The organism is Amycolatopsis sp. NPDC054798 (assembly GCF_053611505.1).
In genome coordinates, this window is sequence record NZ_JBSHAM010000047.1 from 1 (window position 1) to 57,671 (window position 57,671).

The 57,671-nt window shown below is 66.5% G+C and carries 40 protein-coding genes; 15 read left to right on the forward strand and 25 right to left on the reverse strand.

Annotated features, from left to right (window positions below):
* Nucleotides 1-1,256: short-chain fatty acid transporter (locus ACWGIC_RS26345; protein WP_452078596.1), on the forward strand; the 1,256-nt coding region annotated here is incomplete at its 5' end.
* 21 nt (nucleotides 1,257-1,277) lie between these two features.
* Complete coding sequence (gdhA, locus tag ACWGIC_RS26350) at nucleotides 1,278-2,621, forward strand: NADP-specific glutamate dehydrogenase (protein ID WP_452078597.1); 1,344 nt, start codon at nucleotides 1,278-1,280, stop codon at nucleotides 2,619-2,621.
* A 101-nt stretch (nucleotides 2,622-2,722) separates the two neighbouring features.
* Here gdhA and mmsB read toward each other — a convergent pair whose 3' ends face one another.
* The 15 genes from mmsB to ACWGIC_RS26425 all read right to left on the reverse strand — a co-directional run bounded on the left by mmsB (nucleotide 2,723) and on the right by ACWGIC_RS26425 (nucleotide 16,364).
* Nucleotides 2,723-3,970, reverse strand: coding sequence for a multiple monosaccharide ABC transporter permease (gene mmsB / locus ACWGIC_RS26355; RefSeq protein WP_452078598.1), 1,248 nt, complete (start codon nucleotides 3,968-3,970; stop codon nucleotides 2,723-2,725).
* The gene (gene mmsA, locus ACWGIC_RS26360; RefSeq protein ID WP_452078599.1) at nucleotides 3,967-5,508 is read right to left on the reverse strand and encodes a multiple monosaccharide ABC transporter ATP-binding protein; all 1,542 of its coding nucleotides are present in this window, start codon (nucleotides 5,506-5,508) and stop codon (nucleotides 3,967-3,969) included. The genes mmsB and mmsA overlap by 4 nt, the downstream gene beginning before the upstream one ends.
* Before the next feature lie 7 nt (nucleotides 5,509-5,515).
* Entirely contained in the window at nucleotides 5,516-6,634 is a 1,119-nt protein-coding gene (gene chvE, locus ACWGIC_RS26365; protein WP_452078600.1) for a multiple monosaccharide ABC transporter substrate-binding protein, read from the reverse strand.
* A 14-nt stretch (nucleotides 6,635-6,648) separates the two neighbouring features.
* Complete coding sequence (gene araA, locus ACWGIC_RS26370; protein WP_452078601.1) at nucleotides 6,649-8,154, reverse strand: L-arabinose isomerase; 1,506 nt, start codon at nucleotides 8,152-8,154, stop codon at nucleotides 6,649-6,651.
* Nucleotides 8,151-8,837: an L-ribulose-5-phosphate 4-epimerase gene (locus tag ACWGIC_RS26375; protein ID WP_452078602.1), complete on the reverse strand. Its 687-nt coding sequence runs from the start codon at nucleotides 8,835-8,837 to the stop codon at nucleotides 8,151-8,153. Before ACWGIC_RS26375 ends, araA begins: the two co-directional genes overlap by 4 nt.
* Complete coding sequence (gene araB, locus ACWGIC_RS26380; protein WP_452078603.1) at nucleotides 8,837-10,516, reverse strand: ribulokinase; 1,680 nt, start codon at nucleotides 10,514-10,516, stop codon at nucleotides 8,837-8,839. Before araB ends, ACWGIC_RS26375 begins: the two co-directional genes overlap by 1 nt.
* Before the next feature lie 122 nt (nucleotides 10,517-10,638).
* Nucleotides 10,639-11,670, reverse strand: a complete 1,032-nt coding sequence (locus ACWGIC_RS26385) for a LacI family DNA-binding transcriptional regulator (RefSeq protein ID WP_452078604.1) — start codon at nucleotides 11,668-11,670, stop codon at nucleotides 10,639-10,641.
* A 290-nt stretch (nucleotides 11,671-11,960) separates the two neighbouring features.
* Nucleotides 11,961-12,146: a hypothetical protein gene (locus ACWGIC_RS26390; RefSeq protein ID WP_452078605.1), complete on the reverse strand. Its 186-nt coding sequence runs from the start codon at nucleotides 12,144-12,146 to the stop codon at nucleotides 11,961-11,963.
* A gap of 69 nt (nucleotides 12,147-12,215) precedes the next feature.
* Nucleotides 12,216-12,524, reverse strand: coding sequence for a tyrosine-type recombinase/integrase (locus ACWGIC_RS26395; protein ID WP_452078644.1), 309 nt, complete (start codon nucleotides 12,522-12,524; stop codon nucleotides 12,216-12,218).
* Between the two features lie 378 nt (nucleotides 12,525-12,902).
* Nucleotides 12,903-13,040: a hypothetical protein gene (locus ACWGIC_RS26400; RefSeq protein WP_452078606.1), complete on the reverse strand. Its 138-nt coding sequence runs from the start codon at nucleotides 13,038-13,040 to the stop codon at nucleotides 12,903-12,905.
* A gap of 301 nt (nucleotides 13,041-13,341) precedes the next feature.
* Entirely contained in the window at nucleotides 13,342-13,725 is a 384-nt protein-coding gene (locus ACWGIC_RS26405) for a hypothetical protein (RefSeq protein ID WP_452078607.1), read from the reverse strand.
* Nucleotides 13,722-14,660 carry a metallophosphoesterase family protein gene (locus tag ACWGIC_RS26410; RefSeq protein ID WP_452078608.1) on the reverse strand — a complete coding sequence of 313 codons (939 nt, stop codon included), beginning with the start codon at nucleotides 14,658-14,660 and terminating at the stop codon, nucleotides 13,722-13,724. Before ACWGIC_RS26410 ends, ACWGIC_RS26405 begins: the two co-directional genes overlap by 4 nt.
* Nucleotides 14,657-15,061, reverse strand: coding sequence for a plastocyanin/azurin family copper-binding protein (locus ACWGIC_RS26415; RefSeq protein WP_452078609.1), 405 nt, complete (start codon nucleotides 15,059-15,061; stop codon nucleotides 14,657-14,659). Before ACWGIC_RS26415 ends, ACWGIC_RS26410 begins: the two co-directional genes overlap by 4 nt.
* 38 nt (nucleotides 15,062-15,099) lie before the next feature.
* Nucleotides 15,100-15,786 (reverse strand): QcrA and Rieske domain-containing protein, encoded by a 687-nt coding sequence (locus ACWGIC_RS26420; RefSeq protein ID WP_452078610.1) that lies wholly within the window; start codon nucleotides 15,784-15,786, stop codon nucleotides 15,100-15,102.
* A complete protein-coding gene (locus ACWGIC_RS26425) occupies nucleotides 15,783-16,364 on the reverse strand; it encodes an RNA polymerase sigma factor (RefSeq protein ID WP_037713956.1) in 582 nt (193 codons plus the stop codon). The genes ACWGIC_RS26420 and ACWGIC_RS26425 overlap by 4 nt, the downstream gene beginning before the upstream one ends.
* 114 nt (nucleotides 16,365-16,478) lie before the next feature.
* On the opposite strand from ACWGIC_RS26425, the gene ACWGIC_RS26430 reads away from it, so the two are divergent.
* Complete coding sequence (locus ACWGIC_RS26430) at nucleotides 16,479-17,750, forward strand: vanadium-dependent haloperoxidase (protein WP_452078611.1); 1,272 nt, start codon at nucleotides 16,479-16,481, stop codon at nucleotides 17,748-17,750.
* A gap of 386 nt (nucleotides 17,751-18,136) precedes the next feature.
* On the opposite strand, the gene ACWGIC_RS26435 is transcribed toward ACWGIC_RS26430, so the two are convergent.
* Genes ACWGIC_RS26435 through ACWGIC_RS26445 form a run of 3 tightly spaced genes read right to left on the reverse strand, consistent with a single transcriptional unit; the run spans nucleotide 18,137 to nucleotide 29,707 of the window.
* Nucleotides 18,137-18,595, reverse strand: a complete 459-nt coding sequence (locus ACWGIC_RS26435) for a hypothetical protein (protein ID WP_452078612.1) — start codon at nucleotides 18,593-18,595, stop codon at nucleotides 18,137-18,139.
* A gap of 5 nt (nucleotides 18,596-18,600) precedes the next feature.
* Complete coding sequence (locus ACWGIC_RS26440) at nucleotides 18,601-25,428, reverse strand: RHS repeat-associated core domain-containing protein (protein WP_452078613.1); 6,828 nt, start codon at nucleotides 25,426-25,428, stop codon at nucleotides 18,601-18,603.
* Between the two features lie 58 nt (nucleotides 25,429-25,486).
* Nucleotides 25,487-29,707 (reverse strand): LamG-like jellyroll fold domain-containing protein, encoded by a 4,221-nt coding sequence (locus ACWGIC_RS26445; RefSeq protein ID WP_452078614.1) that lies wholly within the window; start codon nucleotides 29,705-29,707, stop codon nucleotides 25,487-25,489.
* A gap of 3,251 nt (nucleotides 29,708-32,958) precedes the next feature.
* Between ACWGIC_RS26445 and ACWGIC_RS26450 the strand changes: the two genes are divergently transcribed.
* Both ACWGIC_RS26450 and ACWGIC_RS26455 read left to right on the forward strand, forming a co-directional pair.
* Nucleotides 32,959-37,050, forward strand: a complete 4,092-nt coding sequence (locus ACWGIC_RS26450; RefSeq protein WP_452078615.1) for an nSTAND1 domain-containing NTPase — start codon at nucleotides 32,959-32,961, stop codon at nucleotides 37,048-37,050.
* Between the two features lie 12 nt (nucleotides 37,051-37,062).
* Nucleotides 37,063-37,734 carry a DUF2165 domain-containing protein gene (locus ACWGIC_RS26455; protein WP_452078616.1) on the forward strand — a complete coding sequence of 224 codons (672 nt, stop codon included), beginning with the start codon at nucleotides 37,063-37,065 and terminating at the stop codon, nucleotides 37,732-37,734.
* Between the two features lie 1,734 nt (nucleotides 37,735-39,468).
* On the opposite strand, the gene ACWGIC_RS26460 is transcribed toward ACWGIC_RS26455, so the two are convergent.
* The 5 genes from ACWGIC_RS26460 to ACWGIC_RS26480 form a co-directional block, all read right to left on the reverse strand.
* Nucleotides 39,469-40,491 carry a hypothetical protein gene (locus ACWGIC_RS26460; RefSeq protein WP_452078617.1) on the reverse strand — a complete coding sequence of 341 codons (1,023 nt, stop codon included), beginning with the start codon at nucleotides 40,489-40,491 and terminating at the stop codon, nucleotides 39,469-39,471.
* On the reverse strand, nucleotides 40,488-41,207 hold the full coding sequence (locus tag ACWGIC_RS26465; protein ID WP_452078618.1) for an HAD-IA family hydrolase: 720 nt from the start codon (nucleotides 41,205-41,207) through the stop codon (nucleotides 40,488-40,490). Before ACWGIC_RS26465 ends, ACWGIC_RS26460 begins: the two co-directional genes overlap by 4 nt.
* Complete coding sequence (locus tag ACWGIC_RS26470) at nucleotides 41,204-42,184, reverse strand: class I SAM-dependent methyltransferase (RefSeq protein ID WP_452078619.1); 981 nt, start codon at nucleotides 42,182-42,184, stop codon at nucleotides 41,204-41,206. Before ACWGIC_RS26470 ends, ACWGIC_RS26465 begins: the two co-directional genes overlap by 4 nt.
* Nucleotides 42,185-42,362: 178 nt before the next feature.
* Nucleotides 42,363-43,262 carry a DMT family transporter gene (locus tag ACWGIC_RS26475; RefSeq protein ID WP_452078620.1) on the reverse strand — a complete coding sequence of 300 codons (900 nt, stop codon included), beginning with the start codon at nucleotides 43,260-43,262 and terminating at the stop codon, nucleotides 42,363-42,365.
* A gap of 742 nt (nucleotides 43,263-44,004) precedes the next feature.
* The gene (locus ACWGIC_RS26480) at nucleotides 44,005-44,208 is read right to left on the reverse strand and encodes a hypothetical protein (protein ID WP_452078621.1); all 204 of its coding nucleotides are present in this window, start codon (nucleotides 44,206-44,208) and stop codon (nucleotides 44,005-44,007) included.
* A gap of 431 nt (nucleotides 44,209-44,639) precedes the next feature.
* Here ACWGIC_RS26480 and ACWGIC_RS26485 point away from each other — a divergent pair, with 431 nt between their 5' ends.
* On the forward strand, nucleotides 44,640-44,807 hold the full coding sequence (locus tag ACWGIC_RS26485; protein ID WP_452078622.1) for a hypothetical protein: 168 nt from the start codon (nucleotides 44,640-44,642) through the stop codon (nucleotides 44,805-44,807).
* Nucleotides 44,808-45,103: 296 nt separating this feature from the next.
* Here ACWGIC_RS26485 and ACWGIC_RS26490 read toward each other — a convergent pair whose 3' ends face one another.
* The gene (locus ACWGIC_RS26490; protein ID WP_452078623.1) at nucleotides 45,104-45,238 is read right to left on the reverse strand and encodes a hypothetical protein; all 135 of its coding nucleotides are present in this window, start codon (nucleotides 45,236-45,238) and stop codon (nucleotides 45,104-45,106) included.
* 829 nt (nucleotides 45,239-46,067) lie between these two features.
* On the opposite strand from ACWGIC_RS26490, the gene ACWGIC_RS26495 reads away from it, so the two are divergent.
* The 8 genes from ACWGIC_RS26495 (at nucleotide 46,068) to ACWGIC_RS26530 (ending at nucleotide 55,212) form a co-directional block, all read left to right on the forward strand.
* Nucleotides 46,068-46,679 (forward strand): hypothetical protein, encoded by a 612-nt coding sequence (locus ACWGIC_RS26495; protein WP_452078624.1) that lies wholly within the window; start codon nucleotides 46,068-46,070, stop codon nucleotides 46,677-46,679.
* 496 nt (nucleotides 46,680-47,175) lie between these two features.
* Nucleotides 47,176-48,030, forward strand: coding sequence for an N-acyl homoserine lactonase family protein (locus tag ACWGIC_RS26500; protein WP_452078625.1), 855 nt, complete (start codon nucleotides 47,176-47,178; stop codon nucleotides 48,028-48,030).
* Nucleotides 48,023-49,894 carry an FAD/NAD(P)-binding protein gene (locus ACWGIC_RS26505; protein WP_452078626.1) on the forward strand — a complete coding sequence of 624 codons (1,872 nt, stop codon included), beginning with the start codon at nucleotides 48,023-48,025 and terminating at the stop codon, nucleotides 49,892-49,894. Before ACWGIC_RS26500 ends, ACWGIC_RS26505 begins: the two co-directional genes overlap by 8 nt.
* Complete coding sequence (locus tag ACWGIC_RS26510; protein ID WP_452078627.1) at nucleotides 49,891-50,868, forward strand: class I SAM-dependent methyltransferase; 978 nt, start codon at nucleotides 49,891-49,893, stop codon at nucleotides 50,866-50,868. Before ACWGIC_RS26505 ends, ACWGIC_RS26510 begins: the two co-directional genes overlap by 4 nt.
* Before the next feature lie 55 nt (nucleotides 50,869-50,923).
* A complete protein-coding gene (locus tag ACWGIC_RS26515) occupies nucleotides 50,924-51,310 on the forward strand; it encodes a cupin domain-containing protein (protein ID WP_452078628.1) in 387 nt (128 codons plus the stop codon).
* Nucleotides 51,311-51,514: 204 nt separating this feature from the next.
* Nucleotides 51,515-52,723 carry a YbfB/YjiJ family MFS transporter gene (locus ACWGIC_RS26520; RefSeq protein ID WP_452078645.1) on the forward strand — a complete coding sequence of 403 codons (1,209 nt, stop codon included), beginning with the start codon at nucleotides 51,515-51,517 and terminating at the stop codon, nucleotides 52,721-52,723.
* Between the two features lie 23 nt (nucleotides 52,724-52,746).
* The gene (locus tag ACWGIC_RS26525) at nucleotides 52,747-53,535 is read left to right on the forward strand and encodes an enoyl-CoA hydratase (protein WP_452078629.1); all 789 of its coding nucleotides are present in this window, start codon (nucleotides 52,747-52,749) and stop codon (nucleotides 53,533-53,535) included.
* Nucleotides 53,536-53,877: 342 nt separating this feature from the next.
* On the forward strand, nucleotides 53,878-55,212 hold the full coding sequence (locus ACWGIC_RS26530) for a KamA family radical SAM protein (RefSeq protein ID WP_452078646.1): 1,335 nt from the start codon (nucleotides 53,878-53,880) through the stop codon (nucleotides 55,210-55,212).
* A 219-nt stretch (nucleotides 55,213-55,431) separates the two neighbouring features.
* Here the strand turns inward: ACWGIC_RS26530 and ACWGIC_RS26535 are convergent, their stop codons facing one another.
* Nucleotides 55,432-56,424: an aldo/keto reductase gene (locus ACWGIC_RS26535; RefSeq protein ID WP_452078630.1), complete on the reverse strand. Its 993-nt coding sequence runs from the start codon at nucleotides 56,422-56,424 to the stop codon at nucleotides 55,432-55,434.
* Nucleotides 56,425-56,629: 205 nt separating this feature from the next.
* Between ACWGIC_RS26535 and ACWGIC_RS26540 the strand changes: the two genes are divergently transcribed.
* Nucleotides 56,630-57,496 (forward strand): helix-turn-helix transcriptional regulator, encoded by an 867-nt coding sequence (locus ACWGIC_RS26540; protein ID WP_452078631.1) that lies wholly within the window; start codon nucleotides 56,630-56,632, stop codon nucleotides 57,494-57,496.
* Nucleotides 57,497-57,671: the final 175 nt, after the last annotated feature.

Consider the following 57,671-nt stretch of genomic DNA (forward strand, 5'->3'; position numbering starts at 1 on the left):
CTTCGGTGTTCGGCGGCGGCTTCTGGGACCTCATCCCGTTCACCATGCAGATGGCCATGGTCGCCATCGGCGGGTACGTCGTCGCCACCGCCGGTCCCGTCCGGCGCGCGATCACCAGGCTTGCCCGGGTTCCCGCCAACCCCCGCGCGGCCATCGCCATGGTCGCCGCGGTCAGTCTCCTGTCGGCACTGCTGAACTGGGGCTTCAGCCTGATCTTCAGTGCGCTGCTGGTCCGGCGGCTCGCCGAGCGGACCGAACTGCGGATGGACTACCGCGCCGCGTCCGCCGCCGCCTATCTCGGCCTCGGCGGGAGCTGGGCGCTGGGCCTCAGCTCCTCGGCCGCGCAACTGCAGGCCAACCCGGCCAGCATCCCGAAGTCGCTGCTCCCGATCACCGGCGTGCTCCCGTTCCGCGAGACGATCTTCACCTGGCAATCCCTTGCCTTCGCCGCGGTCATCGTCGTCGTCTGCGTCACCGTCGCGTTCCTGTCCGCACCACGCGCCGGAGCCGCCCGCACCGCCGCCGACCTCGGCATCGATCCCCGCGACCCCGTCGAAGACGACGTTCCCCGCTCCAGGCCGGGCGAATGGCTCGAGTACAGCCCGCTGCTGACCATCGTCGTCGTCGCTCTCGTCGGCGGGTGGGCAGTCCAGGAATTCGCCGGCAAAGACCCGATCGTCGCCATCTCGGGACTCAACACCTACAACCTGCTGTTCCTCACCCTCGGGCTGCTGCTGCACTGGCGGCCCCGCCGATTCCTCGCCGCGGTGACCAAAGCGGTGCCGGCCACCGGCGGCGTGCTCATCCAATTCCCGTTCTACGCCGGGATCGCGGCCATCATGACCAAGGCCACCGACAGTTCCGGCTCGTCGCTCTCCCACCACCTGGCCTCCCTCTTCACCAGCGCGGGCAACACCACGACGTTCCCGCTCCTGATCTGCGCCTACTCGATCGTCCTCGGCTTCCTCATCCCCTCCGGCGGCGGCAAATGGGTCATCGAAGCGCCCTACGTGATGCAGGCGGCCAATGACGTCCACGTCAATCTGGGCTGGACCGTCCAGATCTACAACGCCGCGGAAGCGCTGCCGAATCTGATCAATCCATTTTGGATGCTCCCGCTTCTCGGCGTGCTGACGCTGAAAGCGCGCGACATCGTCGGCTACACGTTCCTGTACCTCGTCACGCTCCTGCCCATCGTGCTCGGCCTTCTCACCCTGTTGTCGCCGACGCTGCCGTACCACCCGCCGGTCCATTGACCCCCAGGAGAAGCGATCACCATGTCGCTCGACCAGACGTCCGCCGCCCTCTACGAAACGATCGTCGAAAAGAATCCGGCCGAGCCCGAGTTCCATCAGGCCGTTTTCGAGGTCCTCGACGCGATCCAGCCAGCCCTTCGCCGTGATCCGGCGCTGCGCGACGCGGCCATGCTCGAACGGCTTTGCGAACCGGAACGGCAGCTGATGTTCCGTGTCGTCTGGACCGACGACGCGGGCCGAGTGCACGTCAACCGCGGCTACCGAATCGGATTCAACTCGGCGCTGGGGCCTTACAAGGGCGGGCTGCGTTTCCGCCGCGACGTCACGCTCGGCACGGTGAAATTCCTCGCCTTCGAACAGATCTTCAAGAACGCACTCACCGGCCTGGGCATCGGAGCGGGCAAAGGCGGTTCCGACTTCTCCCCGGCCGGCCGCAGCGACACCGAGATCATGCGCTTCTGCCAGGCGTTCATGACCGAACTCCACCGCCACATCGGGTCGGCTACCGACGTCCCGGCCGGCGACATCGGCGTCGGCTCGCGGGAGATCGGCTACCTGTTCGGTCAGTACAAACGCCTCGTGAACCGTTACGACGCAGGCGCGTTGACAGGGAAAGACCCCTTGCTCGGCGGAATTCCCGCGCGCCCCGAGGCCACCGGCTTCGGCACCGTCTATTTCCTGGACGCCATGCTCGCGGCCCGCGGCGAATCCCTCGACGGCCGCACCGCCGTGGTCTCGGGATCCGGCAACGTCGCCATTCACGCGATCGCCAAGCTACGGGAGCTCGGCGCTTTGCCGGCGGTCTGCTCCGATTCCGGCGGCTACGTGCACGACCCGGCCGGCATCGACCTCGACGTCCTGTACGACCTCAAGGTCACCCGCCGCGGACGTCTCTCCGATTACCCCGACCGGGTGCCGTCCGCCCGATTCGTCTCCGGCGGGTCGCCGTGGGACGTCCCCTGCGACGTCGCACTGCCCTGCGCCACCCAGAACGAACTCGACGAGCAGGCCGCCCTGACCCTCGTCAAAAACGACGTCCAAGCGGTCGCCGAAGGAGCCAACATGCCCTGCACCCCAGCCGCGCTCGACGTTTTCCGCGAAGCAGGCGTCCCTGCCGCGCCGGGCAAAGCCGCCAACGCGGGCGGTGTCGCGACCTCCGCCCTCGAAATGCGCCAGAACGCCGCACGCGACCGGTGGACCTTCGACCAGACCGATCACGCCCTTCGCACGATCATGCACGACATCCACCGCACTTGCCTCGCCGCGGCCGAGGACAATGGCGTTCCAGGCGACTACATCGCGGGCGCGAACATCGCGGGGTTTCGCACCGTGGTGGCGGCGATGGACGCCGGGGGATACATCTGACCGATGCTTCTTGCGGAGGGCAGGCAGGTGCGCCTCACGGCGTAGCCGTGAGGCGGCCCGTTCGTGCAGCTGACCGAGGACTCAGCGGCGGCCCCGCGGTGTCACGCGCCGGCCTGAGCCCGGCGTTTCGTCCAGATGTCGTAGGCGACCGCGGCCAGCAGCACGAACCCCTTCACCAGGCTGACGCTTTCGGTGGGCGCCCCCAGCAGCGACATGCCGTTGTTGATCACGCCCATGATCAGTCCGCCGGTGATCGCGCCGACGACTTTCCCGACGCCGCCCTGCACGGCCGCGCCGCCGATGAACGCGGCCGCGATCGCGTCCAGTTCGAACTGGTTGCCCGCGGTCGGACCGGCCTGGTTGAGCCGTCCGGCGACGATGATCCCGGCGACAGCGGCCAGCACGCCCATGTTGACGAAGATCCAGAACGTCACCCGCTTGGCCTTCACGCCGGACAGCGTCGCGGCTTGGAGGTTGCCGCCGATGGCGTAGATGTGGCGGCCGAACACCGCGCGAGTCGTGACGAGCGAGTAGCCGATCACCAGCACGGACAACAGGATCAGGACCCAGGGCAGGTTTTTGTACCTGGCGAGCTGGACGACGACGAACAGCGCGACCGCGCCCCCGGCGGCGAGTTTCAGGACGAACATCGGCAGCGGGTCGATCTCCTGCAGGTAATTCGCGCGGGCCGCGCGCTTGCGCCACTGCATCACCCCAGCTGCCGCCAGAGCGAGCAGGCCGACCAGCAGGCTGACCAGATCCGCGCCGCCGAGCGGGCCGAGCGCGATGTTGCCGAGGTAGCCGCCGGTGAACCCGTTGGACAGGGTGCGGACGGCGTCCGGGAACGGGCCGATGCCCTGGTTGCCGAGCACCGACAGGGTCAGCGCGCGGAACACGAGCATCCCGGCCAGGGTGACGATGAACGCGGGAAGGCCGAAGTAGGCGACCCAATAGCCTTGCCACGCCCCGATCACCGCTCCGGCGGCGACGGTGATCAGCACCGCGAGCGGCCAGGGCACGTGCAGGTTCACCATGAGCACGGCGGAGATCGCACCGGTCACGGCCACCACCGAGCCCACCGACAGGTCGATGTGCCCGGAGATGATCACCAGGATCATGCCGATCGCGAGGATCAGCACGTAGGTGTTCTGCACGATCAGGTTCGAAATGTTCTGCGGCTCCAGCAGCGCGCCGTCGGTGAGGACCGAGAACAGCACGACGATCAGCGCGAACGCGACATAGATCCCGCCTTGGCGGGGGTTGAACGAGATCCGCCGCGGCGCCCGCGCGGCCGGGCCCTCCGGGCGCTCGGGAGCGGCGACGCCCGGCGTCGGGGATGTGGTGGTCATGGTGCGGTCACTCCTGTTCCCTGGGTCATAGCGCGCATGAGGACCTCCTGCGTCGCGTCCGCGCGGGCGACCTCGCCGGTGATCCGGCCGGCGGACAGCGCGTAGATCCGGTCGCACAGCCCGAGCAGTTCGGGCAGTTCCGACGAGATCACCAGCACGGCCTTGCCCTCGTCGGCGAGCCGGTTGACGATCGTGTAGATCTCGTATTTCGCGCCGACGTCGATGCCGCGGGTCGGCTCGTCCAGGATCAGCACGTCCGGATCGGTCAGGATCCACTTGGACAGCACGACTTTCTGCTGGTTCCCGCCGGACAGCTTGCCGGTCGCGCTGAGCACGTCCGGGGCCTTGATGTTCATGCTCCGCCGGAATTCCTCGGCGACGCGGTACTCCCGGTGCTCGTCGACCCATCCGCGCCGGGACAGCAGGCCCAGCGCCGCGCCGGAGATGTTGCGCTTGATGTCCTCGATCAGATTGAGCCCGTAGCGTTTGCGGTCCTCGGTGGCGTAGGCGATGCCGTGCTTGATCGCGTCGCGCACCGACCGCACCCGGATCTCCTCGCCGTTCTTGTAGAGCCGCCCCGAGATGTCCTTGCCGTAGGCGCGGCCGAAAACGCTCATCGCGAGTTCGGTCCGCCCGGCTCCCATCAGCCCGGCCAGCCCGACGATCTCGCCGCGGCGCAACGAAAGGTTCGCCTCGTCGACGACAACGCGCCCGTGCCGGGTCGGGCTGTGCACGGTCCAGTCTTCGATCCGGAAGATCTCCTCCCCGATCTTCGGCTCGTGCGGCGGGAACCGGTTTTCCAGGCTCCGCCCGACCATGCCGGCGATGATCCGGTCCTCGGTCACCGAATCCGACGCCATGTCGAGAGTCTCGATGGTCTGCCCGTCCCGCAGGATGGTCACGCTGTCGGCGATCGCCGCGATCTCGTTGAGCTTGTGCGAGATCAGCACGCACGTGACGCCCTCGTCGCGCAGCCCGCGCAGCAGGTCGAGCAGGTGCGCCGAATCGTCGTCGTTGAGCGCCGCGGTGGGCTCGTCGAGGATCAGCAGCTTGACCTTTTTGGACAGTGCTTTCGCGATCTCGACCAGCTGCTGTTTGCCGACGCCGAGTTCGGACACCGGCGTGACCGGGCTTTCGCGCAGCCCGACCCTCCGCATCAGCTCGGCCGCCTCGTGGTTGGTGCGGTTCCAGTCGATCATGCCGCGGGTGGCGCGCTCGTTGCCGAGGAACATGTTCTCGGCGACCGACAGCTGCGGGCAGAGCGCGAGTTCCTGGTGGATGATCACGATGCCGCGGGCTTCGCTGTCGGAGATGGCGGAGAACGCGCACGGCTCGCCGTCGAAGACGATCTCGCCTTCGTAAGAGCCGTGCGCGTACACGCCCGAGAGCACCTTCATCAACGTCGACTTCCCCGCGCCGTTCTCGCCGCAGATCGCGTGGATCTCGCCGCGAGCGACGGACAGGGCGACCTCCTGCAGCGCCTTGACGCCGGGAAAGGTCTTGGTGATGCCGCGCATCCGGAGGATTTCGTCGGTCATGGCTTCCCTACTTCAGCTGGGCGGCGGTGTAGTAGCCGGAGTCGACGAGCTGCTTGCGGTAGTTGTCCTTGGTCACCACGACCGGCTGCAGCAGGTAGGAGGGCACGACCTTCTTGCCGTTGTCGTAGTCCTTGGTGTTGTTGACCTCCGGCTTGCCGCCCTTGAGCAGGGTGTCGGCCATCGTCACCGTGATCTTGGCGAGGTCGCGGGTGTCCTTGAAGACCGTCGAGTACTGCTCTCCGGCGATGATCGACTTCACCGACGCCACCTCGGCGTCCTGCCCGGTCACGACCGGATACGGCTGGCCTGCCGTGCCGTAGCCGTTGCTCTTCAGCGCCGAGAGGATGCCGATCGACAAACCGTCGTACGGAGACAGCACACCCTGCACCTTCGCGCCGGCGCCGTAGGTCTTGGTGAGCAAGTCCTCCATCCGCTTCTGCGCGGTCGCCGGATCCCACCGCAGGATCGCGGTGACGTTGAACGCGGTCTCCCCGCTCTTCACCACCAGCGTGCCCTTGTCCAGGTACGGCTTCAGCACCGACATCGCGCCGTTGAAGAAGAAGGGCGCGTTGTTGTCGTCAGGCGATCCGCCGAACAGTTCGACGTTGAACGGCCCCTTCGCACCGGCGTCGGACCCGTCCGCCTTCTTCACGCCGAGACCGGTGAGCAGCGAGTTCGCCTGTTCGACGCCGACCTTGAAGTTGTCGAAAGTCGCGTAGTAGCCGACGTTCGGGCTGTTGCGGATCAGCCGGTCGTAAGCGATCACCGGGATCTTCTTGTCCGCGGCCTCCTGCAGCTGGGTGGTCAGCGCGGTGCCGTCGATCGACGCGACCACCAGCAGCTTGGCTCCCTTGGTGATCTGGTTCTCGATCTGGTTCACCTGCGTCGGGATGTCGTTCTCGGCGTACTGCAGGTCGACCTTGTAGCCGAGTTTCTCCAGCGACGACTTGATGTTGTCGCCGTCGTGGATCCACCGTTCCGACGATTTGGTCGGCATCGTGACGCCGACCAGACCGCCTGCCGCCGAACCCCCCGCCGCCGCCTGGTCGCCGGTCTTCACGCTCGACCCGCACGCGGCCAGCGCCACCGCGAGCACGGGCAACGCTGCCCATCGCATGATCTTCATGGTTGCTGCTCCTCTCAGAATCCTTGGGCCAGCCGGTAGTACGCGGCGTTCCAGCGCATCCGGTCCTCGAACGACTCCGGCGCCGTCGCCGGGTCGATCACGAGCAGTTCGACGCCGAGCATCCGGGCGAAGTCGCGCATCACGTCAGTGCCGACGGCCTGGGTCAGCACGGTGTGGTGCGGTCCGCCCGCGGTGATCCACGCCTCCGCGGACGTCGCGAGCGAGGGCGAGGGCTTCCACACCGCACGGGCGACCGGCAAGCGCGGCAACGGCTCGTCCGGCGGAACCACCTCGATCTCGTTGGCCACCAGCCGGAACCGGTCGCCGAGGTCGGTCAGTCCCGCCACGACAGCGGCGCCGGGCGCGGCGTCGAACACCAGCCGCACCGGGTCCTCGCGGCCGCCGATCCCCAGCGGGTGGATCTCGCACGACGGCCGGCCGGCGGCGATGGTGGGGCACACCTCGAGCATGTGCGCGCCGAGGATTTTCGGTTCGCCAGGGCCGAAGTGGTAGGTGTAATCCTCCATAAAGGACGTACCGCGGTCGCGGCCCTGTCCCATCGCCTTGACCGCGGCCAGCAGCGCCGAGGTCTTCCAGTCCCCTTCGCCGCCGAACCCGTACCCCTCGGCCATCAGCCGCTGCACCGCCAGACCCGGCAGCTGGCGCAGCCCGCCGAGGTCCTCGAAGTTCGTGGTGAACGCGCCGAACCCGCCCTCGTCGAGAAATTCCCGCATACCCGCTTCGATCCGCGCGGCATACCGCAGCGAGTCGTGCCGTTCCCCGCCCTGGCACAGTTCCGGCGCGAGCCGGTAGGCGTCGGCATACTCGGCGACCAGTCCGTCCACAACGGACTCGGCGACCGCATCGACCCGAGCCGCCAGGTCGTTGACTCCGTAGGCGTTCACCGAGACGCCGAACTTCACCTGCGCCTCGACCTTGTCGCCCTCGGTCACCGCCACGCCGCGCATGTTGTCGCCGAACCGGGCCAGCCGCAGCGAACCGAGCGCCTGCCTGCCGACCGCCGCGCGGACCCAGTCGTCGATGCGCACCGCGACCGCCGGGTCAGCGGCATGCCCGGCGATCGTCTTGCGCGCCACGCCGAGCCGCGTCTGGAGGTAGCCGAACTCGCGGTCGCCGTGCGCGGCCTGGTTGAGGTTCATGAAGTCCATGTCGATGGACTGCCACGGCAGCGCCTCGTTGAGCTGGGTGTGCAAGTGCAGCAACGGTTTCCGCAGTGCCTCCAGCCCCGCGATCCACATCTTGGCCGGGCTGAAGGTGTGCATCCACGCGATGACGCCGACGCACGAGTCGTCCGCGTTGGCCGCCAGCATCACCCGGCGGATCGCGGACGGTTCGGTCAGCACGGGCCGGCCGGCGATCTCCGCCGAGATCCGGCCCGAATCGGCCAGCATCCGCTGGATCTGCAGCGACTGCCCGGCGACCTGCGCGAGGGTTTCCTCGCCATAGAGCCCTTGGCTGCCGGTGAGGAACCAGATCTCGGGTTTGCGCTGCGGCTTCACTTCTCTCCCTGCTGTCCGTAGACGTTCTGGTAGCGCTGGTACAACCGGTCGACGTCGGCCCCGGCCAGCGGCTGCGGGCGGCCGAGTTCAAAGGCCTTGTGCACGGTCCGCGCGACGTCCTCGACCATCACCGCCGCCTTCACCGCGTCGCGCGCCGTGCGCCCGACGGTGAACGGCCCGTGGTTGCGCATCAGCACCGCGGGCGAACGGCTGGCGCGAAGCGTCTCGACGATGCCGCGACCGATCGAATCGTCGCCGATCAAAGCGAACGGGCCGACCGGGACCGGACCGCCGAACTCGTCGGCGATCATCGTGAGCACGCACGGAATCGGCTCGCCGCGGGCGGCCCAGGCCGTCGCGTAGGTCGAATGCGTGTGCACGACACCGCCGACCTCGGGCATCTCCCGGTAGACATAGGCGTGCGCCGCGGTGTCCGACGACGGTGCCAGCGCTCCGTGCACCAGTTCGCCGTACAGATCGGTGACGACCATCGTCTCCGCGGACAAATCGTCGTAGGACACCCCGGACGGCTTTATCACCATCAAGTCCCGGCCCGGCACCCGCGCGGACACGTTGCCCGCCGTCCAGATCACCAGTTCGTTGCGGGTCAGCTCGCCGTGCAGGCTCGCCACCGTCTGCCGCAGCTCAGTGACGGTGTCGAGAACCTCGTCGGTCAGAGACATCAGGACTGTCCTTTCGCGACAGCCGCGACCGCACGACGGCGGGCGGCGAGACGATGCATGACGTCGTTGACACCACGGCCGAAGTAGTCGTGCAGCAGGGTGTACTCGGCATAAAGGTCGTCGTACGCGGCGACGTTCTCCGGGACCGGCCGGTACACCCCGCGCTCCACCGCGCCCATCGCCGCGGCCGCCGCGCGGATGTCCGGATGGGCGCCCGCCGCGACCGCGGCGTGCATTGCGGACCCGAGCGCGGGCCCCTGTTCCGAGCTGATCACCGACAGCGGCAGATTCACCACGTCGGCATAGATCTGCATCAGCAACCGGTTCTTCACCAGCCCGCCCGCGACGATCAGCTCGGTCACCGGAACCCCTGCGGTGCCGAAGGTCTCGATGATCTTGCGGGTCCCGAACGCCGTCGCCTCCAGCAGCGCGCGATACACGTGCTCGGCGCGCGTGGCCAGGGTCTGCCCGATCACCGCGCCGGACAGCTCGTGATCGACCAGCACCGAACGGTTGCCGCTGTGCCAGTCCAGGATCACCAGCCCGTGCTCGCCGATCTCCTGCCGCGCCGCCAGCCCGCTCAGGTGCTCGTGCACCGACACCCCGGACGCCCGCGCAGCGTCCACATAGGACCCGGGAACGGCGTGCTCGGCGAACCAGCCGAAAATGTCGCCGACCCCGCTCTGCCCGGCCTCGTAGCCCCACAGCCCCGGCACGATCCCGCCGTCGACGACCCCGCACATGCCCGGCACCTCGCGCAGCTCCGCGCCGTTCATCACGTGACAGGTCGACGTCCCCATGATCGCGACCATCCGGCCCGGCTCCACCGCCCCCGCCGCGGGCGCGGTGACGTGCGCGTCGACGTTGCCCACCGCGACCGCGATCCCTTCCGGAAGCCCGGTCCACGCCGCGGCTTCGGCCGACAGCCCGCCGGCCCGCGCGCCGAGAATCCCCTCCGGCGGCGACAACCGTCCGTCCGCCAACGACTCGAACCCCGGCGCCAGCTCGCGCAGGAAATCGGCGGGCGGGTACTGGCCGTCCTGGTAAATACCCTTGTACCCGGCCGTGCAGGCGTTGCGGACATAGGCACCGGTGAGCTGCCAGACAATCCAGTCCGCGGCCTCGACCCAGTGCGCCATCGCCGCGTAAACGCCGGGTGCTTCCTCGAACAGTTCGAGCGCCTTCGCGAACTCCCATTCCGACGAGATCAGCCCGCCGTACCGCGGCAGCCACTTCTCCTCGCGACTGCGCGCCAGGTCGTTGATCCGGTCCGCATAAGGCTGCGCGGCATGGTGTTTCCACAGCTTCACGTACGCGTGCGGATCACCGGTGAACTCCGGCAGCTCGCACAACGGCGTCCCCTCCGCCGTAACCGGAACCATCGTGCACGCCGTGAAGTCCGTGCCCACCCCGATCACGTCGCCCGGCCTCGCACCGGCCGCAGCAAGCGCTTGCGGCACCGCGGTCCGCAGCACCTCGACGTAATCCGACGGCACCTGCAGCGCCCACTCCGGCGGCAACGACGCACCGGTCGCGGGCAGAACCGAGTCGACCACACCGTGCCGGTACTCCGACACCGCCGCCCCCAGCTCGGCGCCGTCACGCACACGCACCACGACCGCACGGCCGGACAACGTCCCGAAATCGACGCCCACGACGAGCGGCTCCCCCGCCTTCACCCCTTCCTCCCGAATGCCGGTGCGCAGACCCGCCTTCTCGTGGTCACTTCGACTCCTCGCATGCAGACTGTTAGCGCTAACATTCATGGGAAGACCAGCAGTTCTCGCGGATCGCGAGCGAATTACGGAAGGCCGGTGCTGTCGCGCACGATCAGCTCAGGGGTCACCAGATCCCGCTCGCCGTCGCCGCCGCCGTTCATCCGGCGCCGCAGGAGCGCGAACGTGCGCCGCCCGACTTCGAGGAAGTCCTGGCGCACCGTGGTCAGCGGCGGCGGATAGTAGGCCGCCTCGGGCACATCGTCGAACCCGACGACGCGGAGATCCTTCGGCACGCGCAGCCCGGCCTCGGTGCACGCGCGCAGGAATCCCAGCGCCATCTGGTCGCTCGCGACGAACACCGCGTCCAGCCCCGGCTCGCCGACGAGCGACCTCCCCGCCGCGTAGCCGGACCGCGGGCTCCAGTCGCCCCGCACCACCGGCGGCACCTCCGCACCGCGCGCCTCCAGCGCGTCCCGCCAGCCGCGCTCCCGCTCGAGCGACTCCAGCCAGTCCGACGGTCCCGCGATGTGCCAGACCGTCCGATGCCCCAGCCCGAGCAGATGTTCGGTGGCCCGGCGTGCGCCGTCGTACTGATCGACCGACACCACCGGGACCGCCGCGTCTTCCCCGCCGCCGACCGCCACCAGCGGCACGTCGTGCGGCGCCGCGTGCAACGCCCGCCCGGCCGTCACGTGCGGCGCGATCACCACGATCCCCTCGACCGCCTGCCGCCGCAGATACTCGACCGCGTCCGCGATCGACGACCGCCCCGGCCGGCTGATGCTCGTGATCGTCGTGGCGTAATCCGCTTGCCGCGCCGCGGTTTCGATACCGCTCAACGTGCTCGCGGGCCCGTACAGATTGGCCTCCAGCGCCACCACGCCCAGCGTGCCGGAACGACCCGTCGCCAGTCCGCGCGCCATCGAGTTCGGGCGATAGCCCAGCTGCTCGATCGCAGTGTTCACCCGGACCCGCGTCTCGGCCCGCACCGGCCCGGTCCCGTTGACCACCCGCGACACCGTCATGTGCGAAACCCCGGCGACCGCCGCCACATCGGCCAGGCTGGGCTGCCGTCCCGCCGCGGCGGTCTCGCCGCCGGACTCCGCGCGCACCACTCCGGCCCACCTCCGATGGCTGCCCCAGCGTTCACCCGTCAGTGTGACGGGTGTCGCATAGTGTTAGCGATAACAGTAGCGGTGTCAAGGCCGCGTCTTCGCCCTGGCTGTTCTCCGAACGCGGCGCGGACCGCACCGGCCGGTACTGGCCGATCGCCATCGCCGCGCAGGGAAAGGAGCGGCGCACGTTTTCGATCGTCACGTCGACCAGCTCGTGCCAGTACTGCAGACGGTCGTGGCCCGTTCTTCCGCCTCGGCCAGGCTCAGCCGCCCTTCACCGACCGCAGTGTTCAGGATCTCCGTCGTTTGCCCACCACAGGTGCGACCAGCGGTGCCACCCACACCGGCGCGCCCAGCCGAAGAGCAAGCGCCGACACATTCCCGAACTCGAACATGAACGTCAGCCCGACGACGATCCCCACCATGCCGCTCACCGCAGGCACGACCGGATCACGCCGAGCACCCAACCCCGTCACGCCGACCAGCCCACGACGCCGCGCCCGACCCGGACCGGACCAGGCGGCACAACCCGGCATTTGCGAGCCCTAGGCGAGCCCGAGACTTCTCGCCGACTGCCGGGGGATGATCGCCGCCGTCGCCTCGGCTGCCGCGAACACCACTTGCGGCAGGACGGTGGTGTAGGTGTTGGCGGTGACGGTGATCGAGGAATGCCGCAGCATCCGCTGCACGACCTTCATCTCCACGCCCGCCAAGAGAGCCAGCGTCGCCGCGCCATGGCGCAAATCGTGCAGACAGACCGGCGGCAACCCGGTCTGGCGGGACAGCTCGTAGAGCACGTCGGTGACATGCGCGGGGGGGGGTAACGGCGAACCGTCCCACTGAGTGAAGGCCAGGTCGTGTTCCTTCCACTACGACCCCAGACGCGCCCAGTCCGCGTCCCGCACTTCCAGATGTTGCGCGAGCACCAGGTCGGTGTCCTAGTGTTCGCGACTGCGTTCACCGGCTCGTCCGTCTTCGGCGACGCCTCACCCTGGACACGGCGGTGCCCCCAAGCGCGGATTTACGCTCGCAAGTCGGACGACCAGCTCGCGCAGTTCGGCATCGATCGACGGGCGTCCTGGCCGGTTCGGGTAGGTCCACTTCCCTACTATCAGACGGCGATGCCGCGCCAGCAGCATGCCCGGTGTCACGATGCGGTGCCGGCGCAGTTGACGGGGCAGCAGCCGCGTCAGTGCGGACAAGATCGCGCGATCCGGCCACGAGGGCTGTGGTCAGCCGACCTGCCGGCGCAGGACCGACAGCTCGTGGCAGAGCACGGTGAACGCGCGGCCGCCACGCCCTCGCCACAGCCGCAGGTCCACCGAACCAGGACCGATGCCAGCAGGGAAATAGTTTGTGCCGTGGTACATCCCGCAGCGGTGCAGGAAATCGCGGACGAACTCGGCGGCCGGAGTGACCCGCGAAGCGTTCCCCCGCGCGAAAGCCTCGGAGTCAGATCACCGCCGTGCTGAAAATTCCTGTGGCAGGCACGGATTGGTCGACGATGGCAACGCAGGTGCGGCACACGAAAAATCATGCGACGTTGCAGCATCGGCACCGGTCCACGCGACCGTCCTCGACCACTTCGGCTGCCGCAAAACAGATCCCCCATCGCGAGTCCGTGAACCGGAGCGCACCGCGGGCCTGTCGCTCGCGGTGCGCCGCCGGAGTTCAGGCGCGGGCCGTCCGCGTGGATCGGCGCATCCGGTAAAACGTGACCGCGACCAGGACGAGCACCGCGGCTTCCGCCAGGACGCTCAGCAAAGCCTCCGGCGCGGGCTGGAAACCCCGTTCGGAAAAGCCGAACAACCCGGTCGTCCGCGAAAGCACGAAGCCCGCCAAGGCACCCGCCGCAAGCGCGGCCGCCGCCAGCCGCAGCAAGAAGGGACCGCCCAGAGCCACCAGCACGGCCACCGCGAACGCCGCGGAAGCCTGAACGAGGAACGACGGCCCGATCACCGGGATCACGCGATAGCCGCCGATGTACAGCTGCGCGTGAAGATAGCCGCTCACCGCGAGGCACGCCGCCGTCGCGAGGCGGAGGACGGTGTTCATGCCAGTTTCACGTCCTTCACCGCCAGGCCCGGCCCGCCCGGGCGGTAGGACACCTCGCGGATGCCGAGCGCGTCTTTGAGCTTGCCCGCGGGCAGCGTCACCGGCGTCGGCGCCGGCCGCGATCCCGGCTGGGGCAACGGGTACGCGGTCGTCGTCGCGCTGTGGAAGGTGATGTTGCCTTCCGTCTTCGTGAAAAGCTGGTGCACGTGCCCGTTGAGGCAGGTCACCGACGAGAACCGCCGCAGGTACGAGAGCGCCTGGGTCGCGTCGTCGGTCCCCCAGCCCCACTTCGGGTACATCGCGAACAGCGGGATGTGGCTGAACACCACGATCGGCGTGTCCGAACCGAGCTTCGCGACGTCCTTGCGCACGAACTCCAGCTGTTCTGTGCCCAAATGGCCGAGCTTTTCCAGACTCAGCGTGTTGACCAGCGCGATGAAGTGGACGCCCTTGACGTCGAAGCTGTACCAGCCGTCGCCCGCCGTGCCCGCGCCGAACGCCTTGCGGTACTTCTGGCCGGCGTCGTCGATCGAGTCGTGCTCGCCGGGCACCGTGGACACGTGCCCGGTGTCGAGGGCGCTCATCATCTGCTTGACCTGGTCGAACTGGGCGGGTGTCGAAAGGTGCGTCAGGTCGCCGGTGTGCATGACGAAGTCCGGGCGGCGGCCGAGCGCGTTGATCTGCGTGATGGCCTCGGAAAACGACGACTCGACGGCGGTGTTCGCGGGCCCGGTGAAGCCGAGGTGGCTGTCGCTGATCTGGACGAACCGCAGCGCGTTCGGGTCGCCGTCGGCGGCCGCGTCGCCCGGCGCGGCGATCCGGCTGATGACTTCGCCGCCGGTGACGGTCAGGACCACCGCGGCACCGAACCACGCCGTGTGGCGCAGGAGCTGGCGGCGGGTCATGCCCTCCGGGCCGGGGTCGTCTTCAGTCACGGGGTCACCGTCACGGTCGCCGTCATGAACGGGTGGATGGTGCACAGGTACTCGAAGGTTCCGGGCGTGCCGAAGGTGTACTGATAGGACTGTCCGTTTTGGAGGGTCGGCGACCGCAGCGGGCCGCCGGATCCCGTGCTGGTGACCGTGTGCGCGTCCTGGTCCTGGTTGGTCCAGGTGACGGTGGTGCCCTTCTTCACCGTCGTCGCGGCGGGCGCGAACGCGAAGTCCTTGATGGCCACGGCATTCGCCGTAGAGACGGCGCCCGCGGTCGGCGGCGGCGACGCCGTCATCCCGGGCATCGACGCCATCGGTGCGGTGGGAGGCGGCGCGGCGGGAGGCGAGGCAGTGCAAGCCGTCAACGCCAGCGCGGCCGCAGTGACGAGCAGGAAGTGTTTCACCCCAACGGATTTCCTCATACCAGGAATACGTGCGGGGGTTACGCTCGCTCCGCCGGCACCAGGACCTCGACGACGCCACCGGACTCGCGCACCACCAGGTGCGGCAGCGGCGGCGGAGTCGTCGGCAGCTGGTGCGTGAGGACCGCGCCGTCAACAGCGAACGACGTCCGGTGGCACGGGCAGTTCAACCGCCGGGCCGGCGCGTCCAGGTTCAGCCGACAGCCGAGGTGCGTGCACGTCGCCGAAACGGCGCGCACCTGCCCGCCCGAGCGCTGCACGAACCCGGCGACAGCCCCGAAGTCGAACGGCAGCACGCCGCCTTCGGGCAGATCGCGGGCCGCGACAACAGCTCGCCACTGGCCGTTCTCGGGCCACAGGGTCTTCTCTTCCGGGGGCGCGGCGGCCGGTTCGGCCCCGGACGTCACCAGGTACTCGACGCCCGCACCCGCCGCAGCAGCCGCCGCGGCGGCCGAGGACACCTGGATGAACCGGCGCCGGTTGCCGCCCCGCACTGGCTCGGGCTCGGCTTCGCGCAGTTCCTGGGCGAGCCGACGGTGCAGTGCGGCGACGAACTCCTCGCTCGCCGCCGCACCCCCGGGCCGGGCGGCGCGCAGCAGCACCGCGGTCCGCAGCTCAGCCTCGTCGCCGGGGCCTGCCTCGAACGGGCGCGGCCGGCGCCGGCGCAGGAGGTCCTTGACGAACCGGCGGACGCCTCGAGTGCTCACGTCTCCATCCCTTCCGCCAGCTGGGCCGCCTGGCGCAACGCGCGATGCTGCAGCACCTTCGCGTTGCCGACGGTGGTGCCCAGCTCGGCCGCTGCCTCCTTCAACGAGCAGGCCTGCAGGAACCGCAGGCGCAGGATCCGGCCGTAGCGCTCGGGCAGCTGCGCGAGGATCGCCTCCGCGCGGGCGAGCACGCCCGGGTCCACAGTGTCCGCTTCGAACGCGGCGATGTCGCGCTCCTCGTCCAGGGCGGTGATCTCCCGGCCGAGCGTGCGCCGCCAATGCCCGGCCAGCACCGTCCGCGCGGTGGCCAGCAGGTACGCCCGCACCTCGCCCACGCTCGCCGAGACCCGCAGCGGCCGCAACGCCGTCAGGAAGACCTCCGTGGTGAGGTCCTCCGCGTCCGGCCGGTTGCCGACTTTCGAGAACATCAGCCGGAACACGCGGTCGACGTTGTCGCGGTAGACCGCCTCCCAGTCGGGGTAGACGTCCGCGCCGACCGCGTGCAGCCGCGCGCGGGGCACCGCGCCCGCTTCGTCCTGTTCGGCGCGTCTGCGCCGGAACCGCTGTGCCACCGGCACCGCCCGCCTTCTCCCCACCGGTTTCTTCCCGCCACCAGAGGGATATGAACCGGGGTTACGCCGTAACCGGAGACCGTATCCCTGAGCGGAGTTTCCGACGACCCGGGGAGCGAAATGACCACGTCGATGTCACGCCGGCAACTGCTCGTCACCGGCGGGGCGGCCGCCGCCGTGCTCGCCGCCACCGGCCTGCCGGGGCCCGCCGCCGCGGCGACGCCGATCCGGCCGGGCGGCGCGGACCTCGTGCTCGCCTGGAACAGCGAACTGCTGGCGATCGTGCGCACGCCCGGCCTCCAGCCCGCGACCGTGCATCCGACACGCAGCTTCGCTCTGCTGCACGCGGCGATGCACGACGCCGTCGTCGCGACGACTGGCAACGGGCATCCGTACCTGTTCACGCTCCATGTCCGGGGCGACGCGGCACCGGAAGCAGCGGCGGCGCAGGCCGCGCACGACGTCTTGGCCGCGCTCTACCCCACCAGGTCCGCCGAACTCGCGAGCCTGCTGGCCGGGCAGCTGACCGGCATACCACCGGCCGCGCGCGACGGCGGCGTGCGAGCCGGGCGGCTGGTGGCCCGGTTGTTGCTCGGCCTGCGCGCGGACGACGGCTCCGCAGCTGCCCCGCCGGTGCTGACGCCGGGCACGGCCCCCGGGCAGTACCGGCCGACGCCGCCCAAGTTCGCGCCCGCGGTGTTCACCCACTGGCCCGCCGTGACGCCGTTCGTGCTCGACTGGGCCGGACAGTTCCGACCCTGTCCATACCCCGAGCTGGACAGCGCGGAGTACGCGAGAGCGCTGAACGAGGTCGCCGCGACGGGCCGGGACACGAGCACTACCCGCACCGCGGACCAGACCGTGCAGGCGCGGTTCTGGGCGGCTCCGATCTGGAACTACTGGAACGAGATCGCACAGTCGGTCGTCGGCGGTTCGCACAGCAGCCTGCTCGTCGCGGCCCGGGTGTTCGCAGGGCTGAACCTCGCCTTCGCCGACGCCGTGATCGCGTTCTACGAAGCGAAATACCACTACCGGATCTGGCGGCCGATCACCGCGGTCCGCCTCGCCGCCGACGACAGAAACCCTGCGACAGAAGCGATCCCGGACTGGTCGAGCCTCGCCACCACCCCGGCGGATCCGGCGTACCCCGGCGCGCACAGCGTCATCTCGCAGGCGGGCGCGCTGGTCCTGCGCCGCGAGTACGGGCCGCGATGGGCACTGGAGGTCACGTCCGAGGCGCTGCCGAATGTGGTCCGGCGGTTCAGCACTTTCCAGGACGCGGCCAACGAAGCGGGGCTGAGCCGTATCCCGGCGGGCGTGCACACCCGGCTCGACCACGATGCCGGCCGCCAGCTCGGCCACAACGTCGCCGCGTTCGTCCTGCGTTCCTGACACGGCTGAAGGATCTGCGAAACGACACGGTGGAGCGGGGCGTGGTCGGTGACGGTGTACACCGACCCGCCCCGCTCCACCGCGAAGGAAAGCCGCCGGGCTGGAGATTGGCGGGCAGTGGGGGTGGTGGTGGTGGTGAGCAGAACGTCGGCGATCCGAACGAGCCTCAGGAACAGGCCCGCGTGGACCGTCTTCCCCGCACGAGCGGGAAAGACGGTCCACGCCGTGCTCAACGTCGCCCATCTGGCCGCGATTATCCCCACCCAAGGACGGGTAATGGCCTCCCCAGGAACGAAGCGTCGCCGCCCAGCTTGCCGCCAGCAGGTGGCGCGCGCCGTCAGGGCCGGAGCGCAGGCCGGACGGTTCGGCTCGGCCGCGGGCTAGGATCACGATCCTTGCCGGAGAGTCTCCAGTTCACTGATCGGGAAGGCAATCCCACCCCACGCCTTTGAATATTCGGCAGTGCTGCCACAGCGAACGAGCACGTCCTCAGCCATGACTATCACGCCGCTAATAAATGAACCTACGTCAATCCGGCCGTGCCAACGCAGACTGCCACCGCTCCAACGCCGGGACTCTGATTCCATGTCCGCGAATTGGACGACCTGCAAGTACGCCCCTTCGGCCGCTCCAGTAATGAACAGGAAGGTGCCCGCAGGCTCGGCAGGAAGGAAGGCTATCGCCGAGCTGGACCCCAGCCGAAGGTCGATGGCCGCTTGCACCACAGAACCGAGACCGTCTCCGATGTATGTGGTGTGCACTTCGATACTCTCTCGCGGGAAGCGCAGAATAAGTTCGGCCGAGCCGGCCCGCGCCATCTCCCAATGCAGAGACAACTGTTCCATTGCCATCACCTCGGATAGGCGGTACGCAGAGATCCATCCGGATTGAGGACAACTTCGACGCTGTGCTCGCCTCGGGATCCAACAGGGTAGTCGAAATCGTGTGTGTGAATTGTTCCGTCGCGCGGGCGGCCAGCCGCATCAGGAGTATTTGGCCGCCCTGGCCTTTTTGCGGTTTCCTCGATCAAATCTCCAATATCATCCAGCTCAATATGATTGGAGAAAGTTGTGTTTCCTTGCGCCACTCCCGGACTCCCGTCTACGTGCTCGTGCAGCACATGTTGCCAACCATCCCCGCTAAAGAGATTACAGTTGCTGTTGTGGACGAGGATCGGCGTCCCGCCGGCCAGCACATAGTAGGTGTGGGTGGCGTCGACGGTGAGGTTGTAGGTGCGGATGCTGCTGGTGTAGCGGTTGACGGCTTGAACGGCGGCGTGGCCGTTGCCGGGTGTGTCGAGGAGGTCGCCTGGCCGGAGGTCGGTGGCGTCGGTCCAGGCGTGGGTGGTGGCGTCCCACCAGCGGTGGTGCGCGGTGCTGGTGATCTTCTTCGGGCCGCCGGGAGTGGTGACGGTGACGTCGACGAAGTCTCGGTCGGTGTCGGTGATGTGCAGGGCCGTGACGGTGTGGATCTCGGTGTTGGCGTTGTGGGGTTCGGCGTTGCGGACCTTGTCCCCGACCTTCACCTGCTCGATCGGCTTCATCGTCCCGTCGGCCATGAGCACCGGGGTGTCGCCGGCGAAGCTGTTGCGGCAACCTGCCGCGAGATCTTCGGCGACAGCCCGGCCTTCCGCGCCGACCTCGCCTTCGATAAAGCGAGCACCGCCGGAGACGGCGAGTTCGGTGCCTCTGGCCACGCCGCCGCCGGGGACGAACCACACTCCGACCTCGAGCACGCCCTTGATGCACCCGACGACTGCGGGATCGCGGAAGCAGCCGTCCACCAAATCTTTCGCCCCGGAGACCTCGTAGACGGTCTCCGCGGCTTTCTTGAGGTGGTCAAGGAGCCACCCCCCGAGTCCTCCCCCGTCGTCACCGTCGTCGGACCCACCGGACCCACCGCCGCCTGACGCCCCGTGCTTCTTCGGCGCGGGCTGGCCGTGCCCGCCGGAAGATGCGGGAGCGCCGTGGTTGGCAGGGTGCTGCTGGGCCGCCCGGCAACCGCAGGTGGTGTTCTTTTCGTTGTTGTCGCAGCTCCAGCCGCCGATGCGGCAGGCGTCGCCGCCGCCGATCGATCCGTCGGGCCGGCGGCACGCGCCGTCGGGGACGCCGGGGCACAGACCGGAGGGGTCGGTCAGCCCGATCGGGTTGTCGTCGGCGTAGGAGTAGCCGTTCATCTGCTGCGGGTCGTCGGTCTTCAGCACCGGGTCGACAGTCGTGAAGCGGCCGAGCGCCGGGTCGTACTCGCGAGCGCCGAGGTGGGTCAGGCCGGTCGTGTTCCGGTATCCGCCCAGGTAGCCGTGTTTATCCGGCCACAGGGACGGAGCCGGGCCACGGGACACGCCGTAGGGGTCCTGCCAGCGTTGGGTGACGGCGAGGTTGTCGGCCTTGACCGTGGCGTAGGCGGTGTTCTGGGTGTCGGTCATCGACCACGTCAGGCCGGTGTTGGCGTTGCGTTCGGCGACGGGTGCGCCGTTGAACGTGTAGAACCGGGTGCCGACCGTGGTGGAAGTGCCGGTGCCGCGGAACAGTTCCAGGTCGTTGAGTTTCAGGGTGGTGCCGGTCGGGTCCTTGGTGAGCAGGAGGTTGCCGTCGGCGTCGTAGGTGTAGCTGGAGACCTTGCCGCTGGCGTCGGTGGCGGTGGCGATGTGGCCTTCGGCGTCGTAGGTGAAGGTCTGTCCCGCGCCGGCGGGTCCTTGGGTGAGGGTGCGGCCGGAGGGGTCGTAGGTGTAGGCGGAGTGGCTGCTGCCGTTGGGGCCGGTGGTGTCCAGCGCCTGGATCGCGTGCGGTTGCGGCTGCCCGGCATTGGGGTAGGTCGACTTCGACGTGGTGTCCCCGGCGGCGCCGTGCTGGGTCTGGGTGAGGCGGTTGCCGGTGGAGTCGTAGGTCCAGGAGGTCCAGTACGGCGCGGCGCCGCCCAGGCCCGTGGCGCTCGGGGTGGTGGCGCAGCCGCCCGCGGCGGGGGTGAACGCTTCGGTCAGGCGCTGGAGGTAGTCGTAGCTGAAGCACTGGGTGTCGGACTGGGCGTCTTGGGGAGTGTCGGCGAGAGAGGTGATGTTGCCCGCCGGGTCGTAGCCGTAGAACCGGTTGGCGATCATGAAGTTCGTCTTGGTCGCCCGTTCGGCCAGGGTGGTGGCGAGCCGGTTGGTGCCGTCGGCGTAGGTGTGGGTGACCGCGATCTGGTTGGGCAGCGTCGGATCCTGGTAATTGGTCCGCAGCACCTGCCCGTAGGCGTTGTAGTCGGTCTCGGAGACCAGCAGGGTCCCGCCGTCTCCGGCGTTCTGCAGGGTGATGGGCTTGTCCAGCGCGTCGTAGCCGGTGATCATGCTCTCGTCGGGCAAACCGCCTTGCGCCGGGCTGCCGAAGGAACGCAAGACATCGCTGAGCGGGTCGTAGCGCCAGGAGAACGAGTAGTTGCCGCCGAACCCGGTTTCGGCGAGCGGGACGGTGAATCGGGAGCTGGCGACCCGGCCCGCGTTGTCATAGGCGACAACAGTGTTGGTGTAGGTCTTGCCGCCGGCGTAGCGGCTGGAGGCGGTGGGCTTGTCCTTCAGCAGCGTGTCGTACGTCCACGCCGCCAGTTTGGTTCCGCTGGTGGAACCCTGGTATTCGGCGGTTTTGCGGCCGAGGTTGTCGTAGGTGTAAGCCAGGGTGCGGCCGCTGGCGTCGGCGCTGGTCAGCATCCGTCCGCCGTTGTCGTAGGTGTACTGGCTGAGGCCGGTGTCCGGGTCCGTGGCGGACGTTTTCCGGCCGAGCAGGTCGTAGCCGGTCTTCCAGGTGTTGTGACCGGTGGAGTCGGTGGTCGAGGCGAGCAGGCCAGCGTGGGTGTAGCTGTAGCTGGTGACGTCGGCTGGGTCGCCGGGGTTGGTGTGGGCGGGGTCTTTGTATTGCGCCAGCTGGACTTTCTGCCCCAGGCCGTTGGTGACGACGCTGCTGGCCGTGCCGCCGCGAGGCGGGATCGAGGTGGTGCGGTCGCCGTCGTAGACGGTGGTGCCGCGCCATTGTTCGACACCGTACAACTGGTAAGCCGACGCTGTCACGCGTCCGGCACTGTCGAAAGTGGACACTGTGGTGCTCGGGACGGTGTTGTCCGTGACCGTCAACAGGGTGCCGACAGGCCCGGAATCGCCGTTCCAGTAGGCGTCGTGGGTTTTCCACACCTGGCCGTGCGAGCCGTAGTAAGAGTCCGTGACGACGCGCCCGCCTTGTGAATACGACGTCGGGGCCTGTGTTTGCACGGTGCGGCCGAGCCCGTCGACCAGCGCGTAGCTGGTCGCGTATTTGCTGCTGGACAGCAGCGTGTTCGTGGCGACGACGCTGGGGCCGGTGTTGCTGACGGTGTAGGCGTAGGTGGTTTTGGCGGGAGCGTTGGAGCCCTTGTTGTGGCCCGGTGGCCAGACGCCGGTGAGCCGGCCGAGGGCGTCGTAGGCCGCGTCGGTGCGCAGTCCGCTGTGGTCGACCGCGGCGGTGAGGGCGCCGGTGATCGGGTCGAGATACCGGGTCGAGGTGAACTTGGTCGTATCGGTGCCGCTGACCTGTGGCGTGGTTGTCGCGATCTGGGTGACGGGGCCGCCGGTGGCCGGGGTGAAGGCCGTCGTCGTGGTCAGGCCCAGTGCGTCGGTCACGGACACGGCGCGGCCGTAGTTGTCGAAGTCGGTGCGGGTGGCTGGGGACAGGAAGTGTTCCGCGCCGTCGGCAGGCCAGGAGTCGACTGTGTCGGTCTGGGTGACGTTGCCGGCCGTGGGCACGGCGCCGAACGGCTGGCGGTCGAAATAGGACCGGGTGTCGGACACGATGGTGGCGCTGCTGGCGGGCGTGGCGCAGGTGCCGGCGCTCGTCTGGACCTGGCTGACGTAGTTGATCAGCCACGCCGCGGTGTTCTGGCTGTAGGTGCTGCGGGCGCACGTGGCCTGGTTCGGATCGGCGATGTCACCGTCGTTTTCGACCTGGGTGGCCAGACCGTAGTTGCCGAAGGTGGTGCTCGTGCGGGTGGTGCGCCAGTTGTTGGCCGCGGCGATCCACGTGCGGGTGCGGGTGGATCCGGTGCCGGTATAGAAGGCTTGGGTGCCGTCGGTGTTCGTCGCGCTCGGCGCGGAGATCCACGGGTCGTTGATCGTGGTGGCGATGAGCTTGCCGTCGAGGTAAGTCTGGGATTCCCGGGTGAAGCCGGGCACTGGCTTGCTGTCGGGGATGGTCTCGCCGAGGCTGTCAGTCGCGGACACGCTCCGCTTGCCGCCTCCGGGCAGGGTGTCGCCGTCCATACCGCGCAGGTACAGCGTCTGGGTGACCGACGGGGGTCCGGACGGATCGCTGGTGGCCTGCCCGACGGTGGTCTTCACCGCGCCGTAGCCGCGCCACAGCGACCAAGTGCGGTCTTTCGGGTCGGCGAGGTAGTTCTCGTCGTAGTGCCAGGCACCGCCGCCGACGTAGTCGTAGTGCGTCAGGGTTTGCTGCGACAGCGTCGTGCGGCCGTCTTCGGTGACGTCGGTGACCAGGTACTTGTTGAACCAGTCCAGCACCGGTTCGGTCGCGCCGCCCGGTGTCCAGTACGTCGGGTAGCAGGCCAGCGTGTTCGTCTCCGGGTTCGCCGGCATGGTTTTGCCGGGAACGCACTGCGGGTCGGCGTACTTGACCGCGGTGACGCCGCCCGCTTCGTTGGTGACGGCGTCGATCCGGTTGCGGGTCAGCGCGGTGTAGTTGTTGCTCGCGTCGACTCGGTTCGCCAGGGCCTTCGGGTGGAAGCTCACCGGCGGCAGGCTGATCGAACCGCCTGCCTTCCCGGTTTGCGTGATCGAGTCCAGCCACATCGCCGGGCTGGATCCGTCGCCGCTGGCGGGGAAGGACTGGGCCAGCGTCCACTGGTTCGCGGTCTTCCAGCCGGCTCCGCCGTCCGTAACTTGCGTGCTGATCGAGGTGATGCGGCGGCGGGAGAAGAACGCGGGCGACACGTTGGTGCAGTTCGCGCCTTGCGCGCACAGCTGGTCGGCGGGCACGTCCGGCCACGACGCCGCGTTGGCGGTGGTGAGCTGGGCCGGGTCGCAGGTGATGGCGCCGCCGGGCAGGCAGCGTTCGGTCGTGTCGAACACGATCTGCGCGGGTGCGTGCGTGAACAGGCCCGCGACGCGGGTGTTGAAGCCGTATTCGATCCGCTGCAGGTTGCCGCCGCGCACATACGAGGTGCCGGGGCTGGTGGTGGTCCGGTTCAGCCCGTAGTAGTTGGTTTCCGGCTGGTAGTAGAACGTCATCGCGTTCCCGCGCGGATCGACGACGTAGTCGAGGTTCCAGCGCCACGCCTGCTGACACCACGACGCGGCGAACGTTCCCGCGTTGCAGGGTTCGCCGGGGTTGTTGCCGAAAACCGGCTCGGTCCACGTGGACTGTGTTTCGGGATTGCCGGACTGCCAGCCCGGCAGGTGGTTCAGGCCGAAGAAGTACTGGGTGCCGTCGACCGTGGTGACCTTCCAGTGCTCGCCGCCTTGAGCGCCGTTGCTCGCGCCGGTCACCTTCTCCACCCGCGAACCGTCGTCCGTCCGCAGGCGCCAGGCACCGGTGGCGGTGTCCTTGACCAGTTCGGTCGTTCTGCCGGCCAGGGACAGCCGCGCGTTGTCGGTCGCCCAGCACAGATCACCGGTCTTGGTCTGCCCGTTGTTGCCGCCCAGGTCTTCGGAGCAGGACTTGTAGGACCGCTCGACGTAGCCGCCGCCGCTCACGCTCCAGCCGTCGCCGATTTCCGACGCCTGGTTGTTCGTCGCCGACGTCAGGCCGTCCACGGCCCCGGAGGAGTACTGCAACGACACCGACGGAGCCGGACCGCCCGGGCCCGCCGGGGCGGAAAGCGGGTACGAGTAGTTGAATTCGCCCGAAGGCTCCCCCGCGGTCCAGGACCCGGCCGGGGACAGCTTCGTCACCTTGAAATCGCCGCCGCCGCTGGAGGTGTCCGGGGTGGCCGCGAGCACTGTCGCCGTCGAAGCGAGGGCGACCTCACCGGCGAGCTGCCCGGCTTTCGCGTCATTGGCTGACGCGACGGGTGTTTCCGTGCGGCATTCGGGTTTCTCGGGTGTGCTCACCACACAAGACGGGTACTGCACAAACCGCAGCCGACGCCCGAAATCCGCACCGTAGGCACCCGCGAACGACCGGTAGTCCAGGACGACCTCGACCGGCCCGGACGTGTCTCCCGACACCGGGGCGACCTGCACCAACGTGCCGCGGATGCCCGCCTTGTCGGCCACCGCGTGATCGACCGTGCTGACCTCGACCCGGGCCGCGTCGTGCTTCTCCGGCGAACCGGCTGCCGTCGCAGAGTAGGCACCGGTCCGGCTGTCGCGGCCGTGCCCGCGGGTCACCGACACCTGGTTCCCCGCCGCCATCTTCTTCGGCGACGCGCCGCCCTGCGCGGTGGCCGGAAGATCGACCTGCGCCTTGCCCGCTGCGGGCCAGTGCACCGCCGGGACAGGTGCCGACGCGGTCTTTGCCGGCGCGTTGCCGGAGAGCGTCTTCGCCTCCGTGCCCTTCACCGAGCGCTCGGCTTGCAGCGCGGGCAGGTCCCATCCCAGCCCGTGCCAGCCGGTCGGCGCCGCGACCGCGTCCTGGCTCGAGGCCAGCATGATCGCGGCGATCACGACAGCCGTCGCGCGCGACCATCTCTTGATCCGAAAAGCCCGTCTCGAGCCGGTCATGATGCTCATCACCCTTGTCTGCACAGGTGCAACACGAAAGAAGAAGACTGTTGATCGACTACAGATTTCGGAGGCCGAAGGTCACGCCGGGGTCATCGGTTTTGGCGTCCTCGACGAGATCCTTGGCGGCGCGAAGGCCTTGGTAGACGCGCACGCCGGCCACCCCGCCGTACCATTCGTCGGACCGCGTCCCGTTCCACACGCCTCGCCCGATGAACAGGTCGCCGGTGCTGGGCCTGCTGACGACGCCCTGGCCGCCGGTCGTGTTCAAGTAGGTGTTCTGCTTCACGCCGTTGACGTAGAAGGCCATCGTGCCGGTGGAAGCGTCGTACGTGGCGGACAGGTGCGCCCAGGTGTTGTCGACGGCGTCGGCGTCGCTGACCGCCCACCACGCCCCGTTTCCCGTTGCCGACGAACTGATGAGCATCGTCCACTTAGGATGCTGAACACCGTTGGCGTCCGGCAGGCTGTGGTAGCCGAGCAATTCCGCGGAGAACTGCGCATCGTCCATCCCCACCACGGCCCGCCCGCTGGTATCGATCGCGCCGTGGGCGGCGACGTCACCGGCAGTCCAGGAGTGGTAGGCCCACGCCTCGACGGTGTAGGACTTCTCCGTGCGCAGGTTCGCCGGCCGGCCCGCGTCGATCTGTCCCGTACCGGACACGTCGAACCGCGCGGCGCACGCATTGTCGCTCGACGCGAGGCTGACGCCGCCGGAACCGGTTCCGGTCGCCCTGCTGATCGTGTCGAAGTAGCGGTGGCCATAAAGCGACGCGACCTGGTCGTCGGTCAGGACCTGGCTCCACGCCTGAACCTGGTCGACCGAGCCCTTGAAGAAGTTCCCGGCCCCGAGGTTCGATCCGACCGTGAAACCGTCCGTGGCGCTCCAGGCGGTGGGAAGGGTGTTCTGTCCTTCGAGCTTCCCGTTGACGTACAACCGGACGCGCATCGACGTCTGGTCGAAGACCCCGGTCAACAGAGTCCAGGTCCCGACCTGCGGCGGCTGATTCCCCAGCGCCCAGCGGTAGTTGTCGACAGTGTCGTCGTCCGCCGTGGTCATCCCGAAAACCCACCGGTTGACATCAGGCGAATACCGCAACTGGAACGCTGCCGCGCGTTTCCCGCCTTGGGTGAACAACGTGTAGTAGCCGTTCGCGTCGTCCAGCTTCGCCCACGCCGACACGGTGAACGACTTCGCTGTGTCCACAGCCGGAGCCGCGGACCCGTACCCGGTGGAACCGTCGAAGTGGACAGCGCCCGCGGTCTTGCCGCTCGTCCAGCCGTAGCCTCCGTTGAGGGTCATGGCGTTGCCGAACGTGCTCGTGTCCTTGGCAGTGCTGCCCGTGCCGTCGTCGAAGGCCCAGTTGCTTTGCAACGACTCGACAGTCGTGCCGAGGACATCGGTGCAGCCTTCCGCCAGCCCGTACTTCGCCAGCGGTGCCGCGGCATTGGCCAGGTCGTGCGCGTCCTGCGCGGACAGCACCCGCTGCCACGCCTGCACGTCGTCCACCTGCCCCGCGAGGAAGTCGGCCCGTGCCCCGTTGTATTTGCCCGCACCGATCACGAGGTTTCCGGGCGCGGCCCAGCTCTTGATGACATTAGTGGCCTGCTTGACGCCATCGACGTAGAGCGACATCGTCCCCGTCGAAGCATCGTAAGTACCGGCCAGATGAGTCCAGACTCCCAGCACCGGCGGCTTCGTCGACTTCGTACGGATCACGCTGGCGTTGGCCTGGTCGGCAGCCAGCATGCTGAACGCCCACGCGTTGTCGCTTTTGGAGTACTGCAGGTAAAATCCGCTGCCCTGGGTTCCATCCTGGGAGACCACGGTCTGGAAACCGTTGGTGTTGGCCAGTTTGACCCACGCGCCCACGCTGAACGACTTCGTCGTGTCCAGCACCGGGCCGTTCGTGTTGACGTAACCGCTGGAACCGTCCAGGGTCAGCGCGCCCTTGGCGCCCTCGCTGTAACCGCCGGTGTCCGGATGGGTCCAGGCATTGCCGTGGTCGTAACCGGCGACCCAGTCACCACCGCCGTTCAGGCTCGCGGTGTGCGCGGCCAGGCCGCTGTTGTCCGGCGTCGTGTTCGCGGTGTCGGCCAGCACCCGACCGCCCATCTCGTCGAGCGGCCAGGCCCCCGCAAGACCGACGGACGGGGTGTAGGGCAACACGTGGAAGGAACACGACGCGGCCTCGAGGTTTCCGCTGGCCACGCAGGTGGCGTCCGGGCCCGGCGTGCCCGCCTTGTTCACCGCCTTGACCTTGATGAAGTTCTGGTTGCCGTTGACCGCCAACGCGGACAGATCAGCCGTCGCGATCGGATTGCCGTTCGCGTCCGTTCCCCGCGTCGCAGTGACGCTCGGCGAACCTTGCGGCTGCGGCTCGGAACCGTCGGTGGTGTAGATGAAACGGCCGATGTCGTAAAACCCCGGCGTGGCCATGCCCACCGAGACACTGAAATGCACACTGTCGTTCTGGTGATCGGGCACCGTGCCGGTCATCCGCACCGACGGTGCCCGCGGCACCGTCGAGTCGACGGTGAACTCGCAACTGCCCACCCAGGCCGACGCCAGCTCGCCGTCGCTGACCTGCATCGACCAGTTGTAGATCCCGTCCCCCGCGATCCACCCGCCCGGCACGGCCGCGAACTGCGCGGTCGCCGCCTGGTTCGGCCCCGGCGTACCGACCGTCACGAGATTGCCGCCGTTGTCGTGAACGTTCGTGCTGTGACCCGCGGTCCCCGCGCCCACCGCGAACCCGGCGAACAACGTGCCGCCGTCGGGGTCGGACACAGACCCGGCCAGCTGCGGGGTCTTCGTCGCCACCCACGGCCGGTTCTCGCCCTGGACGCACTTCGAGGTGCCGTGCTGCATCGTCAGGTTCCACGGCGCGTTCGGGCGGGAGTTGTAATCCACCTGAAAATACGGGTTCAGATCGAACCGGCGCCACGCCGCGGTGGTGCCCTCGTCCCGCGCCGCGAGCACGAACCACGTGCTCTGCCAGTAGTTCGCCGCCGCGTCCTGCGCCGCTCGGAGCGCGTTGAACTGGCCGACGACGTTGGAGTCGTCGTGGCAGTTCGCGACGTTCATGTCCGACACCCAGTACGACCAGCCCGGTTGCAGGTTCCAGGTCGTGCCCGGGTCGGCAGGGTTCGAGACCCACAGGCCGGTCGGCTGAGGGCTGCAACTGTAGCTGTGCTGGATCGTCGTGTTCAGAGTCGCAGACTTGATCACCTTGCCGCCGAGGACCGAGGTGTTCATCTGGATGTACGACCGCGACGTCCTCGCGCGGTCGTAATCCTCGTACCCGGCCTTCAGGTTCGACAGATCCCCGGTCGACGCGTTCCAGTTGTGCGCGTCCGGATACCCCGACTGCACCACGACATGCGATTGAATGCCGCAGGAAGTGCACCAGTTGTCCGGGTCCAGCGACACCGGATACTTCGTCTTCGGATCGGTCAGAAACGCTTCGTCCGGGCTGATGGTCACCTTGTCCGGAGTCAGCGCGAAGTCCATGACCGCCTCGCGCCGTCCGCCGCCCTCGCCCAGGTGCTGCTCAGCGGCCGAACCAGCCCCGGATGAGTCCCACATCCTCGACGCGTCACCGGCGAACACGACGTGGCCGCTGGAGTCTTTGACCTCAAGGCCGTTCGTGGGCGCGGACTTGGCCGGGGTGCCGCGGCCGTCGCCTTCTTTGACGGAAACGGTGGCGTTGTGCGTGTACAGCCCGAACGGCACCTGCCGCAGCTGTGGATTCTTCGCCGCCTCGGGAGTCTTGATGACGAGGTTCTCGGTGTACCCCTCCGTCGCGGCCTTCACGGTCAAGTCAACACCGGGAAGGACCTCGGAGTAGGTGGCGGTGTCGCCGGACAGCGTGGGTGCCGGGAGGTCAGCGGTCCACTTCAGACCGACCGCGGTGTCCTTTTCACCGGCCTGGACAATCGGTTTCGCCGCCGAACCGGTGCCGCCTGGGTTGAGGCTGACGTCCACGGTGACGGCCTTCGGGCCGATCGAACCGTCGGACCTCCGCACCAGAGTCGTGTCGATCGGAACCCAACCGCTTCCCTGCTTGACCCGCACGGGATGCACATACTGAGTCAACGACCACGAACCGTCCGGGTTCGCGACCGTCCTGGACGTCTCCGTGGTCTCGGAAGCGACTTCGACTTGCTTGCCGCCTGCCCGGGCGTACGCCGTCGCTGTCGTTTCATCCGGGGCCGAATCCGGCACGTTCGCCGCCGGAGTGGCGAGAGCCGGCTGAACCACAGCGACCGAACTCACTGAGACTGCGGCCGCGATAAGAACAGCGCGCCAGCGCACACCAAATGAACGCACGAGATCCCCCACGTCAAGAACAACCAGCCAACGACCTGCTGGGTCCCCGACGAACCCGAGATGACTTTGCCAAACAGCGTTAACCAAAGAAATAGACCAAGTGGCGTATTCGACAAATCGTGACCGTGATAGCTTAAGGGAAATAAGGGGATCTATGGGTCAATCCGAGCAAAACCGACGAGACGGGCGGCGATCTCTCATCATGTGAACTCATTGTTGGAAAGTCACTCGCATGCACTCGAACCAGTCCGCAAGGAGCCCGCCGTGCCCAACGGGCTCAATAAAGCAGCCTCCTCGTGTCCAATTCAAACCAATCCGCGAACTGGCACGGGGCCGCCTACGGTATTTCAGAACGCCTCGCAGCGCCTTCTGCACCGCACGCCAACACGGCCGTCGCACCCAGAATGAGCTCCGAGGCCGACGCAAAGCAACACAACACGTCAATCACCCGAAAAATCCGCCCACCACGCACGCGAAATGACACACTTGACCGCTGGTCGACATTAATCGAAACTCAATACCTTGGGACTACTTGATCCGTAGGTTCTTCGTGTGATTCCTAGATGTCCCACTGTTTTCACAACACTACAATCAGCGTAAATTCCATCATGAAGGCCCATTCCGCAGTAGTTTATTCAGGCCACATACTCCGTTTCGCATCCGTTTGCATTGGCGAGTCGATTTCGCGCGAGATTCGACAGGAGGGTTCCAAGCAGGAGCTATTTCTCTCACTTGGGGTCCGTCCAGGATGGTCGGTGGCGAGCCCGAGACGCGCCCGAACTGTCGCGGCGCTGATCTTGGCGGTAGCTTCGTGTGGGGCTCGAGAAGTCGCCTCTGCAGCTCAGGCTGCGTATCGGTACTCGTTGATGGCTCCTGCGAGGCCGAGGTCCGCACAAATTTGCGGCCTCGGGGTCTTGGACGACACTGGGTGGTCCTGGACCTCGGGTGATCGCTGGCTTCGGGACTGATCTGGTCGATGCCCGTTTGTAGCGGCGAAGGGCCCCGATCGCTCTTTCGCTGTGAGCATTCATCCGCGGAGCCCGCAGCGCATTGAGCAGCGCCTCCATCTCCGCAGCTTCGATGACGGTGTCGAAGGAACCGGTGTACTTTGCGCGGTGAGGTACGCAGTGACGCCGGCGACGCCGAGCTTGCGGGCGCGATGCTCGAGGAACCCCAGTGCACACCACCCGCCTGCCGGTGATCGCGTCCACGCGGAAGCAATCCGCAGCGATGATCCCCTCCCTCCTGGGTGGTGAAGAACTCACTCCAGTTCGGACCGGAGCGGCGCGGAGCCGGGTCGACGCCAGCCGCATACGCCCCAGACCGCGGACGGCGCGATCCGATGCCCCAACTGGGCCAATTCCCTCAAACTCTGCGGTAACCCCGGCCTCAACAGGCGGGCACCCGATGCATCGGCGTCGAGCGGCGCGGTCCTGCTTCCCAGCGATCAGCCTCCGGTGCGGATTCAACAGCGTCCCCCGCGTGGCCAGGAAGGCACCGCACCAGCGGTGACGCGGAGCGGCGACGACAACGCAGCCAGCCCGAACCGGATTGCGGGCTCATCGCAGACCGGACCGTTGATCCGTCGCCGCAGCACCGAGTTCTAATGTCGGAGAACGAACAACTCGGCGTCCTTGCCGGTGTCCCGGCACAGCAGTACCGCAGGCACGGACAACAACGCACATGCCGCTCGGTACAGCAGCGAAACGATCATCAGCCGCCCCAGTAAAGCCGCACACCTAGGCTTCCGCAGCGGCAATGGCTTCCTGAATCCACAACGTAAGCCGGGCAGCTCTGCGCCAAATCACCACCGATCCCAGCGTGGCCGTGCGTACAGGCTGAGACGCGTCGAAAATCAAGGCGAGGTGGCAGGGCTGGGCGGGCACCAGCGAACGACACCCGTCGCGCCCCGCCACCTCTTTCCTCGCCAGATCATGGAGCCGCTGGGGGTCGGCTCTCGCGAATACGATCTGGCGGTCCCGCGCCATCCGCGACGGCACGGTGCCTAGCTAGACCAGCCCGTCCGAGCGAAGTCACATCATCAGTCGGGCAACCGGCAGGGACACAGCACCTCGGACTTCTCGCCATCCCGCTGTTGTTCGAGGCAGATCTTTGAGCCAAGCAGGCCCCACACCTTGACGCGTCCACGACTGGTGTTGCAACTTCGGCTCACGCAAGCTTGCTGGCGAACCGCTACGCAGATCACTGTCCAGCCGGATCTGGGTCCATAGAACCTCGGATGCCGACATTAAGCTGGTGCCAGGTGGAGTGCCAGCAGTGCCGCGAGTGTCCTGCGGTACCGCTATGTGGTCTCGCAACGCAGCTATTGCCCCCTCCGTGCTCAATCGGACCTTTGCGAGGCCGCCTCCTCTACATAACTCCAGGCCAGAGGCTTTCCGGTCCGGACCCGGTCGTCTGCAGACCGTGGGACAGTCGCGAACCCAGCAACTGTGCCCACACCGTTCCCGGCACCGCACAACGAATCGGGTCGCCTCCAACGTCAAATGGCCGTAACCGGAGAAGTCCAGTCCGAGGGATGCTGACCGGCGACATCGCCCTTGCGAACCCGCGCTCCTCCTGGACGACCGACACCGCCGTTGTCTGCTAACACATCGCTTCCTCTCTCGTGTCACCTCGACGTTGCACGAACTGCCCCCTCGACAGGTCGTGCAACGTCGAACCCGGTGCCCGGACGAGCTGGCGAAAGCCCACAGCATGGTGCGGGCTCGATGTCCAGTCTGTTGCCGCTCCATGCTCAGTGGATCTTCCAGGACCGCTCGCCCTCCAGAACACCAAGGTCAGAGGCCAAATCAGGTTTTCCGGTCCGGACAGTCGAACGTTCACAGACGCCTCAACGGCTCCAAACGCAGCCCTGACCGATCGTGCGGTTCAGCTCTCCTCAGCAGCCCAGCTTGTTCTCGCCGCGCGCCGCCGATCTCCTCGGCAACTCACATCAGCCGACGCTCGACCGGCAGAACCAGAAGAAGCCGAGGCCACGCGTACGCGGCTCCCAGGACCAGCCCGCTTCGAATGTCTGGTCCACATACGTAACAACCATGCCGTCAGCACCGGCAGGAATCACCTTGCATTCTCAGGCGACGATGACGAGTATGGATCTTCGCCCGGCAGGGGTAGCCACATAACGACGCGAGGTGCCCTGGCCGCAGTGGCGACATCGGCTTGGGGAGGGCGATGAAATGGGCTTTGAGCCGCGCGGGCTATTCGCAGAGCGATTCGCGCTGCTCTACGCCGAAGCGGGCGATCCGCCGCTGAAGCGGGTAACCGAATCAGTTCTGCGAGCGCGGCGGGTCGATGAACGGGGTCGTCCCGTCAGAGTTTCGGCGCAGCGGGTAAGCGACTGGCGACGTGGACGGAACGTTCCTGCTCGCTTCGCCTCGCTGGCTGTCGTCCTGGAAATCCTGATCGGCGAGGCACGCCAGATACGTTCCGCCCCGATCGTGCCCGATCTGTACAACCTGACTGCCTGGCGAGAGCTGTGGAAGCTGGCTCTCGACAGCCCGATTCCCGGTACCTCCGCAGCTGGCGACGCCCCTGACAGCAGAACTGCCGGGCAACCCGAATCCACAGATTCGGGTGCCTGCCCTTACCGGGGTCTGGCGTCGTTCAGGCAAGAGGACGCTGGCTCTTTCTTCGGACGCGGTCGCAGCACGGACGCCCTCGTCGCCAGGTTGGCGGCCAAAGCAGGTCCCGGGGTGATCATGCTGATCGGGGCGTCAGGTGCCGGGAAGTCGTCGCTGATCGCCGCCGGCCTGCTCCCGAGGCTGGAACAGGCGCCTTCGGCTGGCGCGTCCAGCGGCAACTGGACGACCATCTCGATGACTCCGCGTGACAATCCGATCCGCGAACTCGTTGCGCGCGTGCCGGAGCTTGAGAATGCCGTCAAGCTTTTGTCTGATGTGCGCAGCACAGAAACCGGCTCTTGGTCAGGCGACGACAACTCCGCAGCCATGAGGCAAGAGGAATCTGATGACGTCGAGGAAGATTTCCTGGCAGCAGTTCAGGTCGCTGTCGCCGAACACCTCGACCGCCAAGCGCGATCGACGACTCAGCTTGTGCTGGTCGTAGACCAATTCGAGGAAACCTTTACGCTGTGCCCGGACGAGTTCCAGCGGAGATTGTTCGTTCGCACTCTTCACGCCATCAGCAGCTTCGCTTCAGCCGACACTGGACGGCCTGCTGTTGTGTTGCTCGGATTGCGGGCTGATTTCTTCGTGCATTGCCTCGAATACCCGGAACTGACGGCCGCCTCGCAGAGCAACGATCTGCAGGTTCTCGGCCCGATGACCACCGGCGAGCTGCGTGAGGCCATCACCGGCCCCGCGAAGTCGGTTGGGCTGCAGCTGGAACCAGGGCTCGTCGACTTGATCGTCCGCGACGTCAGTGCTGGTGCGGTGCGCACTCACACTGGTTGGGCGGAAAGCCTCCACGACGCCGGAGTTCTGCCCCTGCTGTCGCACGCGTTGCTGGCGACCTGGCAGCGTCGCCAACCTGGCAGGCTCACGATCGAGGCTTACCAGGCAGCCCGCGGAATCCGGGGCGCGGTAGCAGCAACCGCAGAACGGGTGTGGGCCGACCTGGATCAGGCAGGGCAAACAGCCGCGCGCGCCATTCTCCTGCGACTGGTGCGAGTCAGCGAGGACATGCGTGACACGCGGAGGCGATCGACCCGGCAGCAGTTAGTCGACCAGGCGGAGGATCCCGCGTCCGCGGAGAAGGCTCTGGAAATGCTGACCGCGGCCCGGCTCGTCACGCTCGACGAACAATCGGTCGAGATCACGCACGAAGCTCTGCTCCAAGCTTGGCCGCGGCTGCGGAGCTGGCTCGATCAGGACCGGGCCGGCAACCTCCTGCGTCAAAGACTTGAGGAGGACTCGACATCCTGGGACAGACAGGACCGTGACGCGTCCTTGCTCTATCGAGGCGCGCGCCTGGAGACGGCTGCGCAGTGGAGGAAGACAGCTGGCCCCGCTGACGTAACGGTCACAGCCCAAGAATTCCTCGCGGCATCTTCACGACAATGCCGCCGAAACATCTGGACCCGGCGCGCCGCCATGGCTGCTGTGGTTGTCTTCGCCCTTGTCGCGGCATCGACGGCGGTGGTAGCCATTCGGCAACGCGACGAAGCCCAGTTCCAGCAGGTCGTCTCCGAAGCCGACCGGCTGCAGGCGTCCGACCCTTCGCTGTCGGCCCAGCTCGATCTCGTCGCACATCAGCTGCGTCCAGACGATCAGAATGTGCTGACCAGGCTGCTCTCCACGCAGCAGAGCCCGCTGGCCACACCGCTGACCGGCCACAACGGCGCGGTGTACTGGACCGGCATCAGTCCCGACGGAAATGTCCTGGCTACCGCCAGTGCCGACCGTACAGTCCGGCTCTGGGACATGCGCGACCGCGGACGACCCCGCCAACTCGGGGTTCCTTTGACCGGATTCGGCAGCTGGGTCGCTTCGGCGGTCTTCACGCCGGACGGCCGCACGCTGGTCACGGCCGGCGACGACCATACGTTTCGGCTGTGGGACGTGGCCGATGCCGCCCACCCACATGCGCTGGGACCCCCAACCGACGGCGGCGGTGGCACCATTTACACCGCCACAGTCAGTCCGGACGGACGCGTGCTGGCCACCGCTACCAGTGACCGCGCGGTCAGACTCTGGAACATCGCCGACCGCGCACACCCTGTCCCGCTCGGCAGCCCGCTCGTCGGCCACACCGGACTTGTGCGGACCGTCGCGTTCAGCCCGGATGGAAACACCCTCGCTTCCGGCGGCAACGACCATACGGTCCGGCTGTGGGACATCTCCGACCCGACCCGGACATCGCCGCGAGGCCAGCCACTCCTCGGTCATTCCGGCATCGTGCACTCTGTGGCTTTCAGCCCTGACGGTCGCACCCTGGCCAGCGGGAGCGAGGACAAGACCGTGCGCATGTGGGACCTCGCCTCGCCCGGAGGGCCAGTCGTTCTCGGCAAGCCTCTCGTCGGGCACGTCGGGGAGGTCTGGCAGATCGCGTTCAGCCGGGACGGCCGCATGCTCGCGTCAGGAGGCGACAGCACAGTGCGGCTCTGGAACCTTTCCAACCCGTCCCGGGCAGTGCCCTTGGGCAAGCCGCTGTCGGCCAGCAACGGCAACGTGTTCTCAGCGATGTTCAGCCCAGACGGACATACACTCGCGGTCGGCAGCGGAGATGGCGTAGCACGGCTGTGGTCGATACCCGATCTCATATTGCTCGGACACAAATCAGCCATCACGTCCTTGGCTTTCAGCCCGAACGGGCGGCTCCTGGCAGCTGGCTCCGGAGACAGTGCCAGCCAGCTCTGGAACGTCGCCGACATAGCACACCCGCGTCCTCTTCGGCTCTCGAAGACGGGACACCAGGGTCCCGTCAGCTCGATTGCGTTCAGTCCCGACAGCCGCATCCTCGCCACCGCCAACGACGACAGCACAATTCAACTCTGGGATGTCGCCGCCCCAGCGAACCCTGCTCCGATCGGACATCCCCTCCGGCTGAAAACAAGATATGGCAGCCCCGTCCTGTTCAGCCCGGACGGTCATATTCTTGCCACCGCCAACGACGATCGAACCCTGCAACTCTGGGATGTCCGCAACCCGGCGGCTCCCGTGCGAATGGGCCAGCCAATTCCCGGCAAACCGTCGAGCGGGACGCCAGCGGCATTCAGTCCCGACAGCCGCGTCCTCGCCATCAGCAACGACGACAGCACCCTGCAGCTCTGGAACATCGCCGACCCCGCACATGCAGCACGCCTCGGGCCCCCTCTTGCCGGTCACACAAAGCCAGTGCTGTCCGTGGCGTTCAGCCCGAACGGCAACATCCTCGCCACGGGCAGCGATGATCAAACCCTCCGGCTGTGGAACATCGACGATCCCTCACACTCGACTCCGCTGGGCCAACCTCTCGTCGGGTACACCGAGGCCGTGAACTCCATCGCATTCAGTCCCGATGGCAGGATGCTCGCGACCGGCAGTACTGATCGAACATTTCACTTATGGGCCGTCTCAGGGACGTACGCAACACCCATAGGCCAACCTATAGGCACAGACGCAGACGTCGTCCACATGAGTTCCTTCTACCCGTTCGAGATGCGCGGGAAAATTCTGGCAACCGGCGGAGAAGACGGCACAGTCCGGATCTGGAACCTCGACAAGGAGCAGGCCATCCAACGAATATGCGCGTCAACCAACAACGTGTTAACTCACAAGCAAGCACAACTGCATATCCCGCAAGTCGATTACGATACACCTTGTCGATAGGTCTTCTACCCAGTGATCTCCGGCGCTTCAAAACATATCCTGACTGCGATCCCCGACAAGGCCGAACCGGGTGCCGCTGCCGAAAGTTCCACGACTCCAACTCTCTACAATATTCATTCCAACATGTATTATCCATGCATGGGTATATTCAGCAGGTTCAGAGCACTTCCCGCCGCAGCCACAGTTCTCACTGGAACCACGGCCCTGCAGATGACACTTATTACAGTCGGCAACATCACGGACTTCGGAACGAATCAAGCTTTCGTCCGTCATGTTCTGGCAATGGACACCACGTTCCAGTCGCCTAACATGATGCGGCGCGCCATAACCAGCCCTGGACTCGCCGACGCCGTTTACATTGCCATCATCGCGTGGGAGCTCATCACAGCGCTGGTGCTCATTTCCGGATTTATCGGATGCATACGGAATCACCTGTCCGGTCACCCCCTGCCCATGGCGCACAAGCTGTCCAGCCTTGGCTGGGTGATGCAGTTAATGCTTTTTGGGATCGGATTCCTAGCGATAGGCGGAGAGTGGTTCCAGATGTGGCAATCCAGCAAGTGGAACGGTCTCCAGGCAGCCCTTCAGCACGTCATTATCGCCTCATTCGGTCTCGTCCTCACTCACCTCGCCGCAAACGATCTAAAGCGCACAGCGGGCGAACCTGCTGACAGGTTCAGCTGACCATTGGCCCGACTGGCGCTAAGCCTCTGACTACCTGGCCAGGTTGCCGCGCCTCTGCCGCGGTGCCGCTCCGCAGTGAGGCAGCGGCACATCGGGCCTGGCGCTGAAAACCCGCTGCTCGAAGCTCACCGCATCACGCCTGCCGCCTGGGGCCGGAGTTCGCGAACTGAAGTTTCAGGGAGATTATGCCCATAACCCACGGGGGCGGAATCGCTTTCGTCCCAGCTGGCTTCACGCCACGCTGGCAGACGGCTGGAAACTTGCCGATGCGACACCAGGCATGCCAGCCGTGCCTACCCGATGATTCAGAGCCCACGGTAAGGCGCGTCAGCCGGGCGCAAATACCGCTCGGCATCATCCGACACGTCCGGCTGCCAACTCTTAACCAGCGGGACCGGGGTGCGCGGCCCGGATGGCACGCCCTCACTCCCCAGGTTCGAGAAGTTTCGGCCTGGGGATTTGGTTTTCCGGAAGCTTTTCTCCCGGTCCTGGACTGTCCATTGTGGTCGTCGGCGAGTCCGAGACTTCTCGCCGACCGCCGCGAGATGATCGCCGCTGTCGCTTCCGCCGCCTGCGGGAGGACCGTGGTGTGGGTGTCGGAGGCGCCGGTGATCGAGGAGTGCCACTGCACCACCTTCATCTCCACCCCCGCCGCCAACGTCAGCGTCGCCGCCCCGGGGCGCAGATCGTGCAACCGGATCGGCGGCAGACCGACTACCCGGCAGAACACGTCGGTGACGTAGGCGAACCTGACCCTGCCGCCGTTTCGTGCTCCCCGCGCAACCTTCCAGCCAGGCACCCGCCGCCGAGGTTCGTTTGCTGCGACGGTTCGGAGCATCGGCTGGAGCGGCCGGGTCTCGCGCAGCTTGCTCGCGCCAGCTCGCCAGGCCCCCAGCAGGCGTTCGACGAGTTCGACCTGACGCTCAGCATCTCCTCTCTGCTGCGCGGGCGCCGTTTCCGCACACCGAGGCGACCATCGCTGAGGCCGTAACCGATCGTGACCTCCCACCCGGCAGAAAGCACTGCTTGCCATGCGGGGCGAATTTTTCGTTCGCGTTTACCCACCCGGTAGCGGGGTATACGACCAGCTCTGCTGCCGCCGGTTCCAGGGAGCGGCCTCGGGAGGGAAGGCTCATGACGCGCAGAACAAGACTGGTGTTGACAGTAACCGCCTGTTGCTGCAGCGTAATCGCAGTACTCCTATTGGGTGTCCCAGGCGGAGGACTTGGCGTCTTGCTGGCGATGCTCGCGGCTTATGCACTACTGGGAGTCAGTGCTCGTTCTGTTCCATCGAAGCATCTTTCTTCTCGTTAGCGCTACAGCCGCAGTGTTCGCGCTGCTCGCGAACCATTCACGCAGGCTGGCCTGAGCAGGGGAGCCGGACGGACCTGCTCGGGTTGCTCTCTGGCACCGGGCAACAGAATTCCTGGACGCGGCGGGAGAGGCCGGGGATCCGACTCCCGTATGGCACGCTGTTCTGGGGCACCCCAGCAGCAGTCTCGTAGCCGAGGGAACCCGGGTCGTCTGCAGAAGGACCGAAACGCTGCTTCGAAGCGGGGCCAGTGACGAGGCGAAAGTTCGCGAGCAGCCCCAGTTCGCACGGCTCGGCGACGGGACAATTGCCCGGCTTCTGTGCCGATGCCGTCGATCCGACACCGCAGTTGCCGTCCTCGAGCAGGGGTGCGCTGAGGTCGCCTCAGCGCACCCCTGCTCGGCACTGCCCGCGGAGCTCGGTCACGAAGAGTGCGCTTGCATGGCCGCTGCGGCAAGCGGTGCGAGATCGACGCCGGTGCGTCGGCAGTAGCCAAGAGCGTCTAGCTGTGCCCTGCGCAGCTTGGCGAATCCGCCCAATGCCGGCAGCAACCCGTCCTCCGCGGCTACGTGCCAGAACTCGTTCGTATCTTGCGGCAGCAGCGGACACCAGAACGACAAGACCGCGCTGATGCGTTTCCCGGTGCTTACCGGAGTGACCGCGTGCCAGATATCGCTGCCACGCGTGTAAACCGTGTCGCCCATACTGGCGAACGGGGCGCGGAAGACCTGGGGATGTTCGGCAGCCGCCGTGGTGATGACATCCTGATCGCGCCGGAACCGGTCACGATGGCCTCGATAGATCAGCAGGTTGCCGCCGGTAAACTCCTCCGGACGAGAGAGCTGCATGACGAAGACATAGGTCATGCCGTCGTAATGCCACTTCGCGACCTGGTCTTCCTCGGCTCCGCCGACTCGGACCTTGGCATTGTCGAAGTAGTTGATGCATACGCCCGGGTTCATCAGCGGATGCGGAACGAGAGGCACGCCCGCTATCGCCGAGACTCTGCTCAGGAACTTCTCGTCATGCATCATGTCGCCGATGAAACGCGACATCGAGGTAGCGTTGCGAACGCGGTGGCTGACGATGTAGTCGTCGTCGGGCGCTCGGCCCGACAGCATCTCGCAGACAGAGCGAAATGCCGCGACTCCTGTCGGGGTCAACAGGCGATGCGGGGCCGAGTACGCCGAGCACCTGCTGAGCCTGCCGAGACTCTCGATTTCTTCTTCGGTGTAACCGAAGTCTTTGAGGTCCAATTGCGTGAAGGCGGTAAGGGGCGCCTCCTCCACGAACCGGGTCTGCCATCGAGGTTCCGCCTCGGCGGGCAGCGCGGGCTGGTTCCAGTCGCCTTTGCGGAGTGCCCGGCGCAACCGGCTGAAACCGGTACGCAGCGTGCCGACCGAATCTCTGGGGCGCGGTTTGTCGATAGTGCTGTTCTGGGTCATCTGTCCACCTCCGATACTGGTTTTTCCATCACACCGCGAAGTTGCAATTCGCCAGTCAAGGGATCTTCGAAAACTCGCAGATCGGTGAGGTCGGGAATCCGCGCGTGCAAAGGACCGGGGTAACCGTCCGCCTCAGGCCCCACTCCGATGCACAGCATTCCCGCCGCCTGCGCGGCACGAAAACCCGCCACTGCGTCCTCGACGACCACGCATCGTTCATCGGACACGCCCAATCGACGTGCCGCGAGGCGATAGCAATCCGGCGCGGGTTTGCTGTCGGTGACGTCTTCCGCGCAAACGAGCACCTTGGGCGGTGTCAACCTCACGGCGGCGAGCTTCACCTCGGAAATGCGCCGCAACCCGGAGGTGACAATCGCCCATGCGCGGCCTTCGAGAGCTGCCGTGAACTGCCGCGCGCCGCGGACTGGCAGCACCCCTTGACAGCGCTCGGCTTCCAACGCGGTGAAAGCCGCGACCTCGGCGTCCTCGTCCTTGCCGGGTGCGGCGACGCGCACAATGTCCACGGTCCGCCGGCCATGGCCGAGGCCGGCGACATAGTCCGGATCCAGGTCGTGACGCGCGGCCCAATCAGTCGCGGCCTGCCTGATGGCCGGCATGGAATCCACCAGGACTCCGTCGAGATCCACCAGCAACGCCGAAGCCGCCAGGGTGAAGCAGGTGCGACCGATGCCTGACCGGGTGCGAGGGCCGGTCATCCGTCCCGGCCGTCCGCCGAGACGACGCAGATCAGCGAGTGACCGACACCCAGCCCCCGCTGCATTTCGAACTCCAGCACCCGCAACTGCCCGGCTAGCTCCCTGCGGCTTTCCGGACTCTCCTCCCGGTTCGCATGTCGAGCGACATGCTTTCGCAAGCATGAATTCCACTCCGTGGAATACCCTGCAAAAAACTCCGCCACCTCTGCCGGGGAGTCCTGCCTCGGGGTTTTGAGCTCGAGTTCCGCAAGGTCGACTTCCGTGTCCCCGCCGAACAGCCGGTTGAGCAAAGAGCGATAAGGAGGAAGTCCGGGATTGAAGGTCCCTGTTTCCGTGTGCCTTCCCACGACGACGGAACGGTCGAAGTAGTCGATTTCGCTCAACACCAGGCCAGCACGGATCCCCGCTTTGCGTATCATTTCATCGAGGGTCGCCCGGGAATAGAACGTCATCGGCGCTTGCGGTGAGTCCTTTACGTCTCGAAAGAATGTCATCTCATAGTTCCATCGATCGGACGGCCAGTTGGGCACCCATTCGATTGAATACCGTCCCAACACGTCGAGGACCACAGCAGAACGGGTGTGATTGTTCTTGACAGTGCGAAAAATGTCCGCCAGAACCGATTCCATCTCAGGTCCGGTGAGATGCGAGTACGGCACGCCGCTGGAAAGATAGAGGTCCGCCGCCCGCGGCGGTACGCCATCTCTCACGTCGGCCAGTTCGAAGTCGACGCCGTCGCGGCCCCGGTGGATGTCACGACCGAGTTCCACCATGCTCGGATCCACGTCCAGGCCCAGATACTCGACTGCAGGAGCCCCCGGACCCGGCCCGAGCGCGGCTTCCAGGAGACGCAGCGCATCCCCTGTTCCGCTGCCGATGTCGATGACGCGCAGCGCGTCCCCCGGTCCCGCCCCCGACCGTCCGGCCGCAAGCCCGAAGACGCGCTGGGAAAACGGCTCCTCCCAGGCGCGTTTCACCGCGTCTCGTCGCGCGGGCGAAAGATAGTGGGAAGTCGCCGCAGAATACGAAGGGCTCTGTGCGGCAGCGTGCTGAATCTGCGGTAATCCAGGCATATTCAATTTCCCCTCCCGAGAGGAATATGCAACGCGGGCATTACCGTACTATCCGCAGCAGGGAGATTCGACGGGCATACGGTTATGCCACACTACCCATCCGACTTGGTTCTTCCTTCGGTTTTTCACAACCTGGCCGGCGTGCGAGAAACACCGCAAGAAGGCAGATCGCAACGCCCGCTATGGCAAGCGGAGCGATTTTCTCTCCGAACATGAGGAACGCCCAGATCATTGTAGTCGGCGGAGTCAGGTAAATCAGACTGGTCATTCTCGCGATATTCATGCGGCGAATTCCCAGCCAGTAGAATCCATATCCGCCGAACGTGGAGAACACAACGAACCAGGCTACCGCGAGCCAAAAATTTCCACTGCTCGGCAATGCGGCTTCGCCGGCCGCAAAGCTCAGCGCCGTGAACAAGACCGCGTTGGCCATGCACTGCACGCTCAGCGCCTGCACCAGACTCGTCCGTACGTTCATCCGGCGTTCGACCAGGGTTGCCACGACCAAACCGCCCATCCCGGCAAAGGGCAGCGTGTATGCCCACCACGGAGCTTCGTGCGGGTGAGCCAGGTCGCCCCACACCACGAGACCTACTCCCGCCAAGCCTGTTGCCAGACCGGCCCACTGGGTGCCGGAGACCCGCTCCCCGAGTACCGGACCCGCCGCGGCGGAGGACGCTATCGGCTGCAACGCCGCCACCAGAGCGACGGTCCCGGCCCCCACGCCCAGCTCGACTGCCTTGACCGTGCCGATCAGGTAGACGCCCTGGCCCAGCAGGCCGACGACAATATGAACGACAGCTTCGCGCATCGGCATACGCAACGCCCGACGCAACATTTGAACGATCATCAAGATCGCCGCCGCGACCAAGAAACGCCACATCAGAAGTGGATACGTCGAAGATTCGCTCGTGCCGAGCTTCGCCCCGATGAACCCTGAACTCCACATAATCACGAACCCGACGCTCACCGCCAGATTCACGCTTGCAGCGCTCTTCATCACGTCGTCGCCGCAATCAAAAAATATGCGTGCACAACTGCCCCCTCGGAACACGAACGACGGATCAACGTCGATCTTCCTTGAACCAAGCTAACGGAATCCGGGCGGGCCGGGCAACTCGATAGAGGTAATCTAGTCATACGAAGCGTGACATTGCCGCCTGAAGGCCTGGACAGGTGGTCGAATCTCTTCTCCCCCGCATCGCGGGTGCGCACGAGCAGACGACAGAGGGCGACGAGCCTGCGCTGCCCGGCGGACTGCGTACGCCGTTGGAATGAATTGACCGGAAGCGTCGTGCGAAAGATCAACAAAATCGATGTTTAAAATGGCGAATAAAGGGTGTGGGGGGAATTCCTTGAACTGGGTGGCATCCGTTGCGCCTTCTCTGGCCTAGTGCTCCAGCTGCACTTCGCAAACCGGAGTGAGCTGACGCCGCGCTTCACGTCGGCCGGACGCGTCAGGACGCCGCTCGCTCACTGGTCACCGGCAAGACACCGCAACCAGCTCAGAAGCCGGGTCGCGCCCGGGAAGCCGCGGCCCGCCATGTGCAGGCGCCGGATGGAGTCGTGCTCCGGCGACTGGTTTTTTTTCCTAGCGGACCTGGGGGCCGTCGAACAGTCGGCATTCGACGCCTGCGGCGACGTGGGAGCAGGTTGCTTGGGCCCCGTCATCGAGGATGTCGCCGAGGCGCGGGCTCGCGCGGCTACGGGGATGCCATCAGCGATCAGCCAGGTTTGCGGCTGTGACACAGGCCGTGGATCTTCAGCACCGTCTTGATAGCGTCCAGCCGCATCTTCGGATCGGCGAAGCGGGCGTTGACGTCAGCCGACAGCCGGAACGCGCGGCGGGCGAAGTTGCTATGCCGGGTGCAGTTCTTCTTGAGTCGCAGCCCGGCGAGTTCTCCCCGCTGGCACCTGCGGGGTTCCATAAGTCTGCTGCTGGCGCTGACCAGCACGTTTGACTCCCACTGTTCGCACTCGTTGATCAAGCCTCGGAGTATGTGCTGTCGCTTGCCCCGTTGGGCACTGCGGTTCGCCACGGGGGGGGAAGGCGGCTGCAGACTCGGCGACGACCGCGGCCGGCTTCGAACTCGAGCGCGACCGGGCTGCGGTCCGTGGTGGTCGGTGCTTGAGAGGTCCGGGAAGGGAGCGGGGCCCTGAGTGACTGGTTCAAGGGGTCCGGCGTCGCGCCTGACGACGGAACGAGCCTCGCCCGGAACGCCGAAACGGTGATCGACGCTTGCGATCAGCTCGACCTCGAACGCTTCGCCCTCGTCGGCGTCTCCGTCGGCTGCGTGCTCAGCGTGCGGATCGCGCTCAACCGACCTGGCCAGCTGTCCGCGGTCATGACACTCATGCGGTGGAACGCGGGCGGTGCCGAGGCGGCGATTCCGCCATCGCAGGATTTCACAGGTCCTTCCGTGACGTCGAAGCCATCACGCAGGCCGTTGGAGCCATCTCGCTGGAGCCGAACAAGATGGCCGACGTCGTGCGCACGATGACCAGCGTGGTCGCAGAGCAGTTCTGACACAGCTGGCTCGGAACCGGAGGCGGTGCTTGCGCGCATATTCGAGGAGCTGCCCGGGATCGCCGTGCCAGCGTGCTACGTCATCGCCGGCCGAGACACCATCGCCCCGCACGGGCTCTTTGCCCAGCACACGCCTGAACAGACAGAGACGTCTTTCGCTGCCGCACCCGCGAGGGCTCGCCAACCTGCCCGCAGCGGCGATACCGATCATCAACTCGCGCATTGGTCGAACTGGCCGCTGCCGCGGAGTGCCGAATCATTCAAGGCCAGCCCGGCCGCAGCAGCCTTTTCCGGCCTCACCGCACGATCTGGCTTGAGACCTGTACCTCGACCAGCCGCAACCCGATGTGCGCCATCACATCAAACAACGGATAGAGAGCATGGCGGACCGTGCGGTCGGGAAAGCGGCCGGTCTGCACCGGTGTCCGCACCAACGGTGTCCACCGCACCGCCGAGGGCAAGGACGCGATTCACCGCGACAGGCCCTGCTGGACGGTTCAAGCCCGTCTCCTATGCCCGTTGGTCCGGCGAATCGACGACGGTCCGACCGGTCGCTGCCGCTTCATCCCGCGACTTTCCGCAGACCCCCGCGCGGCAACGGTCTTATCGAGCAATCCCGGGGTTGCCGTGATCCGAAAACTGCCGTTGCCCAGGGGACCCATCCGCTCGTGGCAGGCGTTGCTGCACTGTGCCTGCCTGCCGACACCATTGCCTCCCCAGCAGCGAGCGATCCGAACGGTCGCGGAAAGCCGCAGCTCACGAGCGGACCCGGGCGGGCAATTGCGGAAATGGCACCGGCAGTCGCGGCCGGGCAGAACGGAGGGCACCCGGCCAGCCCTCCGCCACTGGTAGACATTTGTCCTATTTGTCTGCCGCGCAGCGGGCGATCGAACTGATGACCCTTCAGCCCCGAGCGTGAAATAAGGACAGCATTCGCAGCCGAGAAGCAAAGGTGCAATCAGGACGGCGAGCGCCTTTCCGGCCATCAGGACCGCGGAGCAGGAATGGTCGAGGCCAAGGCGCGCCGCTGCCTCGGAGCATGCGCCGAACTCGCAGGCGGCCGGTGAGAAATGAACCGTCGGTTGCCCTGGAGGAACGATTGCCAACCGGGCAACAGGTCTGCGACAGTGGTAGCCCGGTCGGTGGTGGCCGGATCGGGCATCTTGGGGGAACACGATGTCGGAATCAGCGTCGCTTGACGCGTTGGTGCTTGCCGGTGCACGGCTACCGTCGGTTCTCGTGCATGGGCCTGCTACGCGGATGATCGACGGGAAGCATCGAATCCTCCCTGCTCACTTGCGGAGTGATACGGAAACCTCAATTACGCGCTTTGCGGATACGGATTTCGAAGCGTTTGTGCAGTCCGTTCAGAGGAATGTGGCGCATGGCCGGGCAGATCGCGAGGCGGCGGTCTTGCGGATACCGGGGTCGCGGGCAGCGTGGCCGGATCGGGCCATCGCCGAGGCGACCGGGTTGAGCGTGCCGACGGTGGCGGCGGCCCGGAGCCGTGCAACTGCTAATTTCTCACAGTCGCACACCCGGATCGGCGAAGACGGCAGGGTACGGTCGTTGTCCAGGCGGGCAGCTGCCAAGATCATCGTTGACCGGCCAGGCACTCCGTTACGAGAGATGGCGGGCGAGGCCAGCATGTCGATGGGGACGGCCCGCGGCCGGCTGCGTCGTGGCGACTACCCGGTACCGATGAAGTATTCGAAGAGCAAGGTGCCCGGGAGCGGCCTCGGCCAGCCCGGACCCGCTGGGTTGCGCAGGGATCCGGCGTTGCGGTTCAATGCCGTCGCGCGGACCTTGCTGCAATGGCTCAGCATCTGCGGAATGGCGAAATTTTGCACAGGAGCTGAGGCAGCAGAATAGCAATGCCGGATAGCGGCGGTTCACTGTGACAGACCGCGGGCACGTTCTATACCGGGGCGCAATCGGCGTAGTGAAGATCCGGCCGCGCGGGCCGAGTTGATGATCTATGAGCCCGGTATAATCGCCATGCCCGCGATCATCAGAAAGGGCTGCCTTGAGGGACTGATTCGTTGCTGCGCAAGCAAAGTTAAGGCGACAAGGGCGGCGATCAACGCGTGCCGTCAGCAGGAATCAGCGTACCGGGTCCAGCCTGTAAGGTACTAATCTCTGGCGACACGGGGATGAACGGCAAGTGTGGATCGAGACGCGCGGCAGTTGACAGCTCGCGCGTTTTCGATGTGTCAACTCGAACTGTTGCCGCCGATGTTTGCTCCCGGCTATGTTTCACAGCCATGGTCTCCCTAGGTCTCCCGACAGCCACGACTATGCCCGCGGTGCCTCCCAGACCCTCGCTCGCGCGATTCTCCGCAACCGTTGACGCCTCGGCGGTCCGGCGATGACCCCGCGCATTTCCGATTCACCCGTCTACGAGGTTTTCGCCCTGCGCTACGCCTCGCACTACGGCCGCAGCAGCGCCGACAACTTTCTCGGCGAGGATCCTCTCCACGTGCCGGAGATGCCGCTCGACTTCTTCGTCTGGCTGATTCGCGGGCAAGGGCGCACTGTGCTGGTCGACACCGGTTTCACGCCGGAGACCGCTGTCCGGCGTCGTCGGCACTATCACTCGCGCCCGCTCGATCTTCTGGGGCGGCTGGGGGTCGCCGCGGAGGACGTCAGCGACCTCATCGTCACCCATCTGCATTATGACCACGCCGGAAATATTTCCCAGTTTCCTGCCGCGCGAGTTCATCTGCAGACGGCCGAGATGCGATATTGCACCGGGCACAGCATGCGGCATCCGCAATTGCGAAAAGTCTACGAGGTCGGCGACGTGGCTGACGCCGTGCAGACTCTGTACGAGGGCCGGCTGAACTTCGTCGACGGAGACGCGGAGATCGCGCCAGGCATCTCGGTACACCTGTGCGGCGGCCATACCAAAGGCCTGCAGTTCGTCACCGTGGCCACAGAGCGCGGGGAGATCGTGCTCGCCAGCGACGCCGTGCACTACTACGAAAATATCCGCCGGAACATTCCGTATCCGAGCTTCCTCGACATCTCGGATTATCTCGACGGCTTCGAGCGCATCACGGAGCGGGCCCAAGACCTTGACCACATCATCCCGGGACACGATCCGTTGGTACTGACCGCATTCCCTCGTTCTCCGCTGAGTCCGGACATCGCGATGGTGCACTCCAGCCCGATCGCGCCCCTGGCTTTCGAGGACTCGCGTGCGGGTGCGGCCAATGTCTAGCTTCCGGCTCGCCATCATCGGCGGCGGCCCCCGCGCGCTCAGCATCCTGGAGCGGCTTGTGGAGCACCGGAAACGGCTGCCGAACCACACAAGCCTCGACGTCGTGGTGATCGATCCGGGAAACCTCGGCGAGGGAAGCCATCCCACGGACCAGCCCAGCCATCTTCTGATCAACACCCTCGCGTCTCAGGTCACCATGCGCCCGCCGCTGAGTTCCGTCGGGGACGACAGCACGCCATCGGTGCTCGACTGGGCCGCTGAGCAGCGCTATCGCCGGCATGTGGGCGGAACCCGCACTCCTGACGGGGATGAAGAGCAGCCATTGACTGAGCGAAGCCACCTCTCTCGCGTCCTCCTCGGCGAGTACCTGGCTGCTTTCGGCCGCGAGGTCGTCTCCGCGCTGCCGCTCAATATCCGTGTCGAGCACGTGCGCGCACGGGCGATTGACGTGCGGTTCGAGGATGAGGTGTACGCGATTGCTCTCGACAATGGGCAGACAGTCGTCGCGCACTATTCTGTGCTCGCCATGGGACACGGTCACCGCGCGCAGACCGAGGAGGATCGGCGGCTAGCCGACTTCGCCCAAGACAAAAAGGCCGCGAATCCGCGCCTCGCCTACTTTGCGTCTCCCTACCCCATCAGCAAGCTGGACGCGATCACCAGCGACGCTCGGGTCGCGATCCAGGGTCTCGGTCTTACTGCTCACGATGTGGTTTCGGCGCTTACGTTGGGTCGTGGCGGCGAGTATCGGACCGAGCAGGGCAAGTTGGTGTACAACGCTTCGGGACGTGAGCCACGGGTCTGGCTCTGTTCTCGTCAGGCACTGCCGTTCGCGGCCCGCGGGATCAACCAGAAGGGGCGGACCGGACGCCACGTCTGCCAGTTTTTCACGCCGCAGGCGGTGGCTCAGATTCGGGCCCGCGCCGCGGCTCTAGGCGATGCGCGGATTGATTTCCGCACTGATCTTCTGCCGCTGATCATGACCGAAATGGCCTATGCCTATCGGACCGCGGAAAGCGGCGAGCACGTCGACACGGCCGGGTTCACGCCGACGCCGGAGGAGATCCGGTTGATCCGGCAGATCCTGTGGCCGCTGGAACACGAGTCCTTCAGCTCGCCTGCAGAGTTTCGCCGATGGTTCCTGGCAGCTATGGAAAACGACCTCGGCGAGGCGTACCGCGGCAACTGCACCAGCGGCGTCAAGGCCGCGACGGACGTCTTGCGGGACGCCCGCGAGGCGTTCCGCGCAGCGGTGGAGTTCGGCGGTTTGACGCCAGACTCGCATCGCTATTTCGTCGAGCAATTCGACGCGACCGTGAACCGGGTCTCCTTCGGCCCTCCGCTGCGCCGCAATGAAGAATGGCTGGCCCTCTTCGAAGCCGGGATCCTCGAGGTAGCCGGTGGCGCCGCCAGCAGGGTTGAGACGCCTGACGACGAGCACAACTACCGGATTTCGCTGGATTTTCCCGGCGGGCCGGCAGCTGTCGATGTCGACGTGGTGGTCTCGGCAAGACTCGACAAGTACTCGCCGCGCACTGACTCTTCTCACCTGTCCGCGAACCTTGCGCGGCGCGGCCTGGTCAGGCCGTTCATGAACGGGGATTATCATCCGTCCGGGATCGACATCGACGAGAACCTGCGGGTGAAAAAGGCCGACGGCCGCGTTCACTCCAGGTTGTGGGCCGTCGGGTTCGTGGTCGAGGGGCCGCATTTCTACACCCATGCCCTGCCGCGTCCGGGAATCGCGTCGAGGCAGACCGCCGACGCCGAACGGATCGTGCTCGGGATTTTTGCCGATATCGCCGCGGAGGGCGCTGCGCGCTCGGCGGCTACGCCTGATATTCGTTCGGAGGCAGTCCGATGACCAGCAGCTACATAGCTGACCTTACCTTCGAGGAGTACCTGCGGGAGATCCGCGAAAAGCACCCCGGTCTCCGCGAACTGCTCGACCCGGAGCGCATCGAGGCCGGGGCGATCGCGGACTACCTCAAGGAACTGAACGAGTTTTCCTGGGAGTTCGAGGACCAGGATACCGGAGGCCGCGGGCTGGCCTGGAGCCAAACGCAGAACACCGCGAACAGCCGGGAAGTCGGCATGAAGAGCCTCCTGGAACTGTTCTCCCCGGCTGCTCGCGAAACGCCCGCATCCTCTCTCCGGGTCCTTGACATCCTTGGCGGCAGCGGTACGGTCGCGCGGTTGGCAGCGACTCTCGGAGAAAACGCTCCCACAGTCATCACAGCTGACATCTCGAATCTGATGATAAGCTCGTGCCGCGCCCATGGTCTGCCCTATATTCGCCAGTCCGCGGCGAGAAGCTTGTTCCGGGACGATTCGCTGGACGGCGTTCTCATCGGCTACGGCACGCAACTTCTGAGCCCGGAGACCCGGCGGCTGGCCGTCGCGGAATCGTACCGCACGCTCAAGCCCGGAGCCCGGCTCGTAGTGCACGCTTTCGAGGCCGGCCAAGGCGCCGCGCGGTTCTTCGACGATGTCGTGCATCCGTATTCGAGCACGGGACACCCCCACGAACATCTCACTCGCGCGGAGATTCGCGGCCTCTTTGCCGACGCCGGATTTTCCGATATAACAATACGCGACATGAATGACCCGTACCGGCTGGAGGGGCAGACGGCCGGGGAGGCGAAACGCAACGCGATCCTGCATTTGCACAGCGCCTATGACCTCTGCAAGATCTCCGGCTCGCCGCAAGACATCGAGGAGAGGCTGGAACCTCTCGTCGAGAAGACGCTCGGACCGGTCTCGGTCCGGCGCGAGCAAGAGCACTACCTCGCGGAAATCCCGCGCACCGCCCTGGCGGCGATTGCGGTCAAAAGGTAGTGCCGGCTTCGTGACTGACCAGAGAACGCAGGAAAACCGCTCTAGGAGGAGCAGCATGGGAGACGTCGCAGCATCCAACGGACCGGCCGTCGAGACCCCGCCGGTATACACCCAGGGAGGCATCAAGCGGACGCTTCTGGAGAAAACCGAATTTCCCGACGGATACGTCCTCAACACGAGCATCATCGAGGTCCCGGCCGGCACGAGTGCCTCCCCGCACACCCACCCCGGCATCGAAACCGGCTACGTGCTCGGCGGCGAGTTCTACTTGTGCGTCGAAGGCAAGCCCGACCAGCACCAGCCGCTCGGCAGTTCCTACACGGTTCCCTCCGACGCTGTGCACTACGCGCGGGTTCCCGGCCCTGACCCGCTGAAGGTGCTGTGCACTTTCATCGTCAGCGACACCAAACCGCTCGCGACCGTCGACCGGGCGGCCCCGTAACGGATACGAGCCGGCGGACGGCCTCTCGGACCGGGCTTCGGGCAAGTCCGCGTCCGAGAGGCCGTCTCGTGGCCTTGCCGGCACGGCGGTAATGTTCGTCGGGCTTGCGGAGTCAAGCTTGCTGGTATTCCTTCACAACCGCGTCTCGAGGTAATTGCCGTGACAGCAGAGTTGCCCCCGAAAACCGACGTCAGCCGAAGGCGAATGTGGAGGGAGGTCGGCACAGCGCTGGGGTTGTCCGGGGGCGCGGCGGTCGCTTTGGGGCTCTCCCGGTTTTCCTACGGTTTGCTGCTGCCGCCGATGCGCTCGGATCTGGGCTGGACGTATGTCGAAGCCGGCGCGATGAACACCGCGAACGGCGCGGGGTACGTCGTGGGTGCGCTCGTGGCGGCCTGGGTGGCTTATCACTGGGGAATGACGCGCACGTTTCTCCTCGGCTACGCCGTAAGCGTCGTGGTTCTGCTGGTTACCGCGGCCACCACCAATGTGGTCGCCCTCATGGCTCTGCGGACCATCGGAGGCGCTTCGACCGCTCTCACCTTTATCCTGGGCGCCGGATTGGCCTCCGCGATCTGCCCGGCGCAGGATCCGCGCCGGCGGGGCACGCTCGTCGGTCTTTATGTCGCAGGCGTCGGCGTCGGCATTTTCGTGTCCGGTGTGGCCATTCCCCTCGTTCTGGGGGACGGCGTGCAGCACTGGCCGGAAGGGTGGATCGTCCTCGGCGTCATCGGCGCGGTGTGCCTGCCGGCGGCTTGGTGGGCCGCACGCGGCGTGCAGGAGCCGAAAGGCGGGCGCATCGCCCTGCTGCGGGGCCGGGAATTCCGCCAGATCATGCCCACCTTCATCGGATACGGGCTGTTCGGAGCCGGATATGTCGGCTATATGACGTTCATTATCGCGCTGTTGCAGGAGCAGGGCCGCAGCAGCGGGCAGGTGATCTGGTTCTGGTCGGTACTGGGCCTGGTGTCGGCCGTGGCGACCATGCTGTGGGGAAAGGTGCTCGGAGTCGTCCGGGAGGCCCGGGGGCCGTCCATGGTCTTCGCGACGGTCATGCTGGGCACGCTGCCGGTTCTCGTCTTTCCGGGAAGCCTGACCGCGATGTTCGTGTCCGCGATCCTTTTCGGGGGCAGCTTCCTGGCAGGTCCGACCGCGATCACCATCGTGGCGCAGCGGCAGTTGCCCGTCTCTTCGTGGACGGCGGCCATCGCGCTGCTGACCGTCGCGTTCGCGTTCGGGCAGGCCGTCTCCCCCATGCTGGCGGGTGCGATTTCCGACGCCACCGGGAACATCTCCGCCGGTTTCTGGGTGTCGCCGGTGTTGCTGGCGGCCGCCGCGGGTGTGAATCTACTGCAGCGTCCAGCCGCTGATCAGCTGAGCCGATCGTACGACGGACACAGCGGCCGGTCCGCGTAACCCCCGAGCCCAGGAGGAACGGCGTGCCCTACGAATACCTGCTCACCAGCGTGCACGGCGAACGGCCGCTGAAGACCGGCGTGATCCGGCTCAACCGGCCGAAGCAGATGAATGCCCTCAACGACCAGGTCATGGACGAACTGGGGGCGGCGCTGCTCGCCTTCGACCAGGACGAGGGCATCGGCTGCATTGTGCTGACCGGCACCGACAAAGCATTCGCCGCCGGAGCCGATATCGCCGCGATGAAGGACTACGACTTCATTCAGGCCTACAAATCCGGCTTCATCTCGCGCAACTGGGAAACGCTTCGCCAGGTGAGGAAACCCGTCATCGCCGCGGTGGCGGGCTACGCACTCGGCGGCGGCAGCGAGGTGGCGATGATGGCCGATTTCATCATCGCCGCCGATACGGCCAAGTTCGGCCAGCCCGAAATCACGGTGGGCATCGTGCCCGGCGCGGGCGGGACGCAGCGGCTGCCGCGGGCGGTGGGCAAGGCCAAGGCGATGGACATGGTGCTGACCGGCCGGATGATGGACGCCGCCGAGGCCGAGCGCGCCGGGCTGGTGTCGCGGGTGGTGGCAGCCGACGAACTGATGCAGGAAGCACTGACCGCGGCCGACACCATTTGCGGCCTGGGCATGCCCAGCGTGATGCTGGCCAAAGATTGCGTGAACCGGGCTTTCGAAAGCCCGCTTTCCGAGGGACTGACCTACGAGCGGCGCATGTTCCAGGCGTTGTTCGGCACGGAAGACCAGCGCGAAGGCATGGACGCCTTCCTCGCCAAACGCACACCGCAGTTCAAGCACCGCTGATACGGCGGCCGATGGTGTCGTGATCCGCCGGCCGACCGGCAAAGCCGTTTCCGGGGGACCTTGCGAACACTCCCCCGGAAACGGAAAATCAACGCCGGACCGAAGAGTCAATTCCCGGTCTTCCGCGGATTCCTTTCCGGCGGCCGCCGCGCGGCGGATATCGCGTCGGCTTTCTTGACGCTCTTTCTCGAGGAGGAACACGACGACCATGAACGCTGAGCAGCGAAGAAGCCCTCACTGCGCAGACCCGCCGTCCCCGCCTCGCCTGGCGCGGGGGCTGTCCAGGATCGAAGAGGGCTTCGCGGCCTTCGTCAGCAGAGTGAGGGTGCGCACGTGACACTGATGGATACCGCCCAGAAAACGTCCGTTAACCGCGGCTTCCGTGCCTTCGGCCCCAGGCACCTGGACGAGCTGACCGCCCGCGCGGGATTGCCGGCCGACGAGCGGCTGGCGGTGCGAGCCGTGGCGGAGGTCCTGCCGTTCCGGACCAACAACTACGTGGTCGACGAACTGATCGACTGGTCGGCGGCCCCGGACGACCCGATCTACCGGCTGATGTTCCCGCAGAAGGACATGCTGCCGCCCGACGACGTCGACCACATCGCCGGCCTGCTGCGCCGTTCCGCGCCGCCCCAGGAGATCCAGCAGGCCGCTCACCGCGTGCGGATGCGGCTCAACCCGCACCCGGCGGGTCAGCTGCAGCTCAACCGGCCGGTCGTGGACGGAAACGTGCTGGAGGGCATGCAGCACAAGTACCGCGAGACGGTTCTGTTCTTCCCCCGCCAGGGGCAGACCTGCCACGCCTATTGCAGTTACTGCTTCCGCTGGGCGCAGTTCGTCGGCGAACCCGGCTTGCGGATCGCGTCCGACGGCGGCGGCCAGGAACTCGTCGATTATCTGCTCGCCCACCCCGAGGTCACCAATGTGCTGATCACCGGCGGCGACGCGATGATCATGAGCGCGAGGGTGCTTCGGCAGTACGTGGAACCGCTGCTCGCGCTCGACCAGATCGAGTCCGTCCGGATCGGCACCAAGGCATTGGCGTTCTGGCCGCGCAAATTCGTGACCGACCCGGACGCCGACGATCTGCTCGCGCTGTTCGAGCAGGTCGTCGACTCGGGCCGGAACCTGGCCCTGATGGCCCATTTCTCCCATCCGCGAGAGCTCGAGACCCCGATCGTCGAGCAGGCGATCGCCCGGATCCGCGGCACCGGGGCCGTCATCCGCACCCAGGCGCCGCTGATCCGTTCCATCAACGATTCGGCGCGGGCGTGGGAATCGATGTGGCGCAAGCAGGTGCGCCTGGGCATGGTCCCGTACTACATGTTCGTGGAGCGCGACACCGGCCCCGCAGACTATTTCTCGGTGCCGCTCGTGCGCGCGCACGAAGTATTCCGCGACGCCTATGCCGTGGTCTCCGGCCTGGCACGGACGGTGCGCGGACCCTCCATGTCGACCACGGCGGGCAAGGTCTGCGTGGACGGGGTGGTCGAACTGGCCGGCCGCAAGGTCTTCGCGCTGCATTTGATCCAGGCCCGCGATCCCGAGCTGGTCGGGAGGCCGTTCTACGCCGAGTACGACCCTGCTGCCGTCTGGCTGAGCGATCTCAAACCCGCTTTCAGCGACCGGTTCCCCTTCGAGGAAAGCCCCGGTTCTGAAACATCCGTCTGCCAGTAGCGGCGGACTTGCACTGCGCCTTCTCGAGGCGAACGGTGTTTTGGGGGACAGTGGGGGATCTTGACCGTGCTGGGGATGATTGTGATGTGCGGGCCGCGCGGAGATTGATCGATAAGGCTTGCACTGCAGGGCGTGCTCAAAAGCGAACGAGGTCTCCGGTAATTGGCTTGACGGCCAATAAATACCGGAGACCTCGTTTCCGTCTTAACACTGCGCGGTTTAACGGCCGAAGATTGGCTTCAACTGCTCGGGAACCCGCTCGCCATGGATCGGAATCCGCGCCGCGGCCTCCTCGATGCGTTGCAGGTCGCCGGGCGTCAGTTCGACGTCGAGCGCACCGAGGTTTTCTTCGAGGCGGTGCAGCTTGGTGGTGCCGGGGATCGGCACGAACCACGGCTTTTGCGCCAGCACCCAAGCGAGCGCGATCTGGGCCGGGGTCGCTTTCTTGTCGCCGGCGATCTGCTGAAGCAAGTCGACCAATGCCTGATTGGCCTGGCGTGCTTCCGGGGTGAAGCGCGGCAGGGAGCGGCGAAGATCATCGTCGGCCAGCGGCGTGCGATCATCGATTTTGCCGGTCAGATAGCCTTTCCCCAGCGGGCTGTAGGGCACCAGTCCGATGCCCAGCTTCTCCAAGGCCGGAATAACCTCGGCTTCGTGCTCTCGCGTCCACAGCGAGTATTCGCTTTGCAGCGCTGTCACCGGCTGTTCGGCGTGGGCTCGGCTGATTGTCTCCGCGCCCGCTTCCGACAAACCGAAATGCTTGACCTTGCCTTCGGAGATCAGCTCTTTCACCGTGCCGGCCACGTCTTCGATGGGCACGTCGGGATCGACGCGGTGCTGGTAGAAAAGGTCGATGCTCTCGGTTCGAAGACGCTTGAGCGAGGCCTCCGCCACCCGGCGGATCTGTTCCGGGCGGCTGTCGAGCCCCGACGCCGGGGTCGGTCCGTGTTCGCCGTGCCGGAGACCGAATTTGGTGGCGATCACCACCTGGTCGCGCACCGGCTCCAGCGCCTCGCCGACCAGCTCTTCATTGGTGAAAGGACCATAAACTTCGGCAGTGTCGAAGAAGGTCACGCCGCGGTCGACTGCCGCCCGCAGCAGCTTCGTCATCTCGGCCCGGTCCGGGGCGGGACCGTAGAAGAAGCTCATGCCCATACAGCCGAGCCCTAGAGCGGAAACTTCGAGTTGCTGTCCCAGTTCGCGCTTCTGCACCGCAGATGCTCCTTCAGTAAACATCGTCCAAGCCATGGTTTCCCCGGTGTTCAACCGGGAACCGCCTCAGGCTAAGCAGGCGCTGCGGGCGGCCGGGAGATCCTCGTGGGACAGGTACCGCGAGAGCCCCTCTCGCCTCCAGGCCGGTCGTCGGGGGTACCGGCAGTGCCTCCCTCGGGCCGCTGGACGGGCTTACGATACGCAGATGACCACGATGGATCTGCGCACCGAGATCCGGGAGTTCCTCAGCTCGCGGCGCGCCCGCATCGCCCCCGAGCAAGCAGGACTGCCCGCCTACGGCGGCAACCGCCGGGTCAAAGGACTGCGCCGCGAGGAGGTAGCACTGCTCGCGGGGGTATCGGTCGACTACTACGTGCGCATGGAGCGCGGCGGTCTCGCCGGTGCTTCCGACGGCGTGCTCGAGGCGCTGGCCTCTGCCCTGCAGCTCGACGAGGCGGAGCGCGAGCACCTGTTCCACCTCGCGCGGCACTCCGGCCCACGTCGGCGCAAGCCTGCCGTGACAGTGCGCTCGACGCTCCAGCAGGTCCTCGACGCGATCTCCGACGCGCCAGCCTGGATCGGCAACGGCCGTTATGACGTGCTCGCCACGAACCACCTCGGTCGCGCGCTGTATTCGCCGGTGCTGGCCGACCCGCGACGGCCCGCGAACACAGCGCGATTCCTCTATCTCAAGCCCGAGGAGGCCCGGGAATTCTTTGTCGACTACGACCTGGTTTCCAGCGGCGTGGCCGCGAAACTGCGCATGGAAGCGGGCCGCAATCCGCACGACGAGGAGCTGATCGCCCTGGTCGGCGAGCTGTCGACGTGCAGTGAGCTGTTCCGGCAGCAGTGGGCGTCCCAGAACGTGCGGCTGCACCGGTCCGGCCGGAAGCGGGTGCGCCATCCGGTCGTGGGCCGGCTCGACTTGGACGTCGAGCCGCTGGAACTGGCCGCCGAGCCGGGGTTGCACCTCAACGTCTACACCGCCCCGGCGGGCACACCGGCCGCTGACGGGCTGGCGCTGCTGGCGTCGTGGGCGGCCACGCAGCAGACGACGGCTAGCGAGGGGTAAAGCGCTCGTTTTCTTGAGAAGAGAATTGCCGGAAGCGATTACGTTTGCGGTCGTGCTGGCGCCAGCGGCTAGCACAGGCGCCCGACGCTGAAGCGGACGGCTAGCCGAAACACCCCGTCGACTCGTCCGGTAACCAATGGGGGCGGTTGAGCGATACCCCGCCGGGAACGACGAC

Bases quoted from the DNA above. Each gene is read 5' to 3' on its own strand.
- ACWGIC_RS26400 (WP_452078606.1), bottom strand. From the start codon at position 13,040: ATGTACCACGGCACAAACTATTTCCCTGCTGGCATCGGTCCTGGTTCG.
- ACWGIC_RS26435 (WP_452078612.1), bottom strand. From the start codon at position 18,595: ATGGAACAGTTGTCTCTGCATTGGGAGATGGCGCGGGCCGGCTCGGCC.
- ACWGIC_RS26530 (WP_452078646.1), top strand. From the start codon at position 53,878: ATGGATACCGCCCAGAAAACGTCCGTTAACCGCGGCTTCCGTGCCTTC.
- ACWGIC_RS26510 (WP_452078627.1), top strand. From the start codon at position 49,891: ATGACCAGCAGCTACATAGCTGACCTTACCTTCGAGGAGTACCTGCGG.
- ACWGIC_RS26440 (WP_452078613.1), bottom strand. From the start codon at position 25,428: ATGACCGGCTCGAGACGGGCTTTTCGGATCAAGAGATGGTCGCGCGCG.
- ACWGIC_RS26500 (WP_452078625.1), top strand. From the start codon at position 47,176: ATGACCCCGCGCATTTCCGATTCACCCGTCTACGAGGTTTTCGCCCTG.
- chvE (WP_452078600.1), bottom strand. From the start codon at position 6,634: ATGAAGATCATGCGATGGGCAGCGTTGCCCGTGCTCGCGGTGGCGCTG.
- ACWGIC_RS26520 (WP_452078645.1), top strand. From the start codon at position 51,515: ATGTGGAGGGAGGTCGGCACAGCGCTGGGGTTGTCCGGGGGCGCGGCG.
- ACWGIC_RS26460 (WP_452078617.1), bottom strand. From the start codon at position 40,491: ATGACCCAGAACAGCACTATCGACAAACCGCGCCCCAGAGATTCGGTC.
- ACWGIC_RS26465 (WP_452078618.1), bottom strand. From the start codon at position 41,207: ATGACCGGCCCTCGCACCCGGTCAGGCATCGGTCGCACCTGCTTCACC.
- ACWGIC_RS26450 (WP_452078615.1), top strand. From the start codon at position 32,959: ATGGGCTTTGAGCCGCGCGGGCTATTCGCAGAGCGATTCGCGCTGCTC.
- ACWGIC_RS26515 (WP_452078628.1), top strand. From the start codon at position 50,924: ATGGGAGACGTCGCAGCATCCAACGGACCGGCCGTCGAGACCCCGCCG.
- ACWGIC_RS26480 (WP_452078621.1), bottom strand. From the start codon at position 44,208: ATGGAACCCCGCAGGTGCCAGCGGGGAGAACTCGCCGGGCTGCGACTC.
- mmsB (WP_452078598.1), bottom strand. From the start codon at position 3,970: ATGACCACCACATCCCCGACGCCGGGCGTCGCCGCTCCCGAGCGCCCG.
- ACWGIC_RS26495 (WP_452078624.1), top strand. From the start codon at position 46,068: ATGATCGACGGGAAGCATCGAATCCTCCCTGCTCACTTGCGGAGTGAT.
- ACWGIC_RS26405 (WP_452078607.1), bottom strand. From the start codon at position 13,725: ATGAACACCGTCCTCCGCCTCGCGACGGCGGCGTGCCTCGCGGTGAGC.
- ACWGIC_RS26430 (WP_452078611.1), top strand. From the start codon at position 16,479: ATGACCACGTCGATGTCACGCCGGCAACTGCTCGTCACCGGCGGGGCG.
- ACWGIC_RS26505 (WP_452078626.1), top strand. From the start codon at position 48,023: ATGTCTAGCTTCCGGCTCGCCATCATCGGCGGCGGCCCCCGCGCGCTC.
- mmsA (WP_452078599.1), bottom strand. From the start codon at position 5,508: ATGACCGACGAAATCCTCCGGATGCGCGGCATCACCAAGACCTTTCCC.
- ACWGIC_RS26540 (WP_452078631.1), top strand. From the start codon at position 56,630: ATGACCACGATGGATCTGCGCACCGAGATCCGGGAGTTCCTCAGCTCG.
- gdhA (WP_452078597.1), top strand. From the start codon at position 1,278: ATGTCGCTCGACCAGACGTCCGCCGCCCTCTACGAAACGATCGTCGAA.
- ACWGIC_RS26375 (WP_452078602.1), bottom strand. From the start codon at position 8,837: ATGTCTCTGACCGACGAGGTTCTCGACACCGTCACTGAGCTGCGGCAG.